Genomic DNA, 57,671 nt, shown 5'->3' on the forward strand with positions numbered 1-57,671 from the left:
GCGGCGGCGACGGCGAGCGCGGCGAACCCGCCGGCGGAGGACGCCAGGCCGGCCCCGGTGGGGACGGTGTTGCGGGTGTCGACGACGGCCCGGTGCGTGAGCCTGCTCCGCCGCCGCACCAGGTCGAGGAAGGCGGTGATGCGCCGCCGCTCCTCGCCCGTCGCGGGTGCGCCGTTGAAGGTCACCACGTCGTCCGCGGCCTCGGCGTCGAGCCGGACGCTGGTGGTGGTGGGGAAGATGTCCAGGGTCATCGACAGGCTGCTGGTCCAGGGGAGGTGGAGGCGCTCGTCGCGCTTCCCCCAGTACTTGATCAGCGCGATGTTCGGGTGCGCGACGGCGGTGACCCCGGTCGCGGCCGGCCGTTCCCGCGTGCGGAGCGCGGTGGTCTGGTGCTCAGGCATGAGTGACGAGCCTCCTCAGGGGGACGATCCACGTCTGCGCGGCCCCTGCTTCGTGCAGCCGCTGGGTGACCTCTCGCGCCCGCTCGGGCTGGGTCAGGGCGAGGACGCAGCCGCCCAGGCCGCCGCCGGTGATCTTGGCGCCGAGGCCGCCGGCGGCGAGCGCGGCACCGACCATCGCCTCGATCCGGTCGGTGCTCAGCCCGGCCTCGCGGAGCACTCCGTGGTACTCCGTCATCAGGGAGCCGAGCTGCTCCGGCTCGCCGGCGGCGAGGGCGGCCACGGCGTCGTGGGTCAGTCCGGACGCCCGGCGTACGAACCTCTCCTGCGTCCCGGCGTGGAGCCGGAAACTCTCCCGCAGCCTGCCGACCGCCTCCTTGGTGCTGCCGACGATGCCGCTGTCCGCGACGACGAAGAGCGCGTCGCAGCCGACGGCCGGCGTGCGGGCCTCGCCCGCCTGGAACAGCAGTGGGGCGCTCGCGCCGACGGTGACGGCGTCGACGCCGCTGGCCTTGCCGTGCATCACGTTCTCGGCGGTCTGCACCAGGTCGAACGCCGTCCGCTCCGAGATCTCGCGGCCGCAGAGGTCGGCCAGGGCGAGCACGACGGCGCGGGCGCAGGCCGCGCTGGAGCCGAGTCCCCTGCCGAGCGGGATGGAACCGTCGATGATCACGTCGAGGTGCCGGGCGTCGTCGATGCCCATGGACGCCCGGAAATCGGTGGCCAGCCGGCGCAGCCCCTCGGATGCCTGCGTCTCCACCTGCTTCCAGGCGGATCCGGTCATCGTGAAGGACACCCCGGCCGGCTCCCCACGGGTGGAGAAGCCGGCGCTGGCGGTGATCGACAGCTGCGGAACGGGCAGGGCGAGCGCCGGGGCTCCGTAGACGACCGCGTGCTCCCCCAGCAGGATGAGCTTGGCGTGGGCGCGGCCGGTGCCGACCGAGCGAGCGGGGCGGCCTCCCGCCGGCCCCGCCGTCGGGGCCGGCGGAGTCGGCGTCAGCAGCTCCCCTTGTCGAGAATTCATTGAGATCGCGTCATCCAGACTTCTAGGAAGGAATGAGACGGTGGTGACCCGCGCCGACGTGGTGCTCAGGTGCTCCTGAGCGTGGTGGTGGTGATGAAGGTGTCGAGGGTCTTCCTGACCTCTTCCGGGAACGGGGCCTCGTCCAGGACCCGCCGGGCGCGCTGCACCCGGTCGGTGATCATCTGCTCCACCTTGTCGGCGGCGCCGGTGGCCTGGAGGATCCCGCGGACCGTCTCGGCACCCGCCTCGTCCAGGTCCGGGTCGCCGACCAGGGACCTCAGCACCCGCGCCTGCTCGGCGTCGGCGGCGTGGAGGGCGTGGGCCATCAGGGCCGTCGCCTTGCCCTCCCGCAGGTCGTCCAGGGTCGACTTGCCGGTCTTGGACGAGTCGCCGAAGACGCCGAGCAGGTCGTCGCGGAGCTGGAACGCCTCCCCGATCGGAAGCGCGTAGGCGCTGCAGACGTCCAGCAGGGACTGGTCCGCGCCGGCGAGGGCCGCGCCGATGTGCAGCGGCCGCTCGACGGTGTACTTGGCCGTCTTGTAGCGGATCACCGCCAGCGACCGCTCGACGTCCGCGTTCGGCTTCCCGGTGGCCAGCAGGTCCCGGTACTGGCCGATCATCACCTCGGTGCGCATGGCGTCCAGCAGCGGCCGGACGGCGACGAGCTGCCGCTGGTCGAGGCCGCTGGAGTACAGCAGCTCGTCCGACCAGACCATGACCAGGTCGCCGAGCAGGATCGCGCTGTTGACGCCGAACCGCTCGGCACTGGCCTCGTCCGCACCCGACTCCAGCGCGCGGTGGAGGGTCGGCCGGCCGCGCCGCGTGTCGGAGCCGTCCATCACGTCGTCGTGGATGAGGGTGAAGGCGTGGAAGAGTTCGAGCGAGGCGGCCGCGCCGATGACCGGGTCGGTGTCGCCGTGCCCGCGCGCCGCGTGCCAGCCCACCATGCACAGGAGGGGCCGGATGCGCTTGCCGCCGGCGTTCAGGAAGCCACGCAGGTGCTCGATGAGCGAGACCAGGTGGACGTCCGCGTCCTTGAGGCACTTGGCGTCGAGGAAGGCGTTCAGCCGCTCGTCGATCAGGCCGCGCAGATGAACGGAGTCCAGGGCATCGGCTCCCAGCTCGCTCAGGCTGGTGGTGGGGCTCATGTGTCGTTGCTCCTGTTCGTCAAGACCGTGTGGGCCGCGTCAGTGAGGGTGTGACACGGGAGGGAGACCGTGGGTTCAGGCGGGGGAGGGCCCGGTGAGATCGCGGTCGGATCCCCATCCGCGGAAGTCGGCGCCGCTGTAGAAGGTGACCGACCAGTCGAGCAGGCGGAGCAGTTCGACGGCGGGTGCGGACCCGGCCGTCGCCAGCGGTTCGAGCTGCTCCTGCGCCTTGCGGGAGTGGCGGTCGAGTTCGTCCTGGACCCAGGCGGGTGTGGTGTCGTACATCAGGATGTTGTTCTGGCCGGGCTCGGCCCGCTCCCGCTCGAAGGTGGCCAGGTCGTTGGCGAGGCGCACGGCGACCTCGATCGCCTCCAGAGCGCTGTCCAGGACCGGCAGGTCCTCGAGGAGGTCGTCCCGGTCGCTGGTCGCCCAGCGCGGGAAGTGGGTGATCCACGCGTTGGAGCTGGCGGCGTACGTCAGGTACTCCTGCGGATCGGAAGGGCCTTCGCCGAGGTCCCGGGCCAGGCCCGCGGTCCAGTCGTACCGCTCGCCGCGCAGGGCCTCGGCGAACCGGTCGCCCCACAGGCCGGCCAGTTTCGGGTAGTGGGGACCGCGCTCCAGATCGGACTGCCAGTCGGACAGGGAGGCCAGCAGGGGGTGGCTGTCGTCCCGGTCGCCGCCGCGGACGACGGCCTCGCAGCGACCGAAGAGGTCGTCGAGTTCGTCGAGGCTCCGGACGTTCTGCTCGACGTGGTCGTCCAGGGCGTAGGCCCAGACGTACATCCGGGCCGCCGGCCGGAGCTCCTTCGCGCCGCGCCAGGGGCTGATCGCGGCGGTGGAGATCGCCAGGGCCTCGATCGGCGTGGCCCCGAGGACCTGCGGGTGTTCCGCGGCCCAGGACCGCAGGTCGGCCAGGACCTTCAGCGCCAGCACCGTGACGGGCACACACTGCGCCGCGGAGGGGAGGGAGAGGTCTCCGAGGGGCCGGGTCACGCTCCCGCCTCCTTCTCGGTCTCCACGTGCCGCGTCGCGGCGAGGGTGCCGAGGATCTCGGCGCGGATGACCCGGACCGGGGTGTACAGGTCCTTGTCGTGCCACAGCGGCGTGTTCTCTCGGCCGTCCTCGACGTGGCCCTTCAGGAACGCCCGGCCGGCCCGGATCGCGTCGAGGGACCGGCGGTCGGGGGCGGCGCGGTGGTTCAGCACCTGGAGGGCGTAGGCGGTCTCCTCGCCGGTGCCCTCCCAGCGTCCCCAGGACCCGTCGGCGTGCTGGGTGTCGAGCACCCAGCGGACGGCGTCGTCCAGGGCGGCGGACGTGCGCGGGCCGTCCAGGCGGGCCATGGCGGCGGCGCCGCAGGCGGTCGCGTAGTACGGCGAGGCGTGCCACTTGTCCATCCACCGGCCGTCCGGCTCCTGCTGGTCGACGAGCCAGTCGCCCACCCGCGCGGCGGCGATGTCGTAGCGCGTGTCGCCCTGCCCGCGGCGGTCCGCCAGGGCGACGAGGATGTGCGCGTTGGTCGAGGTGGAGGGGGTGCGCTCGTTCGGGAAGCAGGTGAAGTACAGGCCGGTGTCGTACTCCCACAGGCAGTCGACCGACTCCGGCTTGCCGAGGAGGTCGAGGGCGTGCAGGGCGGCCGACGTGTCGTCGGAGTCGGCCGGGAGACCCGGGCCGGCGGCCAGTCCGTTCGGCCCCAGCGCGGTCCGCAGCGTGTCCGCGACCTGGGACGGGATGTCCACGTCCAGGCCGGAGCCGGCCAACGCGGCCACCACCCAGGCGAGTTCGAAGTAGGTGATCGAGGTGATGCCCGAGACCGGGCCGCCGTGCCGTGCCTGGGTCCGCCGCAGGTACTCCAGGGACGCCTGCACGGCGTCGGTGTGCGGCGGATCGCCCAGCCAGGCGGCGGTGGCGGCGGGGGAGGCTCCCACCGCCCCGCCCATCGGCGTCACCGTGCCGGAGCGCACGGCCGGGGCGCCGAGGGCCTCCAGCGAGTGCCAGGTCTTCTCCGGTATGCCGGTGTGCCGGCGCAGCAGCTCGCGGATCCCGTTCAGCGTCGCCGTGTCGGCCTGGAGGTCCAGACGGGCGGGCAGACCGCCGCGGTCGTCCATCCGGGAGAGCCGCTGGTCGATCTGCTCGATCAGCCAGGGAGCCAGCAGCTCCACGGCGATGGTGTCCGGCAGTTCGGCGTTGCGGGGGAACCGGCCGGTGAGCGCGGCCAGCCCCGACTCCACGGCCCGGGCGATCCGCCCGGCGTCCTGCGTACCGTCGACGGACAGCAGGGCGTCGACGGCGCTGAGCGTCGGCAGCAGCCCGTAGGCCGCGGGCCCGCCCCACGTGCCGTCCTCGTGCTGCTGGGCCAGCAGGAACTCCACGCGCTGCCGATGGCCCTCCAGCCAGGGGGCGGACGCCACCATCCGCGCGGTCTCGTACACCGACGGCGAGGTGAGTCCGTAGGGATCGGCGATCATCTCGTCGACGATGTCCTGAGCCGCGTCACGCAGGGCTGCGAAGGAGGTCACGTTCATGATCCGGCTTACCTCTGGTCTCGGAGATCGGTGGTCGTCGCACTCCGCACCGGTTCGTGCGGACGTTCCCGGAGCCTCATCGGAAGAGGGCCCGTCTTGAGCGTGGCGCGGGCGATGGGCCGTAGCGGCCGGTTGCGGACCGGGGTCAGGTCCCAGCGGCCGGCGATCGCCGCGATGGCCAGCATCGCCTCGCTGATCGCGAACTGGTCGCCGATGCACTTCCTGCCGCCCGCGCCGAAGGGCACCACCGACCGGCGTGCGACGTCGCTCATCGCGCCGGGCCGCCAGCGGTCCGGATCGAACCTCTCCGGCCGGGGGAACAGCGCCGGGTCGTGATGCAGGATGTAGGGGCTGAGCAGGAAGGTGGTTCCCTCGGGGAACGCGTGCCCGCCGAGTTCGCAGGCCGTGGAGGTGGCCCGGGTGAACATCCACGCCGGCGGATGGAGGCGGAGGCTCTCCATGAGCACCTGCCGTGTGAACGTCAGTCCGGAGAGGTCCTCGAAGCGGGGCGTCCGGCCGCCGAGCACGCCGTCGACCTCCTCCCGCAGGCGGGCGGCGATCTCGGGGTGGGTGCCGAGCAGGTGGAAGGTGAACGCCAACGCCGTCGCGGTGGTCTCCGACCCGGCGATCAGCAGGATCAGAACCTGGTCGAAGAGCTCCTGTGTGCCGAGCGGTTCTCCGGTGGTCTCGTCGCGCGCGTTCATCAGGCTCGCGAGCAGGCCGGGGTCCTCGTCCTTCTTGGCCCGCACCTCGTCGATGATCTCTTCGGTGAGCTTGCGCATCTCCGCGATCGCGCGGGGGTACTGCCGGTTCGTCTTCGTGGGAACGAGCGGCAGGAGCCGCGCCGGAACGAACATGCGCAGGAAGAAGCCGTCCATGAGGATCGGCAGCCACTTCTCGACCTGCGTCACCAGCGTGTGGTCCGCGGGCACCGAGAAGAGGGATCTGGTCGTGATGCGGAGAGTGAGCCGCGCCATCGCCTGGTCGATGTCGACGATCTCGCCCGAGCGCCAGGAGCGCATCAGGGCGTCCGTCTCGTCCGCCATCAGCTCGGCGTAGTGGCCGATGTGCTTGTGGTCGAAGGACGGCTGCATCAGCGGGCGTTGCCGGCGGTGGTCGGCCCAGCGGCTGGTGACCAGGCCGTTCCCGACGGCCTCGCGGCCCCGGTCGTAGAACAGGCCGCCCTTGTCGTAGAGCCGGGTGTCCTTGAGTATCTGCCGGAACAGGGCGGGGTCGCAGGGCACATAGGCGTCGCCGGGACCCATCCCGACCTTCACCAGGTCGCCGAGTGCCGGGAGGGACTTCAGGAATTCCAGCGGCTGTACGAGCAGAGGCAGGGCATGGCCCGCGAGGGGCAGGCTTCGAGGGGCTCTTCTGATGGCAGGAAGCTCCGGCATGGCTCCAGTACTCCAGAAGAGGACGCCCTCCCGACAGGGGAGCAAGCCCCCCGACCTGTCGCGCTTTCACCGCCTGTCGCGCTTGCCGGCACAAGCGCGACACGAGGACGAAGCGCGACACGAGGCCGAAGCGCGACATGCCGGCCCGGCCGCGGGTCTTGCCGGCCGGACCCCGGAGCCCCGCCAATGGGAGGGACACCCCCGCCCGCCCCCGACCGCGCTCTCCCGCGCCCACGGCACCGCCGCCGGCCCCGGTTTCTCCCGAACCGGTTGAACAGCCCGGATATTCAGGCGATGATCGGGCCGCATCGAATTCGGATTGCTGATCGCTTCCTGGGGGTTGAAATGAGCGATGTGACCGTCCGTCCCTTGGCTGCCGGCGAGGCCGAACTCGCAGGCCGAATAGTCGGACTCGCCTTCGCCGACAATCCGAGCAATCTGGCCACCGTGGGCGGTGACCGGGAGAAGGCCATTCGGGCGATGGAGCACGGAACGCGCGTCATCAAGCTCGGGAACAGTTCCAACCATCTGCTCGGCGCCGAACGGGAGGGCCGGCTCGTCGGCCTCCTGAACGCCGCGGAATGGCCGAACTGCCAGATGACGCTGGGCGAGAAGCTCAAGTCGGCGCCGGTGATGATCCGGACGATCGGACGCAACATGCCCCGCGCCTTCAAGATCATGAGCTCGCGGGCCAAGCACGAGCCCCGCGAGCCGCACTGGCACGTCGGCCCGATCGCCGTCCACCCGGACGAGCAGGGGCGCGGGGTCGGCAAGGCGCTGCTCAACACGCTCCTCGAGAAGATCGACGAGCAGGGGGCACCCGCCTTCCTCCAGGCGGACATCGACCGCAACGTCGCGCTCTACCAGAGGTTCGGCTTCGAGATCGTCTCCCGGGAGACGATCCTCGGCGTCGACACCCGCTTCATGTGGCGCGCGGCGCGCTGACCGGCCTCAGCACCGCGTGCAGCTCGTCGACGACCAGCCGGCTGCACGCGGCTGCCGCGGGCACCATGTCCTGCATCAGGAAGTAGCCGTGCACCAGCCCCGGCCCGGGCACATGGCGTACGGGGACGCCCGAGGCCGCCAGCCTCCCGGCCAGCTCCACCCCCTCGTCGCGCAGCGGATCGAACTCCGCCGTGGCCAGCACCGTCGGCGGCAGGCCCCGCAGGTCGGCGTTGAGCAGGTCCACGGCGGGATCGCCGCGGCGCTCCGGGTCGGGGACGTACATCTCGTAGTTCCAGGCCATGTCCTCGACGCTCAGCAGATACCCCTCGGCGTGCTCGCAGGCCGCGGCGATCCGCAGGCTCGGATCCACCGGCGGGTACACCAGCAGCAGCGCGGCGAGGTCGGGGCCCCCGGTGTCGCGCGCGTCCAGGGCGACGCCCAGCGACAGGCTGGCCCCCGCGCTGTCGCCGGCCACCACGTGCTCACGGCCCGGGAACGACTCGGCCGTCCAGCGGGTCGCGGCGACGGCGTCGCGCAGCGGAGTGGGGTAGGGGAACTCCGGCGGCCGCCGGTAGTCGACGGCGACGACGACGGCGTCCAGTGACGACGCGAGCATCCGGCAGGCCCGGTCGTGGCTGTCGAGGTCGCCCATCACCCAGCCGCCACCGTGCAGGAAGGTGATCACCCGGCGTTCGTCCGACTCCGGGGTGTACACCCTGCACCGGATCGAGGATCCGTCCTCGGTGGCGATCGTGTGCTCGGCGGTGGCGACGGCGGAGCGGGGCGGTCCGTCCTCCCGGTGGGGGCGCACCGAGCTCGCCAGGTACCGCTCCCGGGCCTGCTCGACCGTCAGGTCGCGATCCGGAACCGGCGGCCCCCCGGCGCGCTGCCAGGCGATCAAGCTGCGTATGAAGCGGTCCAAAGGCATCGCGGTCCCCCTGCGGGCTGGTTCACGGATATCGATGATTGATGATAAATGGTTCGTTCTGGAAGAACCATGGTGAAGACGGCCCAAAAGGGAATGCGGATTGCACAGGCGCGTATGAAGATTTAATGGTTCTCTCGTTCGGGACCCTGCTGTACCTTCGAGGCGTGTGGTTCCAGTTCGGGGGAGAGGGTTGCGCGCATGTTCAATCCATTCGAGGACGACAGCCGAGAATACCTGGCACTATGCAATGACGAAGAACAGTATTCGCTCTGGCCGCAGGGATTAGAAATTCCCGCAGGCTGGCGCCCGGTGTACGGGCCGGCCACGCGGGAAAAGGTGCTCGACCTTATCGAGCGGTCCTGGACGGATATGCGGCCGAAGAGTCTGCGGGTCGCGAGCGGGCAGGGAGACTGTCCGTGACCACCGAGGTGAAGAGCTGGGTGAGATTCGTCCGCTGGCCCGCCGAAAGCAAGATCCGTGAGGAATGCCGGGCACGACGCCGGCTGTGCCTCCTGGTCGTGGAGCACGGAGCTCCGCCGCCGGAACGGATCGGACTCTACGAGGACTGGGTGCGCCCGCCCATCGTCCCGGAGGATCTCCAGGCCCGGGTCAGCCAGTTGGAGGCCCGGGTGGTCCTCAACGAGAAGCCGGTGCTCGACCCGGCGGGCATCCTCTTCTTCCGGGACTCGTCCGTCACGCTCTCCATGCTCCAGTGCGAGATCCTGTCCCCGCTGATCTCCCGGTACTGCCAGGTGGTCTACCGCAACGAACTGGGGAAGATCCTGGAGCAGTGCGGAGCCAGCGCGTCCAGCAACGCGATCGACCTGCACGTGCTCCGGCTGCGCCGACGTCTGCAGCCCCTCGGCCTGACCCTGCGCAACGTCTGGGGACGCGGCTTCACCATCGAGCCGAACTGGCAGAACTAGCCGCACCGGCCGAGCCGGCCCGAGCAGTCGAATCAGTCGAATCAGCCGAATCAGCCGCGCAGGGGTGCCGGACGCCCCTGCGCCGCACACCCCTTTCCGTGGCCGTCGCGCCCGGAAGCCCGCGTCGGAGGCGGAGTTGAGACTTCTCCCGGATTTCTTCGAGTCCCGTGTCGCCGAGGTACCCGACGCTCCGTCGGTCCTCTTCGGCGACACCGTCGTCGACTATGCGGAGCTGAACGCCCGCGCCAACCGCCTGGCCAGACGGCTGATCGCGGCCGGCGTCGGCCCCGACCGCCTGGTCGCGATCGCCGTGCCGCGTTCGGTGCGGCTGATCGTCGCGGTGCTCGCCGTGCTGAAGGCCGGCGGCGCGTATCTCCCGCTCGACCCGTCCTATCCGGCCGAACGGCTCACGCACATGGTCGTGGACGCCGAGCCGGTCATGCTGCTGCGCACGGAGGACGTCACCTCGCTGCGCCTGGACGTGCCCGAGATCGTGCTCGGCGACCCGTCCTTCGAGGCCGACTGCGAGCGGGAGAACGGCGCCGACGTCACGCAGGACGAGCGCCTCGCGCCGCTGCTCCCGGACCACCTGATGTACGTCATCTACACCTCCGGATCGACCGGCGTGCCCAAGGGCGTCGCCGTCTCCCACTCCGGCGTCGCCGACCTGGTCTCGACCCAGGCGCGGGTGTTCGGGGTCCGCCCCGGGGAGCGGGTGCTGCAGTGGGCCTCCTTCAGCTTCGACGCCTGGTTCTGGGACTTCACGCTGGCCCTGCTGAACGGCGGGGCGCTGGTCATGGCCGAGCAGCACGACCTGATGCCGGGGGAGTCGCTGCGCGAGACCATGCTGAAGCACAGGGTCGACCACGCGGTCATGCCGCCGGTGGCGCTGGGCATCACCGACAGCGAGGGGCTGCTCGTCGGCGGCACGATCACCTCCACCGGCGACGTCTGCACCAGGTCCCTGGCGGCGGAGTGGTCCAAGGGCCGGCGCCTCTACAACGGATACGGCCCGACCGAGGTGACCGTGGGCGCGTCGATCGGCGGCCCGATCGAGGGCATCCAGGAGGACGTGTCCATCGGGACGCCGTGGGACGGCGGCACGGTGTACGTGCTCGACGGCGCGCTGGGCGACCTGCGCGACGGCACGGACGGGGAGCTGTACCTGGCCGGCTCGGGCGTGGCCCGGGGCTATCTCAACCGCCCGGGCCTGACCGCGTCGCGCTTCGTCGCGGATCCGTACGGCCCGCCCGGCAGCCGGATGTACCGGTCGGGCGACCGGGGCCGACGCGGCCCCGACGGTGAGCTCTTCTTCACCGGCCGGGTCGACAACCAGGTCAAGGTGCGCGGTTTCCGCGTCGAACTGGGCGAGGTCGAGACGCGGCTGGAGAGCCACCCGGCCGTGGAGATCGTCGTCGCGGTGGTGAGCGGCGAGGACGCCTCCTCCCAGCGCATCGTCGCCTACGTGAAGCCCTCGGCGCGCCACGAGGTGACGGAGGACCAGCTGCGCGAGCACGCCCGCAAGGCCCTGCCCGAGCACATGGTCCCGTCGGCCGTCGTCATGCTGGACCGGTTCCCGACCCTGCTGAACGGGAAGATCGACCGCCGGGAACTGGAGGAGCGGGCGGCGCTCGTCGCGCTCGACGCCTCGACGCCCGGCACCACGACGGCCGGCACCGCGGCCCCCGCGGACGGGGGCGAGGAGCGGTCGTACGAGCGGATCCTCTGCGCCATGGTGAACGAGATCCTGAGGATCGGCCACGCGGCGCCCGAGGACAACTTCTTCGACCTGGGCGGCCACTCGGTGCTCGCCGCGCAGCTGGCCCGGCGGGTGCGCTCGGAGCTCGGCGTGGCCGTGCCGATGCGCGACATGCTCACGGCCGCGAACATCGCGGAGCTGGCGGGCATCGTCGAGCGCACCGAGCGCACCGAGCGCACCGAGCGCACCGAAGGCGCCGAGGGCGCCTGAACCGGGAGTCAGCGGCCCTCGAAGCGGACCGGCAGGTCGTCGTAGCCGTTGAGGAAGTTCGAGTAGATCGGCCGGGGGGAGCCGCACAGCTCCATCCGGCCGACCTGCGCGACCAGCGCCGTCAGCAGCATCCTCAGCTCCGCGCGGGCCAGGAACGCGCCCAGGCAGTAGTGCGGGCCGTGACCGAACGAGAGGTGCTTGTTGGGCGAGCGCGAGAGCGTGAACCGGCGCGGCTCCTCGAAGACCGTCTCGTCGTTGTTGGCGGAGACGGTCCACAGCGTGACGATGTCGCCGGCGCGCACCGCGTGGCCGGCGATCTCCAGGTCGCGGAGGGCCGTGCGGGCGACGTGGAAGGACGGCGTCGACCAGCGGAGGACCTCCTCCACCGCCGACTCGACGGAGACCTCGCCCGTCCGCAGGGCCCGCCACTGGTCGGGATGGTCGATCAGGCCGAGCACCCCGCTGATCGCCGAGACCCGGGACGTCTCGTCGCCGCCGAGGATCAGGCTGTAGCAGTTGACCGCGAGTTCCTCGAGGGTGAGCGGGCGGCCCTCCACCTCGGCGGCGGCGAGCACGCTGATGACGTCGTCGCCGGGCCGGGCGCGGCGCTCCTGCGCCAGGTCCATGAAGTAGAGCACGATCTCGTTGCGGGCGGCGATCGCGTCGAGCTCGTCGTAGGACGCGTCGACCGACGAGAGCGCCTTCTTGTTCCAGCGCAGCAGCTCCTCGCGGTCCGCCGCCGGGACGGACAGCAGATCGCAGATCGTGTTCATCGGGATCCGGTCGGCGATCTCGGCGGCGAAGTCGAAGGTGCCCCGCCCGACGACCGAGGACACCAGTGCGTCGGTGCGCCGCCCGACCTCCTCGACGACCTTGCCCAGGACCCGCGGGGTGAAGGAGCTGAACAGGACGTTGCGCAGGGGCCGGTGGCGCGGAGGGTCGGTCACCGCCACCATGCTCCCGCCGGCCGAGTCGTCGCCGCGCAGGACGACGTCGAGGACGTTGCCCCGGGCGGAGCCGAGGGCCTCGTCGGTGTACAGCGGCTGTATGTCGGCGTAGCGCGACACCACCCAGAAACCCGGATGGCGGTCGGTCGGCTCGTGCCAGTGGACGGGATTGCGGGTCCGCACCTCGCGCCAGTACGCGTGGACGTCGTTGTCGACGAACGCGGCCGGATCGGTGAGGTCGAGAGAGGGTGTGCCGAGATCGGTCCGGCTCATGTCGGACGGTTCCTTCCCGCTGGGTGGAGCGCCCAGGAGGAGTCCGGGGCGCGCCCGTCGGCCGTACGCGGAGGCGTACGGCCGACGGGAGGAGCACCGGCCCGCAGGGTGCGGCCGGTCCGGTGGTCGTGCGGGTCACCGCCCGGTCCGGGCCTCCGGATAGCGGGCGGCGATCTGTTCGCCGGCCTTCGGGCCGCGGGCGAAGACGAAGCCGGCGGTGTCGACGCGGCGGCCGGTCGCCCGGTCGACCACGACCGGGTCCACCTCCCTGCCCGTCTCCTCGTCGACCAGGACGAGGCTGCGGTCCTCCGGGGCCAGCAGGTGGTTCCCGAAGGCCGCCATCACCAGGAGGAGCGGGCGCAGCTCGCGGCCCAGAGCGGTGGCCCGGTACGCCGGGTCACCCGGCTCGGCGGTGGCGTCGGCGGTGGCGTCGGCGGTGTCGTCGACCTCCAGCAGACCCCTCGCCGTCAGCGCGGCGATCCGGTCCGCCAGGACGTCGGCGGGGGTCTCCAGGTCCCGGCGGATCGCGGAGAAACGGGTGTGGCCGCCGAGGACCACGTGCAGGATCTCCAGCGTCCACCACTGCTCGACGGTCTCGACCGTGCGGGCCAGCGGGCAGTCGGGGATGCGCGCCCGGGTCACCGGTCGCCCCCGTCGTCGGCCGCGTCCGGCAGCGACCAGTACTGCCGCATCCCGTACAGCAGCGGACCGGCCGGCCCGGTCGTGTGGTGCGCCACCCGGTGCACCCGTCCGAAGACCACGACGTGGTCCCCGACCGCCAGCGTCTCGCCGACCTCGCAGTCCGCGATCGTGTGGGCGTCCTCGGTCAGGTGCGGGACCCCGGACTCCGGGGCCGGGACCCAGGCGACCTTCTCGAACCGGTCCGGGGCCCCGGAGGAGAACAGCCGCGCCACCGGTTCGGCCCCGTCGTGCAGGAGGTTGACGGCGAACGCGGACGAGTGCAGCAACGCGGCCAGCGTCGGGCTCCGGTCCCGCAGGCAGACCAGCAGGGTGGCCGGTTCGAGCGAGACGCCGCACAACGAGGAGCAGGTCATGCCCCACGGCTCGCCGTCGGGCCCCACGGCGGTGACGATCGTGACGCCGACCGGGTGCGCCGTCATGAGGGAACGGAAGTCCGCCGGGTCGACGGTCGCCCGTGTCGCCGTGCCGGCCGGGGAGTTCGCCATGCCGGTCATCCCTTCGCTTCGGCGGCGCATTCCTCGACGAACTCGATGATCCGCCGGACACCGGTCTCCAGCGCCACCGGATCCACGCAGAACGCGATCCGGACCAGGTGCCGTGCCCAGGGCGCGTAGTCGTGGGAGCGGATGCGGCCCTGCTCGTCGACGTCGGGGCGCATGGCGAACCCGTTGCCCGCCACCACCGCGACGCCCTTGCGCTCCAGCAGCCGCATCGCGAACGACTCGGCGTCCAGGCCGGACCGGCTCACGTCGAGCATCGCGTACCAGCCGCCGGGGGGCAGCTCGCGCAGCAGCCCGGCCTTGATCAGCGGCGGCAGCGCCACGTCCCGGTTGCGCTGCACCAGCTTGCGGTTGGTCGCCGTCGAGTCCGCCCGGCTGTTCAGCGCGGCGATGCCCGCGTGCTGCACCGGGGTCGAGGTGCCGATGATCCCGGCCTCCTGGACGACCTTCATGACGTCGGCCATGCGGTCGGTGGCCGGCGCCACGTAGCCCAGCCGGTAGCCGGTCATCGCGAAGCCCTTGGAGAAGGTGAAGACGCTGTGCACGATCCGGTCGGCGACCGGGACCTCACGCTCGAGGGAGGCGACCGAGAGGTGCTCCCCCTCGTAGCAGAAGTGCTCGTACGCCTCGTCGCTGATGACCTGCCAGCGGTTCCGGCGCGCCAGGTCCAGCAGGGCGCGGATCTCCTCGCCGTCGAGGACGGCGCCGGTCGGGTTGGCCGGCGAGTTGATCAGCAGGACCCGGGTGCGGGGCGTCGCGGCGGCCGCGATCCGCTCGGGGTCGGGCCGGAAGTCGGGGCCGAGCGGATACAGCACCGGCCGGAAGCCCGCGAGCAGGCTCTGCTGCAGATGGACCGGCCAGTGCAGCTCCGGCAGCAGGATCTCCGCGCCGGGCTCGGAGAGCGCCTGGAGGAGGCCGGTCAGGCCCTGGGCCGAACCGGGCGAGATCAGCACCCGGTCGACATGGCTGTCCAGACCGTTGTCCGTACGCAGCTTCTCGGCCACCGCCTCCCGCAGCGCGGGCAGGCCCTCGACCCCGGTGTACTTGGTGTCGCCGCGCCGCACGGCGTCCACGAAGGCTTGGGCGACGTCTTCGGACGGATCGAAGTACGGGTCGCCGACGTGCAGCTTCACCACGTCGACGCCGGTCTCCTTCACGAGCTTCTCCGCGGCCCAGAAGATGCTGACCAGGCAGGACGAAGGAATGGAGCCCGCGACGGACCTGTTCTCTGAACTCACGCTCATACCCCTTTGTGAGAGTGTTCTCGGCCGGTTGGCCGGGTCATGCCGTACGTCCGCCGTCGACGGGCATCAGGGCGCCGGTGACCCAGCCCGACACCTCCGGGTCGATCAGCAGGCAGACCCACCGGCCGACCTCCCGCTCCTCCCCGAACCGCCCCATCGGGGTCGACGCGATCAGCCCGGCCCGCAGCCGCTCGGCGCCGGCCTCGTCCAGGCCGGTCCCGTCCCACATCGGGGTCAGCACCGGTCCGGGCAGGACGGCGTTCACCCGCACGTCCGGCGCGAGCTCCACCGCCAGGGACCGGGTCAGGCTGTTGAGGGCCGCCTTGGTCGCGCCGTAGAAGGACCGCCCCGGCATGGCCAGGACGCCGCCGACGGACGAGACGTTGACGACGCTGCCCCGACGGTCCCGGAGCTGCGGCAGGGCGCAGCGGATCAGTGCGGCGGGCGCGCGGACGTTGACGGCGAACATCGCGTCGAACAGCGCGGGGTCGGCCGCGTCCAGGGTGTCGAACCGGGCCAGGCCGGCGTTGTTGACCACGGCGTCGATGCCGCCGAACCGCTCGGTCGCGGCGGCGACGATCCGTTCGGCGGCCCCGGGCGCGGCGACGTCCTGCGCCACGACGTGGACCGTGTCCCCGAACCGCTCGGCCAGCTCCCGCAGCGGTTCCTCGCGGCGGCCGACCACCGTGACGTCGGCGCCCTCCTTCAGCACGCATTCCGCGATGCCCCGGCCGATGCCCGTGGCCGCGCCGGTGACGATGACGGACTTTCCGGCGAGGGTCATGGCCGCGTCGCGCCTTCCAGGAGGACTCCGGTGATGTCGGCGAGCAGTTCCGAGGGCTCCAGGAGCACGCCGAAGTGCCCGCCGGGCCTGCCCCGCACGCTGGTCCGGCCGGTGGTGACCGCGGTCCAGGGCTCCACCCGCGCGGCGTCCACCAGCGGGTCCTCGGTGTTGTAGTGGCAGTGGACCGGGCAGCCCAGCGGCTCGGGACGCGTCGGCGGCCGGTAGGTCTCGGTGAGCGCGATGTACGCCCGCAGGGTCGGCAGCAGCAGCTCCCGCAGCTCCACGTCGTCCGCGATCGAGGGGTCGATCCCGCCGAAGTCCCGCAGGGTGGACCAGAGTTCCGCGTCGCCGGCGAGATGCATCCGGCCGCCGTACGCCTGCCCCGGCGCGAGCGAACCGGAGACGACCAGCCCGTGTGCGGGCCGTCCGTCCGCCTGGAGCAGCCTCGCGGTCTCGTACGCGGCCAGGCCGCCCAGGCTGTGCCCGTACAGGACGCAGCGGGCCGGCTCCCGCCGGGCGAGTTCGGCGGCCACGCACGCCGCGATGTCGGCGACGGAGTCCGCGGGCGCCTCGCGGATGCGGTCCGCCTGGCCCGGGTACTGCACGGCGAGCAGTTCGACGCCCGCCGGCAGCGCGGCGGACCAGTCGCGGTAGGCCGCCGCGGTACCACCGGAGTAGGGGAAGCACACCAGCCGGGCCGTCGGGCGCTCCGCGCCGCTGACGACCCGTACCCAGTTCCGTCCCTGTGCTCGCTCTCGGTTCACGACTCGAGGTTCGCCAAGCCGTCGGCCTCCCCGGCCAAAACTTTCAAAGCTCTGTTGGGGATTGATGCGGCTTAGGGAAGCCTGCCCGACCCTGAAGACGTCGCAACCGAGGAGGACGGAATGCTGGACGGGTTCGTGCCGTGGCCACCCGACTTTGCGGAGAGATACCGGCGAGCCGGTTACTGGACGGGTGTCCCCCTCCGGCAGCGGGTGGCCGACAGTGCTGAGCGCCACCCGAACAAGATCGCCGCCGTGGACGGCAGACGCCGGGTCACCTACACGGAGCTGCTCGACGAGGCCGACCGTATCGCGGCCGGCCTGACGGAACTCGGCGTCCGCAGGCACGACCGGGTCGTGCTGCACCTGCCGAACGTCATCGAGTTCCTTTCCACCATGATCGGGCTGTTCGGCATCGGGGCCATCCCCGTGATGGCCCTGCCCGGACACCGCCGGGACGAGATCCTCCACCTGGTCCGCGCCTCGGAGGCGGTGGCCTACGTCGGCCCGGACCGTCTGCAGGGCTTCGACTACCGGCAGCTGGCCCGCGAGGTGCGCGCCGACGCGCCGGGGCTGCGGCACATCGTGATCGCCGGAGAGGCGGAGGAGCACATCCCGCTGTCCCGGCTGCTCGCGAGCACGCCCCGGGACATGGAGCCGGTCGACGCCTCCGAGGTGGCGCTGCTGCTGCTGTCCGGCGGGACGACGGGGGCGCCGAAGCTGATCCCCCGGACCCACGACGACTACGCGTACAACATGCTCGCGTGCGCCGAGGTGACCGGCTTCGGCGAGGAGAGCGTCTACCTCGCCGCGAACCCCGTACCGCACAACGCGGCGCTCGGCTGCCCCGGCGTGCTGGGCGCGCTGCTCGTGGGCGGAAAGGCCGTGCTGGCCGCCAACCCCAGCCCCGGCCTGGTGTTCCCGCTCATCGCGAAGGAGGGCGTCACGCACACCGCGCTGGTGCCCGCCCTGGCGCTGCTCTGGGCGGAGCAGGCGCTCACCGACCCGGTCGACATGACCGGGATGACCATCCAGGTGGGCAGCTCGAAGTTCGGCCCCAACGCGGCGGAGCGGGTCAGCAAGAACCTCGGCTGCCGGATCATGAACGTGTTCGGCACCGCCGAGGGACTGATCACCCACACCCGGATCGGCGATCCGCAGGAGGTCGTCTTCGGCACCGAGGGCAGGCCGATCTGCCCCGACGACGAGATCAGGATCGTCGACGCCGACGACCGGGAGGTCGCCCCCGGCACGACCGGCGAACTGCTCACCCGGGGCCCGTACACGATCCGGGGCTACTTCGCCGGACCGGAGGCCAACCGCCGGGCGTTCACCACCGACGGGTTCTACCGCACCGGCGACCTGGCCCGCACGACCGACGACGGGAACATCGTCATCGAGGGCCGGCTGAAGGACATCATCCACCACCTCGGCGAGAAGGTCTCCGCCGAGGAGGTCGAGAGCCACGTGCTGACCCACCCGCTGGTCCGGGACGCCGCGGTCGTCGGCGTACCGGACGAGGAACGCGACGAGCGGCTCTGCGTGTTCGTCGTCCTCACCGCGGGCACCGACGCCGGCGCGCTCTCGCTGCGCGCGGTCAGGGAGCACATCCGCGACCGCGGGCTCGCGACCTACAAGCTGCCGGACGACCTGGTCGTCGTGCCCGACTTCCCCCGTACGCCCGTCGGGAAGATCGACAAGAAGCGTCTGCGCGAGGAGCGGACGCGATGAGCGACCAGGAGGAAGCCGGCCACTGTCCGGCGTACGGGGAACGACTGAGGCTCGACGAGCTGCTCGAGATCGCCCGGGTCCACGAGACCCCGGAGCGCGCCCTGTTCTTCGGCGCCCACCAGGCATGCGAGATCTGGTTCGCGGTCGTCCTGCGCCACCTGGAGGCCGCCCGCCGGGCGCTCACCGAAGGGCGCGGCGCGGAGGCATGCGTCCATCTCGACCGGCTGCCCCGGATCATGGAGGCGGTCGCGCAGCACTTCGACGCCCTGCACGCGCTGACGCCGGACGAGTTCGACGTCGTCCGGGCGACGCTCGGGACGTCCAGCGGCTTCCAGTCCGTCCAGTTCCGCGAGATCGAGTTCCTGTGCGGGGCCCGGGACCGGCGGATGCTGAACATCGCCGGACTGACCGACCGCGACCGGGCCCGGCTGCTCGCCCGGCTCGACGAGCAGTCGCTGGACGCCGCGTTCGTCGAGTACCGCGACCGGGCCGGCGAGGACGTCAAGCGGGTCCAGGACGCGATGGTCGCCTTCGACGCCTCGATGCGCTCCAGCCGGGGGCGGCACGCCGCCCTCGCACAGGCGCTGCTCGGCGGAGTGGCCGGCACGGCGGGCTCGTCGGGCGCCGCATATCTGTGGCGCTCGATGGAACGCACCCTTTTTCCGCAACTCACACAAGGAGTACGCAGTGATGACTGTTGACGGTGCGGGCAAGCAGCGGGCGAACGACCCGGGCAAGACGAAGCGGGTCGTGGTCGTCGGCGGCGGCACGGCGGGCTGGATGACGGCGTCCTACCTGGCGGCCGCGTTCGGCGACCGGATCGACGTGACCGTCGTGGAGTCGGCCCGGGTCGGCACCATCGGCGTCGGCGAGGCCACGTTCAGCGACATCCGGCACTTCTTCGAGTTCCTCAAGCTGTCCGAGTCGGACTGGATGCCGGCCTGCAACGCCACCTACAAGCTCGCGGTGCGGTTCGAGAACTGGCGTGAGCCCGGGCACCACTTCTACCACCCGTTCGAGCAGCTCGGCTCGGTCGACGGCTTCCCGCTCAGCGACTGGTGGCTGCGCAACCCGACCACGAGCCGGTTCGACAAGGACTGTTTCGTCATGGCGTCGCTGTGCGACGCCGAGCGCTCGCCCCGCTACCTCGACGGCAAGCTGATCGACCAGGGCTTCGTCGAGCAGCAGCGCGACGAGACCACGGCCCGGTCGACGATCGTCGAGTACCAGGGGACGCAGTTCCCGTACGCGTACCACTTCGAGGCGGCCCTGCTGGCCAAGTTCCTGACGACCTACTCCACCCAGCGCGGCGTCCGCCACATCGTCGACGACGTCACGGACGTCGTGCTCGACGAGGACGGCTACATCGGCCACGTCCAGACGGCCGAGCACGGCCGGCTGGAGGGCGACCTGTTCGTGGACTGCACGGGATTCCGCGCGCTCCTGCTGAACAAGGCGCTCGACGAGCCCTTCGTCTCGTACCAGGACACGCTGCCCAACGACAGCGCGGTCGCCCTCCAGGTGCCGCTGGACATGGACCGCGAGCCGCTCCGGCCCTGCACCACCGCGACCGCCCAGGAGGCGGGCTGGATCTGGACCATCCCGCTGATCAGCCGCATCGGCACCGGCTACGTCTACGCCGGCGACTACACCACGCCGGAGGAGGCGGAGCGCACGCTGCGCGAGTTCGTCGGCCCCGCCGCCGCGGACGTCGAGGCGAACCACATCAAGATGCGCATCGGCCGCAGCCGCCGCTCCTGGGTGAAGAACTGCGTCGGCATCGGTCTGTCGAGCGGCTTCGTCGAGCCGCTGGAGTCGACCGGCATCTTCTTCATCCACCACGCCATCGAGCAGATCGTGAAGTACTTCCCCTCCGGCCGTGAGGACCACCGCCTGCGCGACCTCTACAACGAGTCGATCGCGCACGTGCAGGACGGTGTCCGCGAGTTCCTGGTGCTGCACTACGTGGGTGCCAAGCGCGCCGACAACCAGTACTGGAAGGACACCAAGACGCGGAAGATCCCCGACACGCTGGCCGAGCGCATCGAGAACTGGAAGTACAAGGTGCCGGACGCGCAGACCGTCTTCCCGCACTACCACGGGCTGCCGCCGTACTCGTACAACTGCATCCTGCTGGGCACCGGCGGCATCGAGGTCCGGCACTCGCCGGCGCTCGACATGGCCGACGACCGCGCGGCGATCGCCGAGTTCGAGCGCATCCGGCTGAAGGCGGAGAAGCTCGTCGCGGAACTGCCCACCCAGAACGAGTACTTCGCCGCCATGCGCGCCGGCGCGATCTGAGGAACCGAGGACATGGACCTTAAAGCTCTGCGCGAAGTGGTATCCGGTGTGCTCGGCATCGAGCTGACCGAGGCGGACGACGACTGCAACCTCTTTGAGCTCGGCCTGCAGTCCATGGACCTGATCCGGCTGGTGAGCCGGCTCAACCGGGAGGGCCTCGACGTCTCGTTCGCCGAGCTGGCCGAGGCCCCCCGGTTGTCGGCCTGGCCCGGGATGCTGACCCCCCTGGAGGGCGGCGCACCGGCGCCGGAGGCCGTCGAGAAGCACGACGACGAGGCCGATCGGAGCTTCCCGCTGACCGCGGTGCAGCAGGCGTATCTGATCGGCCGTGCCGAGGGCCAGCCCCTCGGCGGCGTCGGCTGTCACAACTACATGGAGTTCGACGCGGTCGCGCCGATCGAGCCGGACCGTCTGGAGCGGGCCGTGCGGGCGCTGCTCGCACGGCACCCGATGCTCCGGGCGAGCTTCGCCGACGACGCGACCCAGCGGGTCCTGCCCCGGTCGCCGTGGCCCGGCCTGACCGTCCACGACCTGCGCGACCGGCCGGCCGCCGAGGCGGAGGCGGCGGCGCTGGAGCTGCGCGAGCGGCTGTCGCACCGGGTGCTGGAGGTCGGCCGCGGCGAGGTCGTCGACGTCCAGCTGAGCCGGCTGCCCGGCGGGGTCGACCGGCTCCACTTCAACGTCGACCTCCTCGTCGCCGACCTGGCCAGCTTCCGGCTGCTGCTCACCGAGCTGACCGCGCTGTACGAGGACCCGGACAGCCTCGGCGAGGTCGGCTACACCTTCGGCCGGTACCTCGCGGACCAGGCCGCGGTCCGCCGGGCCGAGAGCGAGCGGGCCCGCCCGTACTGGCAGCGGCGGGTGCCGTCGCTGCCGGGCGGCCCGAAGCTGCCCCTGGCGACCGACCCCCTGGCCGTCGCCGCCCCGCGCTTCGTCCGCCGGTACTTCGACCTCACGGCGGACGAGTGGACCGCCCTGGAGCGGCGGGGCAACCAGGCCGGCCTGACCCCGTCGGTCGTCCTGGCCACCGCGTACTCGCTGATCCTCAGCCGGTGGTCCGGCGACGAGCACTTCCTGCTCGGCCTGCCGCTGTTCGACCGCGATCTCGGCGCGCACCCCGAGATCGAGCGCGTCGTGGGCGACTTCACGGGTCTGGTGCTGCTGGAGGTGGACCTCTCCGGGGACGGTTTCCAGGAGTGCGCCCGCGCCGTGCAGAAGCAGGTGCACGAGGACATCGGGCACGCCGCCTACAGCGGCGTCGACGTCCTGCGCGACCTCGCCCGCTCCGACCCGGACGCGCCCCGCACCGCGCCCGTGGTGTTCTCCCTGGACCTGTCGGCGCCGCTGATCCCGGAGGTGTTCGCCGAGCGGTTCGGCGACGCGAGCTGGATGATCTCCCAGACGCCGCAGGTCTGGCTCGACCACCAGATCTACCGCACCGGGGACGGCAGTGTGCGGATGGTCTGGGACGCCGTCGAGGAGCTGTTCCCCGACGACCTCCTCGACTCGATGATGGCGGCCTACGAGGCGCTGGTCCGCGAGCTGATCGACGGGGAGTGGGAGACCACGCCCCCGAGGACGCCGCTGCCCGCCGCGCAGCGGGCCACCCGGGAGGCGGTCAACGCGTCCACCCGGACCATGACCGACAACCTCCTGCACACGGCGTTCTTCGAGCGGGCCGCCGACCGCGCCGGGCGGCCGGCCCTGCTCTGGGGCGACGACGCCTCGACGACGCACGAGGAGCTGGCCCGGGACGCGCTCGGCGTCTCCGCCGCGCTCGCCGGGCGCGGCATCGGCCGCGGATCGTACGTCGCCGTGGTCGCCCCGAAGGGACCGCGGCAGATCGCGGCGGTGCTCGGCGTGCTCGCCGCGGGCGCGGCGTACGTCCCGATCGGCGTCGACCAGCCCGCGGAGCGGCGCGCCCGCATCCTGAAGCTGAGCGGCGCGGAGGTCGTCCTCGACGGCAGCGGGGCCCTGGGGGAGACCGAGGCGGGTGTCGAGGTGCTCCCGATCGAGACGGCGCTCCGCACGCCGCCGCTGGACGCACCGGTGCCGGCCGAGCCCGGCGACCCCGCGTACGTGATCTTCACCTCGGGCTCCACCGGCCTGCCCAAGGGCGTCGAGGTCAGCCACCGCGCCGCGGTCAACACCGTCGAGGACCTCAACGAGCGGTTCGGCATCGGGGCGGACGACCGGGTGCTCGCGGTCTCCGCGCTGGACTTCGACCTCTCGGTGTGGGACGTCTTCGGCTTCCTCGCGGTGGGCGGGGCCGCCGTCCTGGTCCCGGAGTCCGGCCGGCGCGACGCCGTCGAGTGGCTGACGCTGTGCCGACGGCACGCGGTGACCGTCTGGAACACCGTCCCGGCGCTGCTGGAGATGGCGCTGACCGCGGCGGACGGCGCGCCGCTCCCCGGCTCGCTGCGCCTGGCCCTGCTGTCCGGCGACTGGATCGGGCTCGACCTGCCCGAGCGGCTGGCGCGGGCCACGGACGGCCGCTGCCGGTTCATCTCGCTCGGCGGCGCGACCGAGGCCGCGATCTGGTCGAACATGTACGAGGTCACCGAGGTCCCGGCGGGCTGGCGCTCGATCCCGTACGGCACACCGCTGCGGAACCAGAAGTTCCGGGTGGTGGACAAGCGGGGCCGGGACTGTCCCGACTGGGTGCCCGGCGAGCTCTGGATCGGCGGCGCGGGGGTCGCGCTCGGCTACCGGGGCGACCCCGAACTGACGGCGGCCCGCTTCCCCGAGTACGAAGGCGAGCGCTGGTACCGCACCGGCGACCTCGGCCGCTACTGGCCCGACGGCACCCTGGAGTTCCTCGGCCGCCTCGACCACCAGGTGAAGATCAACGGCTTCCGGGTCGAACTGGGGGAGATCGAATCCTGTCTCCAGGGGCACCCCGAGGTCGCCCAGGCCGTGGTCCTCCCGGCCACCGAAGGGCGCAGGGAACTCGTCGCCGCCGTGGTCGAGCGCTCGTCCGCACCGGAGCGGGTCCACCCGGAACCCGACCGCACCCGGAGCCCCTTCCTGCCGCCCGCGGCCACCGGCGAGACCGATCCGCACCAGCTCGAACACCGCCTGGTGGAGGCGCTGTTGGCGGAGGTCGTCGCACCGCTGACCGGATCCGACGGCGCCCACCCGCTGGTCTGCGCCGAACAGCGCCCGGTCCTGGACATCTGGTGCGCGTACCTCACCGAGCGCGACGTGCTCGTCCGCGCCGCCGACGGTACGCACCGGCACGGCGCCCGCTGGGACGAGGTCACGAGCCCGGAGCGGATCGCCGCGGCCCGCGAGGCCGCCGACGGCACCCCCTTCGAGACCGTCGCCGCCGCGCTGCGCTGGGCCGGACCGCTCCTGTCGGCCATCCTCTCCGGCGACGCCGACGCCACCGCGCTGCTGGACGACCCGGTACTGGCCCCGGAGGCGCTCGGCGACCTGATGCCGGCGACGGCCGACTGCCTCCGGGCCGTCGCCGAGGACCTGCGGGCACGCGGCGGCGACTCCGCGACCCCGCGCGTCGCCGAGTGGGACGTGGCCGGGGGCCGCGGCACCGCGCGGCTGCTCGCCGCACTCGGCTCCGCCCCGGTCGACTACACGCTCCTCGGCTCCTCGAAGCCCGCGCTGGCCAGGACCCGGACGCTGCTGGAGGAGCAGGGGCACGCCACCCGCACCGCATGGCAGAGCCCCGACGCCGTCGCCGCCCAGCACCTCCACGCCTACGACGCCGTCGTCGCCAACAACGTCCTGCACCGCATGCCGGACCCGGACCTGGCCGTGGCCACCCTGGCCCTGCTGCTCGCCCCGGGCGGCCGCCTCCACATCCTGGAGCGCGCCCACCCGACCCCGCTCGCGCTCGTCACCGCCCTGCCGCTGGAGGCACGGGCGGGGAGGTTCGCGGCGGGCCGCCCCGAGACCCCCTGGCTCCACGGTGCCGAGCGGTGGCGGCACGCCTGCGCCGCGGCCGGCCTGACCGACGTGCGGGTCCTGCGCACCGAGCCCGGCGGCGAGCTCCTGCTCGCCGCGGACCGGCCCGCGACCGCCCACGGGATCGTCCCCGCCGGCCTGCGCGGGTGGGTGGCCGAGCGGCTGCCCGAGCACATGGTCCCGGACCACTTCGCCGTCCTGCCCGCGCTGCCGCTCAGCGCCAACGGAAAGATCGACCGGCGGCGGGTGGGGACCGTCCTCGAACAGTTCGTCGACCGGCCGCGCGACGTGGACGACCCGCCGCGGGGCGACACCGAGACCTTCGTCGCCGACCGCTGGACGAAGCTGGTCGGACTGGAGTCGGTGGGCCGCAACGAGAACTTCTTCAGGCTCGGCGGCGACAGCCTGATCGCGACCCGCTTCGTCGCCGAGGTGCGCGGAGCCTGGGGCGTCGAACTGCCCATGCGCGACGTCATCCGCACACCGACCGTCGCGGGAATCAGCGCACTGATCGACCGGCTCCGTGCCGCCGACGCATACGAAGAGGGTGCGGTGTGAACGCCAACGACCTGCTCAAGGAGTTCTCCGACGCCGGGATCCAGCTGTGGCGCGAGGGCGAGAACCTGCGCTTCCGCGCCCCCCGCGGCGTCATGGACGACCGGCGTCTGGGAGAGCTGCGCCGCCACAAGGCGGAACTGCTGACCCTCGTGGCGGACACCGCGGCGAGCCGCGCGGAGGACCCGGTCTGGCAGGACCGGCCCGACGAGCGGGACCGGCCCTTCCCCCTGACCGACATTCAGTCCGCCTACCTCTTCGGCCGCAACCCGGCCTTCGGTTACGGCGGCGTCTCCTGCCACCTCTACCAGGAGCTGGACTATCCGGCCGGCCTGGACCCGGTCCGGCTGCAGAACGCCTGGGACGGCATGGTGCGCCGCCACGACGCCCTGCGGACGATCATCCACGAGGACGGCACGCAGCGCGTCCTGCCCGAGGCGAAGGACACCCGCATCGCGGTCGCCGACCTGCGCGACGCCTCCGACGAGGAGGTCGCCGAGGCGTTCGCCGGGGTGCGCGACGAGCTGTCGCACGCCGTGCACCCCGCCGGCGAACGCCCCATGTACGAGCTGCGCCTGACCCTGGTCGCCGACCGGAGCGTCCTGCACATGTCGGTGGACTTCATGGCGCTGGACTGGCTCAGCATCCAGCAGGTGCTCACCGAGCTGGACCTCCGCTACCAGCGGCCGGACTGCGCCCTGCCCGAGATCGACGCCACCTACCGGGACTACGTGTCCGCCGAGCACCGGCTGCGCGAGACCGAGCAGTACGCGCGCGACCGCGCGTACTGGTGGAACCGCGTCGACGAACTGCCCGGACCGCCCGTCCTGCCGCTGCGCGACGACCACGATCCGGCGACGGCGGCACCGCGCTTCCGCCGGCTGACGACGACGCTCGACGACCGGGTGTGGCAGGCGCTCAAGACCCGCGCCGCCGAGCAGGGCAGCACTCCGGCCAACGCGGTGCTCGCGGCGTACGTGGAGACGATCGGCCGCTGGAGCGCCACTCCGCGCTTCTGCGTCGGACTGCCCGTGCTGAACCGGCTGCCGCTGCACCCCAGCGTGGACCGGCTGCTGGGCGACTTCACCTCGCTGAGCCTGCTGGCGGTCGACCACGAGGAGAGGACGAGCTTCGCGGAGCGCGCCCGCGCCCTGGGCGAGCGGCTCTTCGACGACCTCGACCACCGGCTGTTCAGCGGGGTCGAGGTGCTGCGCGAGATCGCCCGGCGCCGGGGGCGCGAGGAGGCCATGCTGCCCGTGGTGTTCACCGGCAGCATCGGGGTCGGCGGCGGCGCGGTGTCGGCCGCGGGCCGGAAGCCGCGGCCGTCGTACGGCATCAGCCAGACACCGCAGGTGTGGATCGACTGTCAGGTGGGCGACCAGTTCGGCGGCCTGGACGTGAACTGGGACGTCCGCGAGGGGACCTTCCCCGACGGCCTGGTGGACGACATGTTCGCCGCGTTCGAGGCGTTGCTGCACCGGCTGGCCGAGGGGGCCGAGCCCTGGACCGCGGTGGACCCCCAGCCGCTGCCGGAGCACCAGCGCACCCGGCGCGCCGAGGTGAACGCGACCGCCGCGCCGGTGCCCGAGGGCCTGCTGCACGATCCGCTCGTCGCCCGTGCGCGCGCGTTCCCCGACCGGGTCGCGGTGATCGACACCGAGGGGACGCTGACGTACGCGCAGTGGCTGGGCGGGGCCGCCGCGGTGGCGGCGCGGCTCCGGGCCGAGGGGTGCCGCCCCGGCGACTTCGTCGGCATCCTCGTCGACAAGTGCCGGGACCAGGCCGTCGCGGTGCTCGGAGTGCTGCTCGCCGGCGGCGTGTACGTCCCGGTCGACCCGGGCCAGCCCAGGATCCGGCGCGACCGCATCCTCACCGACAGCGGCGCCGGGTTCGCCGTCGTCGCCGACGCCGCGGCCGGTGAACTCCCCGACGGCGTGCGGGCGGTGACCGTGGCCGGGCTGCCGCCCGTCCCGCTCGCCGAGATCCCCGAGGGCCCCCGCGTCGCGCCCGACGACCTCGCCTACGTCATGCACACCTCGGGTTCGACCGGGGTGCCCAAGGGCGTGATGATCAGCCACCGCGCCGCCCTCAACACGGTGCTCGACCTCAACGACCGCTTCGGCGTCGGCGACGCCGACCGCGTCCTGGGGCTGGCGGCGCTCAGCTTCGACCTGTCCGTCTACGACCTGTTCGGCCCGCCGGCCGCCGGCGCGGCCCTCGTCCTGCCGGACCCCGCGCGCCGCGGCGACCCCTCGCACTGGGCCGAGGTCGTGGCCGAGCACGGCGTGACGCTGTGGAACTCGGTGCCCGCGCAGCTCCAGATGCTGCTGTACTACCTCGACGCCGAACCCGCCGGCCCGCAGAGCCTCCGGCTGGCGCTGCTGTCGGGCGACTGGATCCCGCTGACCCTGCCCGGCCACGCCGGACGGCACCTGCCCGGCACCGAACTGATCAGCCTGGGCGGGGCGACGGAGGCGGCGATCTGGTCGATCCACCACCCCATCACGACCGTCGAACCCGACTGGCGCAGCATCCCGTACGGCGTCCCCCTGGCGAACCAGCGCTTCCACGTGCTCGACACCGCGCTGCGCGACCGCCCCGACCTGGTCGCCGGCGAGCTGTACATCGCGGGCACCGGCCTGGCGACCGGCTATCTGAACGACCCCGACCGGACGGCGGAGCGCTTCATCCACCACCCGGAGACGAAGGAACGGCTCTACCGCACCGGCGACCTCGGCCGCTACCTGCCGTCCGGGGAGATCGAGTTCCTCGGCCGCGCGGACCAGCAGGTCAAGATCCGCGGACACCGGATCGAACTGGGCGAGATCGAGGCCGTGCTCGGCGAGCACCCGATGGTGGGCACGTCGGTGGTCCTGGCCGCGGGCGACAGCGCCTTCGAACGGGCCCTGGTCGCCTTCGTGATCCCCCGGCGGGAGTCCGGATCCGTCGAGGCGGCGGAGCTCATCGGATGGGTGGCCGACCGGCTGCCGGCGCACATGGTCCCCGCGCGCGTGCGCCTCGTGGAGGCGCTGCCGCTGACCCCGAACGGCAAGGTCGACCGGAAGCGGCTGCTCGCCTCCGCCCCGGCACCCGCCGCGCCGCGCGACGAGCCCTCCGAGCCGCCGCACCCGGGCGTCGAGCGACGGATCGCCGACCTGTGGGCCGAGACCCTCGGGGCCGAGCCGCCGAGCCGCGACGCGGGCTTCTTCGACGCGGGAGGCGACTCGCTGCTGGCGGCCCGCTTCGTCGGGCGGGTCCGCGAAGTCGTGCCCGAGGCGGCGCACCTCACCTTCGACACCCTGCTCCGCGCCCTGCTGGACGCCCCCACGGTCGCCGGCCTGGCCCGGTCGCTGGGCTCCGGCGCCGAAGCGGCTCCGGCCGCCGGGGCGGCGCCGGCGGCCCGCACCTCGTCGCTGGTCCCGCTCGCCGGAACCGGGGCGGGACCGGTGCGGCTGCTGGTGCACGACGGATCGGGAACCCTGACGGCGTACGGCGCGCTCATCGCCGAACTCGGCACGGATGCACCGCTGTTCGGGATCGCGCTGCCCGACGGCGAGGGTGGCCTCGACCTCGCCGCACCGGACCTCGTCCAGGAACTGGCCGGCGGATACGCCCGTGAGGTGCGGGCCGCCGGGTTCGACGGCGTGGAGATCATCGGCCACGGCCTCGGCGGCCCGATCGCCCTGGAGCTGGCCCGTGCCCTGAGCGAGGCCGACGGGACGGTACGGCGGCTGACCCTGGTGTCCGGCCACCGCGTTCCCGCAGGCGCGGACCCGGCGGTCCTCACGCGGATCCACGACGCGGTGGCGCAGTACGACCCGCTGCCGTACGCGGGGGACATCACCTTCCTGCGTCCCGTCGAGCCCGCGCCGGGCGTCCCCGGACCCACGGACGACACGAGCGCGTTCTGGCGCGAGACGTGCCTGGGGGACGTGACGGTGGTCGACGTACCGGGCGATCACTTCAGCTGCCTGCGGACGCCCCATGTGACCCGCCTGGCGGACGCACTCGCCGCGCGGCCCGCGGAGCGCCGATGACCCGCCCGATGCGTGTCGTCGTCTGCGGCACCCGTTTCGGCCAGGTGTACGCCGCGGCCCTCACCCGCGCGCCCGAGCGCTTCCGGCTCGTCGGCGTCCTGGCCCGCGGCAGCGCCCGCTCCGCGGCGCTCGCCGAGGAGTACGGCGTCCCGCTGTACGACGCGGTCGAGCGGCTGCCCGACGACGTCGACGCGGCCTGTGTCGTGGTGTCGACCGCGGTCGGCGGCGGGCGCGGCGCGGAGCTGGCCAAGGCCCTGCTCGAACGCGGCATCCACGTGCTCCAGGAGCATCCGGTCCACCCGGACGAGCTGGCGGACTGCCTGCGGGTGGCGCGCAGGTCGGGGACCCAGTACCTGCTGAACACCTTCTACCCGCACCTCGAACCGGTCCGGCGGTTCACCTCGGCCGCCCGCGAACTGGTCCGGCTGCGCAAGCCGGTGTTCGTCGACGCCCTCTGCGCGGTGCAGGTCTCCTTCGACCTGCTCGACATCCTCGCGGGGATCTTCGACGGGCTGCGGCCCTGGTCGATCACCGGGGTCGGCGCCCGCGCCGGCCGTCCGCTGGTCGGGGTCGACGCCCAGATCGCGGGCGTTCCGCTGACGCTGCGGGTGGAGAACCGGATGCAGGCGGGTGACGACAGCACCAGCCTGTTCCTGCACCGGATCACCATCGGCACCGACGCCGGCAACCTGATGCTGGCCAACACCCACGGCCCGGTGATCTGGAGCCCGGTGCTGCGCCTGCCGGCGAACCCGGAGGGGCGGTTCTTCCCCGGCCGGTCGGGCTCCGCGCCGGGGTGGTCGGACGACTCCGGCCCCACCGGCGCCCACGTGGGCCCCGCCGGGACGCCCACCTGGGAGGAGGCGGTCCACGACGTCTGGGGCGACGGGGTGCTGACCGTCCTGGAGGAGCTGCGCGAGCGCGTCGAGGCGGGCGCGGACCCGCTGCACGGCCAGCAGCGCCATCTGACCGTCGCCCGCGCCTGGAAGGAGCTGACCGAGGCCCTGGGCTATCCCGAGGCCGCCGAGCCCGAATCCGGGAAGCCGCTGACCGTCGACGATCTCTGGCCGGAATCCCTATCCCCTCGGTCCCAGAGCCGAGTACAGTGATATTCGTACGCGTACGATGGGAGAGTGATGAGCGCGATCGACGCTTTAGGAGCGGGGGAGCGGTCCACGCCGACGTCGGACTCCGACTCCGCGGGGCAGGGCCTGTCCAGGCTGCTACGTCCTCATGTCCGTAAGTTCGCGGTTGTCGCGATCCTGCAGGTGATCGGCGCTCTCGCGGGACTCGCGCCGCTGCTGGCGGTCGTCGAGCTGGGCCGCACCCTGCTGGCGCCGGGCCCGATCGACGAGGGACACGTCTGGACGGCCGTGATCCTCGGTGCGGTCGGCCTGTTCGTACGGCTGCTGTTCACCGCCGCGTCCTCGGGACTCGGGCACGTGCTGGACAGCCAGGCGCAGCTGACGTTCCGGCGGGCGCTCGCCGACCGGCTCGGCCGTGTGCCGATCGGCTGGTTCTCCCGCCGCAAGACGGGCGAGCTGGCCAAGGTGGTGGGCGAGGACGTGAGCGCCGTGCACCCGCTCATCGCCCACGCGCCCGGCGAGCTCGTCTCCGCCTTCGTGGTGCCGCTGGTGTCGCTGGTCTACCTGTTCACCATCAACTGGAAGCTCACGCTGATCACGCTGATCCCGGTGGTGATGGCCATCCTCCTGGTCCCGCTGCTGATGCTGCCCGCCAGGACGCGTGAGCAGGAGGAGTTCGACGCGGCCATGGGGCGGATCGCCAGCTCCGTCGTCGAGTTCGTGCAGGGCATCGCGGTCGTGAAGGCGTTCGGCGGCTCCGAGCGCGCCCACGGGAAGTTCCTCACCGCCGTGGACGACTTCGTCGGCACGTTCTTCCGGTGGGTGCGCGGCATGTCCCTGGTCGCCGCCGGCATGCAGCTCGCGCTGTCCCCGCCGTTCGTGCTGCTCGTCGTCCTGATCGGCGGCACGTCGATGATCACGTCCGGCAGTCTGGCCCCGGCCGACCTGCTGCCCTTCCTGCTGCTGGGCCTGGGCCTGACCGCCCCGGTGGCGGCCCTGGGCCACGGCTTCGACGACATGCAGGCCGCCGGCCGCGCCGTCGGCCGGATCAAGGAGGTCCTCGAGGTCCCGTCGCTTCCGGAGCCCGCGCATCCGGTCGCGCCCCAGGGGCACCGGGTGGAGCTGCGCGACGTCCACTTCGGCTACGAAGAGGACCGCGAGGTGCTGAGCGGGGTGGACCTGGTGCTGGAGCCGGGGACCTTCACCGCGCTCGTCGGGCCGTCGGGAAGCGGCAAGTCGACCCTGGTCCAGCTGCTGCCGCGGTTCTTCGACCCGAGCCAGGGCTCGGTCACCATCGGCGGCGTCGACCTGCGCGAGATCGGCAGCCGGCAGCTCTACCGCACGGTCTCCTTCGTCTTCCAGGACGTCCGCCTGCTGCGCGCCTCGGTCGCGGACAACATCGCGCTCGCGGTGCCGCACGCCGAGCGCGACGACGTGGTGCGCGCCGCCAAGCTGGCCCACATCCACGACCGGATCCTCGAACTGCCCCACGGCTACGAGACGGTGATCGGCGAGGACGTCAAGCTCTCGGGCGGCGAGGCCCAGCGGATCTCCCTCGCCCGCGCGCTGCTGGCCGACACACCCGTCCTGGTGCTCGACGAGGCGACCGCCTTCGCCGACCCGCAGACCGAGCAGGCGATCCGCCAGGCCCTGGCGAGCCTGGGCGGCGAGCGGACGATCCTGGTGATCGCCCATCGTCCGGAGACGGTCGCCGACGCCGACACCGTCGTGATGCTGGAGAACGGGTCGATCGTCGAGCGTGGCCGCCCCGCCGAACTGCTGGCGCAGCAAGGAAAGTTCGCCGAGTTCTGGCGATCCCAAGGAGGACAGCTCCGATGATTCGAACGCTGCTGCGCGTGCTCGGACCCGAGTACGCCCAGGCGATGCGCCGCACCGTGGTCCTGATGACGATCACCGCGATGGTCGAGGGGCTCTCCTACGCGCTGCTCGTCCCGGTGCTGCGGGAACTGTTCGGCAGCACGCCGGACGACGCCGTGCCGTGGCTGACCGCGTTCGGGGCCGCGGTCGCGGTCTACGCCGTGCTGCGCTACTTCAGCGACCTCTCCGGCATGCGCGTCGGCACCAAGATGCTGCACGGCATGTACTACCGGCTGGGCGAGCACCTGGCCCGGCTGCCGATCGGCTGGTACAACGCCGGCCGGGTCGGCGAGGTCTCCGTCATGGCCAGCCGCGGCCTGCTCCAGGCGATGGGCGTCTCCGCCCACCTGCTGGCCCCGTTCATCTCCGCCCTGGTGACCCCGCTGACGATCGTCGCCGTGATGATCGCCTTCAACTGGCAGCTGGGCGTGGCCGCGCTGATCGCCGCACCCGTCGTGGCGGCGATCCAGAAGTGGACCGCGCGCTCGATGGCCAGCACCGACGCGGACCGTCACGAACGGGACAAGGAGGCGTCGGACCGCGTCATCGAGTTCCTCCAGGCCCAGCCGGTGCTGCGCGCCGGCGGCCGCACCGGAGAGCGGTTCGAGCTCCTCGACGACGCGCTCCAGGAGGTCCAGCGCTCCTCCCGGCGCACCGTGCTGGCGATGCTGCCCGGCGCGGTGGGCCTGACGGTCGCGGTGCAGGTGGCCTTCACCGCCGTGCTGGCGCTGGGCACGTCCCTCGCGCTCGGCGGGAGCATCGGGGCGGCCGAGGTCCTGACCATCCTGGTCCTCGCGGCCCGCTGCGCCGATCCGCTGCTGTCGCTGTCGGACATCGGCGCGGGGCTCCGCGGCGCCCAGTCCGAGCTGGAGCGGCTCGACAAGGTCCTGAGCACCGCGCCGCTGCCGGAGCCCCGCGAGCCCGTCCGGCCGGTCGACCACGACCTGGCCTTCGAGTCCGTGACCTTCCGGCACGGCGACCGCACGGTGTTCGACAACGTGTCCTTCTCCGTGCCCCAGGGGCAGCGGCTCGCCGTGGTCGGTCTGTCGGGTGCGGGCAAGAGCACCCTGCTCCAGCTGCTCGCCCGGTTCTACGACGTGGACTCCGGCGCGGTTCGCGTGGGCGGCGTGGACGTGCGCGAGATCGACACCAAGGTGCTGATGGAGCAGATCGCCATCGTCTTCCAGGACGTCTATCTCTTCGACGGCACCATCGAGGAGAACGTGCGCCTCGGCCGTCCGGACGCCGACGAGGCCGAGGTCCGCGCGGCGGCGACGGCGGCCCGGCTCGACGAGGTCATCGAGCGGCTGCCCGGCGGATGGGAGGCGAAGGTCGGCGAGGGCGGCGCGCTGCTCTCGGGCGGTGAGCGCCAGCGCGTCTCGATCGCCCGTGCGTTGCTGAAGAACGTGCCGATCGTCCTGCTGGACGAGGTGACGTCCGCCCTCGACCCGGTCAACGAGACCGCCGTCCACGAGGGCATCGACCGCCTGATGGCCGGGCGGACCGTGGTGATGGTCGCCCACCGGATGCGGACCGTGCAGCGCGCCGACCGCGTCCTCTTCCTGGAGGGCGGCCACATCGTGGAGGAGGGCAGCCACGACGAGCTGCTCGCCCGGAGCGGCCGCTACGCCGACTTCTGGAACATTTCCATGACGCCGGCGGTGAGTGAATAAAGAGGCGATGCCCGAGCCCGCCTCCCTCGCTTTCCGGGGGAGGCGGGCTCGGGCTGTCACCGGATCGAATGCGGCTAGCGGGTGCCGGACGGTTCCACGGTCTCCACCGACCGCAGCAGCCCGTCGACGACCGCCGTCAGGCCCTGGCGGTGGGTGTCACGGCCGTTGAGCTCGGCCCATCGATCGGCGACCGCCGCCAGCCGGGGGTGCGTCCCGCTCATCAGGCCGGCGACGACCTGGTCCTCGTAGGTCGGTCCGGTGGCCCGGCTGCGCCGCTCGTTGCCGTTCGCCCGGATGATCAGGTCGCCGACGATGGTGAACCAGATCGTCCGGTAGATGTACACGGCGTTCTCCAGCGTGTGGCCGTACTCCACGATCGCGCCGATCATCTCCTCGACGAACCAGAGCGCCGAGGGGGCGATGAGGTCGCCGCCGGCGACCACCTGCACGATCCACAGCCGGTCGCCGAGCAGCTCGTAGAGCATGATCGACACCGCGATCAGCCGCTCCCGTGGATCCTCCGGCAGTTCCGGGCGCGGTATGCGCCGGGCCTGGGCCTCCATCAGCAGCAGAAGCAGTTCGTCCTTGTTGCGCACGTGGTAATAGAGCGCCATCGGCGCGCTATCCAATTCGTCCGCCAGGCGCCGCATCGAAAGCTTTCCCGCGCCCTCGGTCTCCAGAATGTGTTCCGCCGCGGCGACGATCGCATCCAGAGACAGATGAGGCGGCCGGCCGACGGCCTTGGCGCGAGGCTTTTCAGCGGGCATTTCATCCTCCATACAGGTGGGTCGATTCTAGCATTCCGCAGCTGCGGAAAATCCACACCGGTCGGAGCGAAGCAAGCATTTTCGGATAATGAGGACGAGGTTGATTTGGCCCTGTTCACGCATTTTGCTTCAAGATAAATAAAGACTGCTGTTCGGCTGCGGGTGAGGGGCCCGTACGCGAATCGCCGCCATGGCGTTCCAGCCATGGCGGCGACCGTTCTGCGGGCCGGCCCGCGCCTAGGACATCGCCCCGGCGAGTTCCTCGGGGCGGGTCCGGAGCCCGGCCTGGCCGACGCGTACCGAGGGCTTCGGGAGGAACGGTCCGGTGAGCGCGGTCGTGAACAACGCCATCACGACCATCATGGTGAACATCCGGCTGTCCAGGACTCCGAGACTGACGCCGGCGTTGAGGATGATCAGTTCGGTGAGGCCGCGGGTGTTCATCAGGGTGCCGAGGGTGCCGGCCTCCCGCCATGACATTCCGGACAGCCTGCCGACCACGGACGCGCCGATCATCTTGCCGGCGCAGGCGACGGCGATGATGGCGGCCAGTTCGATCAGATCGCGTCCGGTCAACGCCCCGATGTCGACGTTCAGTCCGGTGACGATGAAGAAGACCGGCAGCAGCACCATGCTGATCCCCGCGAACGGCCTCCTGGCCTCTTCGCCGAACGCGCCGCGGAACTCGCTCGGCATGATGAATCCGAAGGCGAACGCACCGAATATCGCGTGGATCCCGATCCAGGTCGTCGCGTAGGACGACAGGAAGAGCCCGGCGACGAGGACGACGATGAGCCGAGGTGTCATGCGCTCACGGCCCCAGCGGCGCATGACGAAGGACAGGAACGGGCGTACGAACACCACCATCGCCGTGATGTAGAGCCCGGAGAACAGCACTGTCTGCGCGAGATCCCCGGCGCCACCGGACGCGGTCACGATCGCCGCGACCAGGGCGAGCAGACACCAGGCGATGACGTCGTCGATGGCCGCGCTGGCCAGTGCGAGGGTGCCGACCCGTGTTCCCAGCATTCCGTGTTCGGTCAGCATCCGGGCCAGCACGGGGAAGGCGGTGATCGACATCGCCGCGCCCATGAACAGGGCGAACGCGGTGAAGGAGACCTGTTCTCCGTTCACGGTGTCGTGCCGCTGGTAGAGCAGCGCCGCAAGTCCGATCGCCAGGCTGAACGGGACCACGACCGAGGTGAGGGAGACCGCCGCCGCGGCACTGCCTCGTCCCTTCAGCAGCTTCTTGTCGAGTTCCCAGCCGATGCCGAACATGAAGACGAGCAGCCCGACCTGGGCTATCGCCGACAGATACGGTCTCACCTCGCTCGGGAAGATCTGGGAAGGCAGGTCCCCGGGTAACAGGCCGAGAAGACTCGGCCCCAGGGCGATTCCGGCGATGATCTCGCCGACGACGGGCGGCTGGCGCACGTATCGAACCAGCCAACCCAGGAAGGATCCCACGACGAGAATGATGGCGATATCGGCCATCGTGATGGCGATGATCAGATCTTTGCCGCGTGAGATATCCGCCATGACGAGCCCTCCGTAGGCATGACTGAGGAATCCCCCGGGGTTCCGCCCGTCCAGGTACGTCGCCGCAGTTCAGCGGCGCACCCGAAGGAACCCCGGGGGATGACTGTGAAATGAGCTAGAGGGGCCTTGCAGTGACCCGCAGGTCAGAACCAGTGCGCTTCCTGCGCGATGCGCAGCGCGTCGATGCGGTTGCGTGCGCCCAGCTTCGTCACCGCGGAAAGGAGATAGTTCCGCACGGTCCCCTCGGAGATGTGTAATTGCGCCGCGATCTCGCTGAGCGTGTCGCCCTGGGCCAGCAGCTCAAGTACGGAGAGTTGCCGCTGGGAAAGCGGGCAGTCATTGTTTCCCAGCACCGCCACGGTCAATTCCGTGTCGAAGACCCTTTCCCCTTGGTGCACCCGGTGGATGGACTCGAAGAAACGGTACGGCGAGGCGCTCTGCTGCACCATTCCGGCGATTCGGCCGGTGAATGCCTGCCGTACGACCGACCGCTTGAACGATTCGGCGAGCAGGAGACAGCGGCTTCTCGGAAGGCAGGCGATCTTCTCGGCGACGGTGAGGACATTGCTGTCCGCGCCGTCGAAATTGAAGATCACGACATCCGGGTGGTGCGTATCGGCGAACTCGATCGCCTCGAGATCGCCGGCCACCGAACCGATGACCCGTATCCCCTTGCCCTGTTCGAGCAGGGCGGCGAGCGCATAGCGGGACACGTTCATCTTGTCGGCTATCAGTACGTTGATTCCCATTCATTCCCCCGTTACCGACGCTGAGGTAGGATTTTCGACTCCGGCCGAGCATGCGCATGATTCGGTGACCGGGCCGGCTCCTTGAGCGGCCCGGTTATGAGTGATGGCACGATGGGATTTACGCGGCATGAGGGGAATACTGAGAACGCGTAAACAACGTCTGGACTCGCGGCGGCGTCACGCCGTTTCCTGCTGAAGTGCTCTGTCCCTGGACATCAGGACTCCCCCGTCGCGATCTCCCTGAATCCCGCAGTCAGATGATCAAACCAGTGGCCAATACTACAATAGTTATTAAGGAGAGCAAGGACCTGGAATCGTTGTGTCGGGCAGCCGTAAACATGACTCATTCACCCCCCTTGACGCCCCGCTTTCAGGACAATTGAGAACCGGCATTCCGGAAAGGTCGGGGGCTCTGCCAGCGGAAACGCGGTCAAGGCGGTGTTCGGCCACGACCGGCGCGGCAAGCGCCGTACCGTACGCGTACGAATTTCAGCCAGCCGACGTGATCGTGTCGCCCCGCGGGGCCCCGGGCGAAACCCGGTTGCTCCCGGTTTGGCCGGTCGACCGTCGATGCCCGGACGGGCCGTCCGGATCGGGATCTTCCGCCGAACGGCTGCTTCAGTGGGGAGATCCGGGGGAGCCTGGGGGAGTCTGGAAGGCGGAGGTGGGGTCGGTGGACGGGATCGTGCGGTCGCGGGGCGAGGGCGAGGCGAGCGGTGCCGCGCGGGATCTGGCGCGGTGGGCACTGGGTGCGGCGGCGGCCGCGGTGGTCGTGCTGCTGCTGGCGCTGGGCGGCGGCGGGCTGCTGGTGCTGCTGAGCGGGCTCGTGGGACTCGCGGCCGGGGCCGTCGGGCTGTGGTGGGTCGCCGCGCACCGGGGGGCCTTGCGGGCGGTCGGCGGGGTGTTGGCGATCGGTGCGCCGGTCGGTGTGCTCGTGCTGTACGTGGTCGGCGGGCTGTGGCTGTTCGCGCTGTCCGCGCTCGCGCTGTGGGCGGTCGCGCTGGGGTGCGCGCGGGAGGCGCTGCGCAGGCCGGGCGAGGTGGCGGACGCGCCGGCGCCGGCCCGGCCCGGCGTACGGCCCCGGCAGGCGGTGCTGTTCATGAACCCGAAGTCCGGCGGCGGGAAGGTCGGGCGGTTCGGCCTGGCGACGAAGGCGGAGCGGCTCGGCGCGCGGGTGGTGCTGCTCGATCCGTCGGCGCCCGTCGACGTCACGGCGCTCGCCCGGAAGGCCGTCGCCGACGGCGCGGACCTGCTCGGGGTGGCCGGCGGCGACGGCACCCAGGCGCTGGTGGCGGCGGTGGCCGCCGAGCACGACCTGCCGTTCCTGGTGGTCTCGGCCGGGACGCGGAACCACTTCGCGATGGACCTCGGCCTCGACCGGAACGATCCGGCGGCCTGCCTGGACGCGCTCACCGACGGCGAGGAGCTCCGCGTCGACCTCGGCACGGTCTCCGGGCGGCCGTTCGTCAACACGGTCTCCTTCGGGGTGTACGCGGACGTGGTGCAGCGCCCGGAGTACCGCGACGCCAAGGCGGAGACCGCGTTCGAGGCGCTGCCCGACCTGCTGCGGGGCGGCCAGGGCGACCGGCTCGACGCGACCGCCGACACCACCCGGCTGCCGGGCCAGCAGGCGATCCTGGTCAGCAACAACCCGTATGCCGCGCCCGACCTGTTCAGCGCGGCCACCGGGCACCGCACCCGGCTGGACGGCGGCCGGCTCGGCGTGATCGGCATCCGGGTGGACGGCGCCGCGCACGCCGCCGACCTGGTCGTCCGGGGCACCCAGTCGGCCGCGCTCAACGTCCTGACCGCGCACCGCGTCGAAGTCCACGGCGGGGTGACCACCGCCGGCGTACGGAAGGCGGAGGACACCGTGGCGGTGGCGGTGGACGGCGAGGCGCTCGTCCTGCCCACCCCGGTCGTCTGCGAGCTGCGGCCCCGGGCGCTGCGGGTGCTGGTGCCGCGGGCCCGGCCGGGAGTGGTTCCGCCGCCCCCGCCGTTGGACTGGCGGCGGATCATCCGGCTCGCCTTTCCCGAACAGTACGGCTCCGGCCCCGCGCACCGTCCGGAACCGACCGAGGACCCCTACAGGAGCGGCGCATGAGTGACGAGAACAGCGGCAGGCACGAGGCGGGGGCCGACCCCGGCGTGCGGACGGCGACGCGGGTGCGGCTGCGGGACCGGCCGCGGGCCACCGCCCTCACGGTCCGGGCCGTCCTGCACGACCTGCGGGCCGTGGACGGCGCCCTGTACGCGGCGGTGGCCGCCACGCCCACCCCCGCCCTGGACGTGGGCCTGCGCCGGCTGTCCCACGCCGCCGACCACTCCAAGATCTCCTTCGCCGTGGCCGCGGGGCTCGCCCTCCTCCCGGGCCGCCCGCGCCGCGCGGCGGCCGCGGGCGTCGGCGCGATCGCGATCGCCTCGGCCACCGCGAACCTGCTCGGCAAGCGGCTGGTCCGCCGGCCGCGCCCGGACCGGGAGGCGGCCCGGGTGGTGGTGGGCCGGCACGTCCCGATGCCGGAGTCGGCGTCGTTCCCGTCCGGTCACACCGCCTCCGCGGTCGCCTTCGCGACCGCCGTCGGCGTCGTCCTGCCGCCCGCGGTCGTGCCGCTGGGGCTGCTGGCCTCCGCGGTCGGCTACTCCCGCGTCCACACCGGGGTCCACTACCCAGGCGACGTCGCCGCGGGCGCCGTCCTCGGCCTGGCCGGCGGCGCCGCCTCGGTGGCCGTCGGAGCGTCCCTCAGCCGGGCGTTCCGGCGGCCCTCCTGACGGCGCGCCACCGGAGCCCGTGCCAGGTCACGCCGGGTGGACGGCGCGGGCCAGGGCCTCCTCCGGGATGTCCAGGGCGGCGATCCGCTCCGGGTCGGCGAGGACGTGCAGCTGGACGATGCGGTCGCCGACGACGGTGAAGACCATGAGCGAGCCCGGCTTGCCGTCGACGACCGACAGGACGGCCGGCTGCCCGTTGACGACCAGCGGCAGCGCGGCGTGGCGGAAGGTCGCGTAGAAGAGGGCCTGGCGGGTGATCTCCTCGGCGCCGCGGATCAGCCTGGAGACGCCGGAGAGGAGCGTGCCGCCGTCGGCGCGCAGCACCGCGTCCGGGTCGAGGACGGCGAGCAGCCCCTCGAAGTCGCCGCCCTGCGAGGCGGCGAGGAAGGCGTCGGCGATCTCCCGCTGGCGGCGCGGGTCCGGGCCGGGACCCGGGGCGGCGTCCTGCACGCGCCGCCGGGCCCGGCTGGCCATCTGCCGGGCCGCCGCGGGCGTACGGTCCACGATCTGCGCGATCTCGTCGAAGGAGACGGCGAACATGTCGTGCAGCACGAAGGCGAGCCGCTCGGCGGGGGCGAGGGTCTCCAGCACGACGAGGAGCGCGAGGCCGACCGACTCCGTCAGTTCGGCGGCGTGCTCCGGGTCTCCGGCGCCGGGGATGTGCACGATCGGGTCGGGGACGAAGGAGTCGAGCGGGTCCTCGCGGCGCGAGCCGCGCGAGCGCAGCATGTCCAGGCAGACCCGGCCGATGACCGTGGTGAGCCAGCCGGTGAGGTTGGCGACGCCGCTGACGTCGGTGCGGCTGAGCTTGAACCAGGTCTCCTGGACCGCGTCCTCGGCCTCGCTGAGCGAGCCGAGCATGCGGTACGCGACGGCCCTCAGGTGCCCGCGGTCGGCGTCGAAGCGGCGCGCGAGCGCGTCCGCGTCCACGCCGCCGCCCGCCGTGCCGCCGCCCGCCGTGCCGCCGCCCGCCGTGCCGCCGCCCGCCGTGCCGCCGTCCGAAGTGGTGCCGTCCGCTGTGCTCGCGTCCATCCGCCGATCTCCCCCTTCGCTTCCCGTCATGCCTCCATGACGGACCAGAACCCGTGGATGTGACAACGGAGCGGCGGCCCCACGCGCGCGTGCCCGCGTCCGGACACAGCCCCGGCAGGGCTCCACCGGTCTCGGCCCGTGAGATCCACGCCGTCCCGGGCGGATCACCAGGGTTTCCCCGGCCGTTGCCCGAGAGCGCCGTGGAACGCCACTTCAGCGCATTGATCGACATCCGTAGATTGATCACCATGACGACGACAGGCACCCAGGTCAACCCCGTACTGCGCACCCCGCCGGCCTCGCCCGCCGCCGCGGCCGCCTACTTCTCCGCCAGCCTCGCCTTCCACGCGGACGTCTCCGACGTGGCCGCCGCCCTGGCCACCGCCGCGGCCGACGGCACGGACCCCGGCTTCGTGGTGATCGACTCCCGTTCCACCGCCTCCTGGGACCAGGGCCACATCCCCGGCGCCGTCCACCTCCCCACCGCGCTCATCCCCGAGCAGGCGGAGCAGCTCCTCGACAAGGCCGTCCCGGTCGTCACCTACTGCTGGGGCCCCGGCTGCAACGGCGCCACGCGCGCGGCGCTCGCCCTCGCCGAGCTGGGCTTCCAGGTGAAGGAGATGCTCGGCGGCTTCGAGTACTGGGCGCGCGAGGGCTTCGCCTACGAGACCTGGGAGGGCCCGGCCCAGCGCGCCGCGGACCCGCTGACGGCACCCGTCGACGCCGAGGACTGCGGCTGCTGAGGAAACGGATTTCGGATTTCGCCGCCCATGCCGTAAGGTCATATTCACCGACGCGGGGTGGAGCAGCTCGGTAGCTCGCTGGGCTCATAACCCAGAGGTCGCAGGTTCAAATCCTGTCCCCGCTACTCAGTAGCCCGAAGGCGGTCGATCCAGGAGATCGCCAGGAAGGCCGGCACCACCAGCCGCACGCTCCGCCACTACGGCGAGCTGGGGCTGCTGGAGCCGAGCCGGATCGGCGCGAACGGTTACCGGTACTACGACCAGGCGGCGCTCGTGCGGCTGCAGCGGATCCTGCTGCTGCGCGAGCTCGGGCTCTCGCTGCCCGCGATCGCCGAGGTCCTCGAAGGCCAGCGGGACACCTCGGCCGCCCTGCGCACGCATCTGGCCCTCCTCCAGCAGGAGCGCGAGCGCATCGGGCGGCAGATCGAGGCCGTGCGGACCACTCTCCACAAGACCGAGAGAGGAGAACAGCTCATGGCCGAGGAAGTCTTCGACGGCTTCGACCACACCCAGTACGAGGCCGAGGTCACCGAACGGTGGGGCCGCGACGCGTACGAGAAGGGCGACCGCTGGTGGCGTTCGCTCAGCGAGGCCGAGAAGAAGGAGTTCATGGAGACGCAGGCCGGCATCGCCCGCGACTTCGGCGCGGCGGCCGCGGCCGGGCTCGCGCCGGACAGCGACGAGGTGCAGGCGCTGGCCCGGAGGCAGTACGACTGGCTCTCCGTCACCACCAGCCCGACGAAGGAGTACCTGATCGGGCTCGGCCAGATGTACGTCGACGACCCCCGGTTCACCCAGAACTACGACCGGCACGGCGAGGGCACCGCCGTCCTGGTCCGCGACGCCCTGAAGGTGTGGGCCGAGCGCAACCTGTGACCCGCCCCGCCCGGGCGCGTCCGAAGTAAACCCTGGCCGAAACCGTCCCGCTCCGCGCCTGTCCCTTTGCCCGGACGTGAATGCGGAACGTAACGTCGTGAACGCCATGCGTGAGCCGAGTGTGCCGATCGGGCGAGGAGCAGCAGGAGGACGGGCGCCCGTCCTCCTGCTGCTCCTCGCGCTCGTCGCGCTCTTCGCGGGGCTCTGCCACGGCGTCCCCGCCGACGCGGCGCCCGCCGCGGCCGGGCACGCGGCCACCGGCGCGGCCGTCGCCGAGGCCGGCCCCGTCCACGGGCCCGTCCCGCACGGCTGCGGGCAGGGCGGCGAGGGCCACGCGGCCGAGCTGCCGCTCTCCGCGCAGACGGCCGCCGCCCCGCAGCTCGACCCGCCCGGACCCGGCGCGGCCGTCGCCGCCGACCGCGACGGCACGCTGCCGCCGGCGGCGGAACGGCGCCACGCGCGCACCCGCGCGGGGCCCTGCCCCGAACCCGGACGGCTGCTCATCGCCCTCGGAGTGGACCGGAACTGACCGCCGACTCTCGCCCCGCGACAGTCAGGCCCCTTCCGGCGCACCACCCACTCCGAGGACGTACCCACACCCATGCACACCCCCATGCCCCTGCACGCGCCCGTGCCTCCGTACACGCCCGCGCGCTCTCATCCGCCCGTCGGCAACACGCCCGTGCTGTGGACCGACGACGGCTACTGGGCCAAGCTCGAAGGCTTCAACGCCGGCGGGATCAAGGACCGGCCGGCGCTCCACATGGTCGAGGAGGCCCGCCGCCGCGGCGATCTGCGGCCCGGTGCCCCCGTCGTCGAGTCGACCTCCGGCACCCTCGGCCTCGGGCTCGCCCTCGCCGGGGTGCTCCACGGCCACCCCGTGCACGTCGTCACCGACCCGGGCCTGGAGCCCCTCGTCGAGCGGATGCTCGTCGCCCACGGCGCCACCGTGCACGTCGTCACCGAGCCCCACCCGCACGGCGGCTGGCAGCAGGCCCGCAAGGACCGGGTCGCCGAACTCCTCGCCCGCCTCGACGGCGCCTGGTGGCCCGACCAGTACGGGAATCCCGACAACCCCGCCGCCTACGCCGGGCTCGCCGCCGAACTGTCCGGGCAGCTCGACCGGATCGACGTCCTCGTCTGCGCGGTCGGCACCGGCGGCCACTCGGCCGGCATCGCCCGCGCGCTGCGGGCCACCAGCAGCCCGGCCCTGGAGCTCGTCGGCGTCGACTCGATCCGCTCCACCGTCTTCGGCCTGCCGGCCGGGGAACGGCTGATGCGCGGCCTCGGCTCCTCCATCCATCCGGCCAACGTCGACCACGCGGCCTTCGACGAGGTCCACTGGGTGGCCCCCGCGGAGGCGGTCCGCTCGGCCCGGCGGCTCGCCGCCCGCCAGTACGCCACCGGCGGCTGGAGCGTCGGCGCCGTCGCCCTGGTGGCCGGCTGGCTGGCCCGCACGCGCCCGCGTGGCACCCGGATCGCGGCCGTCTTCCCCGACGGACCCCAGCGCTACTTCGACACCGTCTTCAACGACGCCTACTGCGCCGCCCACGGCCTCCTCGACGGACCCGTACGGGACGAACCGGCCGCGTACCAGGGGCCGGAGGGGATCGAGGGGTGGACCCGGCGGGTCCTGGACCGGCGGGCGGGTGCGGCGCGTTGAGCACGACGGACATCACCCCCGCCCGGTCGCCCCGCGGCGGCCTCTGGAAGCGGAGCCGCACCTTCGGCCCGGCCGTCCGGCTCCTCCTCCTCAACCAGCTCACCATCAACCTCGGCTTCTACATGCTGATGCCCTACCTGGCCGCCCACCTGGCCGACGGGCTCGGCATGGCGGCCTGGACGGTCGGGCTCGTCCTCGGCGTCCGGAACCTCTCCCAGCAGGGCATGTTCCTCGTCGGCGGGGCGCTCGCCGACCGGTTCGGCTTCAAGCCGCTCATCGTCGCGGGCTGCGCCCTGCGCACCCTCGGCTTCGGCGGGCTCGCCCTCGCCCAGTCGCTGCCCGTGCTGGTCGCCGCCTCGCTCGCCACCGGCCTCGCGGGCGCCCTCTTCAACCCGGCCGTGCGCGCGTGCCTGGCCGCGGAGGCGGGCGAGGAGCGCCGGGTGGAGGCGTTCGCCCTGTTCAACGCCTACTACCAGGCCGGCATCCTGCTCGGCCCGCTGGTCGGGGTGGCGCTCACCGGGGTGTCGTTCCGGCTGACGTGCGTGGTCGCCGCCCTGCTCTTCCTCGGGCTGACCCTGGTCCAGCTGCGGCACCTGCCGGTCTCGGCGGGCGGCGGGCGGCCGGAGCCGAAGGAGGCCGGGGCCCGGGGCCCGTTCCGCACCGTCCTCGGCAACCGGGTCTTCTGGCTCTTCTCGCTCGCCATGACCGGGTCGTACGTGCTGTCCTTCCAGGTCTATCTGGCGCTGCCGCTCGCGGCGGGCGGCACCGGCGCCACGACCGCGCTGTTCGTCGTCTCCGCGCTCGTCGCGCTCGCCGGGCAGCTGCGGATCACCGCCTGGTGCGCGGCCCGGCTCGGCCGCGAGCGGAGCCTCGTCGCCGGGCTCGCGCTGATGGGCGGCGCCTTCCTGCTGCCGGCCGCGCTGGGCCGGGGCGTGACGGCGCTGCTGCTGTGCGCGGCGGTCCTCGCGGTGGCGAACGCGGTGCTCTACCCGTACGAGATGGACACCGTCGTCGCCCTCTCCCGGGGCCGCTGGGTGGCCACCCACTACGGGCTCTACAACACCGTCTGCGGGGTCGGGATCACACTGGGGAACCTCGGTACGGGCCTGCTCCTCGACGTCACGGGATGGACGGCGGTGCCGTGGCTGGCGCTCGGCGGCGTCGGCCTGGGCTGTGCGGCGGCGGTCGCGGCGCTGGGCCGGGGCGGGCGGCTGCGGACGGAGTGACGGGTCGGGTACGGGGCTCCCGATAGGCGACTCCCACGCGCGCGTGCTCGTCGTCCGGTCCCGTACGCGGCTCCCCCGCGCGCGTGCTCGTCGTCCGGTCCCGTACGCGGCTCCCCCCGCGCGCGTGCTCGTCGTCCGGATACGCCGGTCGGCCCCCCGCCGGTCGCCCCGCGGCTCCGTCGCGGCCACCCTGGGAGGGTGCGCGGCGGCGGGCCGGCGACCGGTCAGGAGTACTCAAGGTGACGCACCCTCGGGGAGCGGCGGACGGCGGGCGGCGGGGCGATCGGCCCGGCCGGCGCATCGCCCGGTCCGTCGCGCCCCGGGGGCCGTACGGGGGCGATCCGCAGCCCCCGGCCACCCCCTTCGGGGCCACCCGGAGGTTCCTGCGCGCGCTGCCGCCGCTGATCATCGTCGGCGGGGTGCTCTTCGACCTGTCCACGCCGCCCGCGTACACGGCGGCGCCGCTCTTCTCCGCCGCCCCGCTGGTCGCGGCGCCGTTCTTCTCCCGGCTCACGACCCTGCTGACCGGACTCGCGGCGATCCTGGCCTCGGTCGGGCTGCACGCGTACAACGAGACGCTGTCCGACGTGCCCTCGCTGACCGAGACCCTGACCGTGGTGACGGTCTCGGCGCTGGCGATGCTGATCAACCTGGTGGTGCGGCGCAGCGGGGAGCGGCTGGCGTCGGCGCGGGTGATCGCGGAGGCCGCGCAGCGGGCGGTGCTGCCGATGCCGGCGGAGCGGATCGCGGGGCTGCAGTGCGCGGCCCGGTACGAGGCGGCGCAGGCGGACGCGTTCATCGGCGGCGACCTGTTCGCGGTGCAGGACTCCCCGCACGGGGTGCGGCTGGTGGTCGGGGACGTGCGGGGCAAGGGGATGGACGCGGTGGAGGCGGTGGCCGTCGTCATCGGGGCCTTCCGGGAGGCGGCCGAGCAGGAGGCGACGCTGGAGGGGGTGGCGCAGCGGCTCGAACGCGCCCTCACGCGGGAGGGCGCCCGGCGCGAGGGGCTGGACGCCTTCGAGGGGTTCACGACGGCGGTGCTCGCGGAGGTTCCCCGGGAGGGCGGGGTCGTACGGGTCGTGAACCGGGGGCATCCGCCGCCGCTGCTGCTGTACGGGGACGGGCGCCTGGAGACGGTCGAGCCGACCGAGGCGGCGCTGCCGCTCGGGATGGGGGAGCTGTCGGTCTGGCCGGACCGGGCCGACGAACGGCCGTACCCGCCGGGCGCGACGCTGCTCTTCTACACCGACGGCCTCTCGGAGGCGCGGGACGCGTACGGCGTCTTCTACGATCCGGCGGCCCGGCTCGCGGGGGCTGTCTTCCCGGGGCCCGAGGAGCTGCTCGACGCGCTCGTGGACGACGTGCGGCGGCACACCGGCGGGGGGTCGACCGACGACATGGCGCTGCTCGCGGTGAGCCGGCCGACGGCCGGTGCCCCGGAGCGGCGGCGGACGATGCCGGTGGTGCCGCCCGGGCCGGCGGGTTGACAGAACGGGCGGCCGTCACGGTCCGTGGTCAGGGGGTGTCGCAGCGATAACAATTGACACAACGTCAGATTCCCGGGGTTTGCCGGAGCCGTACTGAAGGGGGCTCAACTCGGGCGAATCCCTGCCAATTCAATGAATGATCAAGAGGAACGGCTTGGAATCGGACCACCCTGTCTATTAACGTTCGATAACGCAGCGCGGTCGTCCCAGCCGTCGCAAGAGGCGGCTCCGTGCGCACGTGCCGAATCCCGAAAGGGAACCGGGGAACCATCCCTTGGGGTGAATCGGGCCCCTCGCACCTCCCCGTGCGAACACGCCTGTAGGAGACCTTCCTGCTCCGAACCCGTCAGCTAACCCGGTAGGCGAGAAGGAAGGAAAGGAGCGCGCCCCCGTGGCGTCCAACACCCCCGTACCCGGAGCCCCCTTCGACCCCTTCGGCGGCCCGGGTGCCGTCGGAGCGGACGACCCGGCCGGCGCAGCGTCGGGCGCGAGCGCGTACGACACCGCCTCCTTCACCCCCGCTCCCGGGGAGTGGAACCCGACCGAGGGCTCCCTGCGCGCCGAGAGCCGCGCCGGCGGCCGGCACCGGGTCGTGAAGCAGCGCTCCAACTTCGCCCGCTCCTCCACCGTCCTCGGCGTCGGCGTCATCGCCGCCGTCGGCGCGGGCGGCCTCGCCACCGCGCAGGAGAAGCCCCCGGTCGCGATCTCGCTGCCGGACCTCCCCGACCTGGGCCTCCCGGACGCCCACGACCTGCCCGGCGTCGGCTCCCTGCTGTCCGGCGGCGACGAGGAGACCGCCGAGGCGCAGGACTCCGCGCCGGTCGCCACCGGCGGCGCGGCCGCCAAGCCGCTCACCTCGATCACCTACACCGCCCCGGCCGACACCACCGCCGCCGGCGCCGCCGCCGAGGAGCGCACCGCCTCCGCCGCCGACGCCGGCGAGGCCCTGCGCGCCCGCATCCTCCAGCAGGCCGAACAGCAGCAGCAGGCCGCCGTCGACGCCGAGAAGCTGGCCGCCGAGAAGGCCGCCGCCGAGAAGGCGGCGGCGGACGCCGCGGCCCAGGCCGAGGCCGCCGCCAAGGCCGAGGCGGAGGCGAAGGCCAAGGCGGAGGCGGAAGCGGAGGCCAAGCGGCTCGCCGAGGAGAAGGCCGAGGCCGAGCGGATCGCCGCCGAGAAGGCGGAGGCCGAGCGGCTCGCCCAGCTGGCCGCCAGCTACTCGATGCCGCTCTCCTCGTACACGCTGACCTCCACCTACATGCAGTCGGGGTCGATGTGGTCCTCCGGCTACCACACGGGCCTCGACTTCGCCGCCCCCACCGGCACCCCGCTCAAGGCGGTGCACGGCGGCACCATCACGTCCGCCGGCTGGTCCGGCTCGTACGGCTACCGGATCGTCCTGCAGCTGGAGGACGGCACCGAGATCTGGTACTGCCACCTCTCCTCCATGACCGTCTCCGCCGGCCAGACCGTCACCACCGGCGAGACCATCGGCCGCGTCGGCGCCACCGGCAACGTCACCGGTCCCCACCTCCACATGGAGGTCCACACCCCGGACGGCTCGGGCATCGACCCGGCCGAGTGGCTGCGGTCCAAGGGCCTGACGGTCTGAGTCGCTTTCCGGCCGGGGTTCAGGCTCCCTGACCGGAATACGCCCGGCGGTGCACGGAGTTGATGTCGGCATGACCTCGACTCTGCGCCCGCTGGGCACCTCCGACCTGCGTGTGTTCCCGCTCGCCCTGGGCGGCAACGTCTTCGGCTGGAGCGCCGACGCGCAGCAGTCCTTCGCCGTCCTCGACGCCTACGCGGCCGCCGGCGGCAACTTCGTGGATACCGCCGATGTCTATTCGGAGTGGGTCGAGGGCAACGAGGGCGGCGAGTCCGAGACGATCATCGGCCGCTGGCTGGCCGCCCGGGGCAACCGCTCCAACATCGTCGTCGCCACCAAGGTCGGTGCCCACTCCCCGCTCAAGGGTCTCTCCGCCGCCACCATCAAGGCCGGCGCGGAGGAGTCCCTGCGCCGCCTCGGCACCGACTACATCGACCTCTACTACACGCACTTCGACGACGAGTCGGTGCCGGTGGAGGAGATCGTCACCGCCCTCGACCAGCTGGTGAAGGACGGCAAGGTGCGGGCCGTCGCCGCCTCCAACATCTCCCCGGAGCGGCTGCGGGCCTCCCTCGACTTCGCCGAGGCGGAGGGGCTCGCCCGGTACGTGGCGCTCCAGCCCGAGTACAACCTCGTCGCGCGGGAGAAGTACGAGGGCCCGCTCCTCGACACCGCCGACGTCGCGGGCCTCGCCGCCGTCCCGTACTACGGCCTCGCCTCCGGCTTCCTCACCGGCAAGTACCGCCCGGGCCGGACCGTCGACAGCGTCCGCGCCCACCGGGGCTCCGCCCTCGCCGAGACCGCGCGCGGGCAGGCCGTGCTCGCCGCCCTCGACGAGGTCGCCGAGGCCCACGGCGCCGAGCCCGCCACCGTCGCCCTCGCCTGGCTCGCCTCCCGCCCCACCGTCGCCGCCCCGATCGCCTCGGCCCGCACGGTCGAGCAGGTGCCGGCGCTGGTCGCCGTCGCCGGCCTGACGCTGACGGCGGACGAGCTCGCCCGCCTCACGGCCGCGTCGGAGACCCCCGAGGGCTAGCCCTTGTAGGGGTTGTAGCCGCCGTAGTCGAGGTACTGCGGCGGCACCCACACCCGGCCCGTGGCCCGCGCCGCGTACGAGAGCGCGGGCGAGGCCGTCGCCCGCCGCTCCCACAGGTGGTGCAGCAGCTCCTGCTCCCGCGCGGCGAAGTCCGGCACCGGGACCGTGCCCCGGCGGGCCCGCTCGCGCAGGAACGCCAGGGTGGTGGCGAAGGACTCGTACTCGCCGACCGTCCGCGCCCCCGCCTTCCCGTACGTCCGGGACGCCACCGCCCGCGCGGTGCGGCGGGCCCGCATCGAGGAGAGCGCCAGCGGCTCCTCCGGGGAGAGCCAGCCGGCCGCCGCGTACGCCGGCAGCACCCCGGCGATCGTCCGCAGCTCCTTCTGCCGGCTCCACACCGCCAGCCAGGTCAGCAGACCGAAGGCCGGGACCATGAAGATCCCGTACACGGCGTAGAAGGCGAGCGGCCCGCCGAAGGTCGCCGAACCGTTCCACAGCGCGTGGACGCCCATCGCGAGCAGCAGTCCGGCGAGCGGCAGCAGCACCCGGCGCAGCCGCCTGCCGCGCGGGGCGAGCGCGGCCAGACCGAAGCCGATGCCGGTGAGCACGGTGAAGAGCGGGTGCGCGAACGGCGACATCACGACCCGGACGAAGAAGGTGCCGGCGGTGACGGCGCCGATCCCGCCGTCCCCGAGGTCCTGGTCCTCGCCGAAGGCGTTGCCCAGGTAGAGGATGTTCTCGGTGAACGCGAAGCCGGTCGCGGTGAAACCGGCGATCACCACCCCGTCGACCAGGCTCCGGAAGTCCCGCCGCCGGAAGAGGAAGAGCAGCAGGATCGCGGCGGCCTTCGCGGACTCCTCCACCACCGGGGCGATCACCGTGGCGCCGAGGTCGTCGGCCGAACGCGGGTCGGCGGTCGCGGTGGCGATCCAGCGGACGGCGAAGGTGTTGGCGAGGATCGCGACGAGGGCGGCGGCGAACGCGCCCCACGCGAACGCGAACAGCAGGTTCTTCCACGGTCCCGGCTCGACCCGGTCCAGCCAGCGGAACGCCGCCATGAGCAGCGGTACGGGAAACACCGCGAGGCCCAGGCCGACGAGGAACCCCTCCGTGCCGGTCTGCTCCCGCACCAGCGCCAGGATCACCAGGGCGCACAGCGCGAGGAGCGTGATCACGGCGACGGCCCGCACGATCCGGCTCCGCCAGAACGCCCGCCGGGGCCGGTACCGCCACTGGCTCCGGTCGGCGGCCACGGCGAACGACGGCTCGTCGCCGTCGCGCGCGGGCAGGGGCGCCATCGCGTCGGCGGGTATCTCTCGGGCCGGTGGGCCGGCCTGCGCCGGGACGAAGGCCGTGGCCTGCGGATCGGCGGTCGGCTCGGGCTGGGGTGGCGGCATGGGGTGCGTCACGGACCGACCCTAACGAGCCGCACCGACAGGAGCGAAGGGTTACCCGAGGAAGGGCTACTTCCTCCGGAAGAGCAGGTCGTGCACGACGTGCCCCTTGTCCAGGCCCTGGCCCTCGAAGCGGGTGAGCGGCCGGAAGTCGGGGCGGGGCGCGTAGCCGCCGTCGGGGACGGTGTTCTCGAAGTCGGGGTGCGCGGACAGCACCTCCAGCATCTGCTCCGCGTACGGCTCCCAGTCCGTGGCGCAGTGCAGGACCCCGCCCGGCTTCAGCCGGGTCGCGAGCAGGGTCAGGAACTCGGGCTGGATGAGACGCCGCTTGTGGTGCCGCTTCTTCGGCCACGGGTCCGGGAAGTAGACGCGGCAGCCGTCGAGGGCGGCCGGGTCGAGCATCTCGCGCAGCAGGATGATCGCGTCGCCGTTGGCGACCCGGACGTTGGTGAGCCCGTTGCGGTCGGCGAGCCCGAGGAGGTTCCCCTGCCCCGGGGTGTGCACGTCCACCGCGAGGATGCCGGTGCCGGGGTCGGCGGCGGCCATCTGCGCGGTCGCCTCGCCCATACCGAAGCCGATCTCCAGGACGACCGGCAGCCCGCCGAACAGCTCGCGCAGGTCCAGGACCCGCTTGCCGTCGATGTCCAGCCCCCAGTCGGGCCACCGCTTCAGCATCGCCTCGGCCTGGCCGGCCGTCACCCGGCTCCGCCGCGGCTGGAAACTGCGGATCCGGCGCTCGAAGTGCGCACCGGCGGGGTCGGGCGAGGGCCCCTCCCCGGGCGCGAACATACGGCTGCCCCTGCGGGCGACGGCCCCGCTGTGATTCTCACGCTGCTCAAACACAATGCACCCCATGGTACGGGCCCCGCCGCCGCCCCACCGCTCCGCTGCGAGCGGCGCCCGACAGCCGCGCCGCCCCGTTGGGGGCGGCGCCCACCCCCAGCGGAACACGCCTGCCCACACGGAGGTGCGGGTCGGCTAGAGGTGGGCCAGGGCTCGGTGGGCTATTTCTCGGCCGATGGGGAGGGAGGCCGTCGCCGCAGGCGAAGGCGCGTTCAGCACATGCACCGTACGAAGCCCCTCCCGGATCAGGAAGTCGTCCACCAGCGTCCCGTCCCGCAGCACCGCCTGCGCCCGCACCCCCGCCGCCGCCGGCCGCAGGTCGGACTCGGAGACGCCGGGCAGCAGCCGCCGCACCGCCTCGGTGAAGGCCCGCTTCGACAGGGAGCGGCGCAGCTCGCCCGCGCCGTACCTCCAGTGCCGCCGGGCGATGGCCCAGGAGCCGGGCCACGCGAGCGTGCCGCCGAGCTCGCCGGGGCGGACGACCCCCCAGTCGTACCCCTCGCGGGCGAGCGCCGGCACCGCGTTCGGCCCGATGTGGACGCCGCCGTCGATGCCCCGCGTGAGGTGCACGCCGAGGAACGGGAAGGCGGGGTCCGGCACCGGATAGACCAGGCCCCGCACGAGCGAGGGGTCGGCCAGTTCGTAGTACTCGCCCCGGAAGGGCACGATCCGCATGCCCGGGTCGTCGCCGGCGAGCCGCGCGACCCGGTCGCAGTGCAGCCCCGCGCAGTTGACCAGGACCTTCCCGCGCAGGATCCGCTGGTCGGCGGTGCGGACGGCCACGCCCCACGGGCGCCGGTCCACGGCCGTGACCTCCGCCCCGTAGAGGATCTCCGCGCCGGAGGACTCGGCGAGCCGCCGGGCGACCGCCTTGTAGTCGACGATGCCGGTCGTGCCGACGTGGATCGCCGCGAGCCCCCGCACCCGCGGCTCGTACGCGGTGATCTGCGACGGGCCGAGCTCGCGCACCGGGATGCCGTTCTCCCGCCCGCGCTGGACCAGCGCGTGCAGCCGGGGCAGCTCCTCGCGCGCGGTGGCGACGACGAGCTTGCCGGTCACCTCGTACGGGATGTCCCACTCCGCGCAGAACTTGACCATCTCGGCCGCGCCCTCGACGGCGAACCGCGCCTTCAGGGAGCCGGGTCGGTAGTAGATGCCGCTGTGGATGACGCCGCTGTTGCGCCCGGTCTGGTGGCGCGCGGGGCCCTCCTCCTTCTCCAGGACGGCGACGCGCGTGCCGGGGGCGGCGCGCTGGAGCGCGTACGCCGTCGACAGACCGACGATCCCGCCGCCGATCACCAGCACGTCACAGTCAAACACCAGCGCCACCTCCCACCCCTGATAGTGCACTGGCCCACTGACATTCCCGCTAAACGCCCACGTCGTGGGATGCGCGTCACGCTTTCGGGCGCGCCCCGTCGCCGGCCGTCACACCGCCGCGCGCCCCGGCGCGCGCCGTCACGCCGGGGCGACCAGCAGGGGCCGGGCCCGCTCCCGCAGCTCCATGACCCGCGGCTCGTCCCCGTACGGCTCCAGGCGGTGGAGCAGGTCCCGTACGTACTCGGTGGTCCGCGCGGAGGAGATCCGCCCGGCCACCTCCACCGCGCGCGTGCCCGCCGCGCAGGCCGCGTCGAGGTTGCCGGACTCCAGCTCGGCGACGGCCGAGACGACGAGCCGCAGCCCGTGCGAGCGGACGAACTCCTCGGTCGGCCGGGACAGCGCCTGCTCGGTGAAGCGCCGCACCTCGCGCGGCATCCGCAGGTCCCGGTAGCACTCGGCGGCGTCCGCGCAGAACCGGTCGTACGAGTAGAAACCGAGCCACGTCGGGTCGGCGTCGCCCTCCCGGGAGCGCTCCAGCCACCCCTCGGCGGACTTCAGCGCCCCCGCCGCGGCGGGCCCGTCCCCGGCCTTGGCGTGCGCGCGGGCCTCGACGAGCCGGAAGAAGGACATGGTGCGGGCGGTGGCCAGCCCCCGGTTCCGTTCGAGTGCCGCCTGCGCCAGGTCCACCCCTTCGTCGGCGAAGCCCCGGTAGATCGCCTGGAGGGACATCGAGGCGAGGACGTAGCCGCCGAGCGGCACGTCGGCGGCGGCCCGGGCGAGCCGCAGCGCCTGGATGTAGTACCGCTGGGCGGCCTCCTGCTGCCCGGTGTCGAAGGCCATCCAGCCGGCGAGCCGGGTCAGCTCGGCGGTCGCCCCGAAGAGCGCCCGGCCGACCTCGTCGGAGTACGAGCCGAGCAGCAGCGGCGCCGCGTCCACCCGCAGGCACTCGGGCACCATCGACGAGCGCCAGTCCCCGCCGCCGTACTTGGAGTCCCACTTGCGCGCGTCCTCGGCGGCCTCGCGCAGCTTGGCGACGTCGCTGTGCCCCACGCGCGCGTGGTCCGCGGCGCCGGCCGGTCCGGGGCCGCCGCCCGGCCGCCCCGCCTCCCGCTCCACCGACGGGTCGGCGGGGGTGATCAGCCACCGGGACGCCGGGGTCGCGTAGGCGCTCACCGAGAAGGAGCCGGCCAGCGACTGCCAGATGCCGCCCCCGCCGGCCCGCCGCCCGGCCAGATCCAGCCGGTAGAGGTCGGTGGCGGCGCGGACCGCCTCGCCGACGTCCCGGGGGAAGGCGAGACCCACCTCCGGCGCCGGGTCGGCGTCCGCGAGCCCGATCTCGTGCAGCGGCACGGGCCGGCCCAGCTTCTGCCCGATCGCGGCGGCGATCAGGTGCGGCGCGGCGCCCTGCGGCACCATCCCCTTGGAGACCCAGCGGGCCACCGAGGTCTTGTCGTAACGAAGCGTCAGACCGCGCTGCGCACCGAGGTCGTTGACGCGCCGGGCGAGGCCGGCGTTGCTGATTCCCGCGAGGGCGAGAACGGCGCCGAGCTTCTCGTTCGGCCCGCGTTGCTCCCTGGACATACGCCACCCCTCGACATCCAGACGGCCGCCGCGACGCCGGGCATAGGCGGGCGGCATTCGTAAACACAGCGTAGTTCGCCGCATCCCCACCGTTAAGGGGCGGAGTTCCGTATGGCGAGATTGTTGTGTGACCAGCCGACCGGAGGGCGTCGCCGGCCGGGCCGTGCTCCGGCCGTGTGGCCGTGCGCCCGGCCGTGCGCTCTCGTCGCTCCGGGCCGGGGCGGCTTCGATGAGTGCTGCGTGGGTCGGCCCGTCCGGCCGGGAGCGGAGCCCTCTCGGGTGCCTGGTCCCGTACCGGTGGGCTGGGGGACACCGCCGCTCCATTCCCCGCGGGCGGCGGACGGCGCCGGGGGGCGGGTCGCCTCCCGGACTGCCGGGAACCGGACCGCCGGCGGGTGCGCGGAGCCTTCGGGTGGCCGCCGCCTCCGCGATCCCTTCAGCGGCTGACGGCAGGTCAAACCTCCTTCCAGGAGCGAGAATCGGCCGAATTCATCGCCGCAGGAGCCGTACCGCGGCCCGTCCCGCCCGCCCCGCCTCCCGGCCCCCCGTGCGCCGTTGTCATGGCAGCATGGCCCCCACCGAAACAGACGTGGAGGCGCCGATGCGATGGCTGGTGGGCTGGAGCAGTGTCGCCGCGGGATACGCCACGACCGCCGGCGCACGCCCCGGAGCGGCCAACGGCGCACACGCGTACGGCTCCGGAGCACCGCCCCAGGCCCAGCCGTTCGCCGAGAGCGGCGGGCACGTCGGGGGGCGCACGGTGCAGCCGGTGGGCGCACAGCTCCTGTGGGGCGATCCGGACCCCCTCTGGGCGGTCGGCGACTGGCGCCCCGACGAGGTGCGGGTGGTCTCCCTCGACGACGGCACCCGGCTCGCCGTCCTCGGCTGCTGCGCCGCGAGCGACGACGAACTCCGCCGCGGCCTCGTCACCGCGCGCGGCGGTGCCCTGCGCCACCTCACCGCCTGGCCCGGCAGCTACACCGCCGTCGTCAAGGCCGGCCGCCGGGTCACCGTCACCGGCGACCTCGCCGGCGCCCGGCCCGTCTTCCACACCCCCTGGGAGGGCGGCACCGCCTACGCCACCGCCGCCCTCCCGCTCGCCGACCTCGTCGAGGCCCAGCTCGACATCGGCCACCTCGCCGCGCTGCTCGCCTGCCCCGAGTCACCGGAGGCGCTGCGCGACTCCACCCCGTACGAGGGCGTCCGCCGCGTCCCGCCCGGCCACGTGCTGATCCTGCGCGAGGGCTCCCGCGAGATCGCCGGGTACGAGACGGTGGCCTCGCTCGCCGTCGCCGCGCCGCAGGCCGACCCCCGGCAGGCCGTCGAGGCCGTCCGGGACGCGCTCGTGGAGTCCGTACGGGCCCGGCTCACCGCCCCCCGGCACGCGCCCGAGGCGCCGCCGCCGGACCCCGGACCCGTCCCCGGCATGGGCCCCGCCGACCGGCGGGCGGCACGCGGCGCGGGCCCCGCCCCCGGCATCGGCGCCGACCTGTCCGGCGGCAGCGCCTCCGCCACCCTCGCCCTCCTCGCCGCCGGACTGCCCGGGGTGCCCGGCACCCTCGTCGGGCACGCGGGCGCGGGGGAGCGGCTGCTCGCCGTCACCTTCAACGACCTCGCCACCAAGCCCGGCCCCGGCCGGACCGCCGAACTGGAGCGCGCCCGGGAGCTGGCGGCCGACCCCCGGCTGCGCCACGTGGTCGTCACCGCGGGCGAGGAGGCCCTGCCGTACGCCTCCCTGGACGGGCCGCTCACCGACGAGCCCGGGCCCGCGCTGGTCACCGCCGAACGGCACCGCAGGCGGCTCGCGGGCGGCAGCGCCGACCACTTCACCGGGCTCGGCGCCCGACAGGTCCTGGACGCCCACCCGGCCCGCCTCGCCGACCTGTTGATGGACCGCAGGCGCCGCTCCCTGGTCCGCCCGGTGACCGCCCTCGCCAGGGCGACCGGCCCGTCGGCGGGCTCCTTCCTGGTGCCGGTCACCGTCTACCGCGCGGCGCGCAGGCTCGCCCGTACCCCCTACCGGACCGGCCTGGAGACCGCCGCCCGGCACGTCCTCGACGCCAACCGGGCCCCCGCCGACGCCCACGGTCCGCTGGCGGCCTCGCTCTCCGCCCTCGCCTGGTCCCGGCCGGGACCGGCGGCCCGCTGGCTCACCGGGGAGGCGCTGGCCGAGGTGTCGTTCCGCCTCAACCGCGCCGCCACCCTGCCGCCGGCCGTCCAGCGCCCCGGCGACGCACGCGCGCGTGCGGCCCTCGCCCGGGCCGCGGCCGACCACCGGGTGCTGGAACAGGCCGCCGAGATCCGCGGCCAGCGGCTGCACGCCCCCTTCCTCGACAACCAGGTCGTCCGCGCCTGCCGGGACCTCCCCGAAGCGCTCCGGGTCCAGCCCGACGCGCGGGCCGGCGTCCTGCGCACGGTCCTCGCCGACACCGGCATCCGCGACCTGCCGCCCGGCTGGGGCGCCCCCTACCCGGCGGTGCCCGCCGGCACCGCCCGCGCGGGCCTGCGCGCAGCCCTCCCGAACCTGCTGGCCCTCTTCGACGCGCCCCTCCTCGCCGACGCGGGCCTCATCGAGGCCGGCACCGTCCGCGAGGCCCTGCGCGCGGCGGCCGACGGCGCCCGGGTCCCCCTCGACGGCCTCGCCGACCTCGTCTCCACCGAACTCTGGCTCCGCCGCCTCCTCGCCCGCCGGGGCTCCTGCTGGACCGACACGGCCACCCCGCGCGCTCCGCGCGCGGTCCAGGGGCCGCTGATCCCGGCGTCCCGGTCCCTGCCGGCGCGATGAACGTCCCAGCACGCCCGTTCGAGTGAAGGGCTTCTCGGCCGGGCCCCGGCGTCCGTCCACAAGCTGGAGGGACGAGGTCCCGCTCCCCGCCCCCCTCGGCTTCACCCTGGACACCGCCGGATTCCGACCGCCCGGCGCCGTTGTCCACAGTCCGGGGAAACCCCGAGGCGCCCCCCGCCCCCGGCGGCAAGAATGGGCCGGTGCGGTATCTCCTCCTCGGCACCACCGAGGCCCTCGGCCCCGACGGCACCCCCCTGCCCCTCGGCGGCGCCCGGCTGCGCGCGCTGCTCGCCGCGCTCGCGCTGCGCGGCGGACGTGCCGTCCCGGTCGGGGAGCTCGTCGACGACGTGTACGGGGACGAGCCGCCGCTCGACGCGCCCGCCGCCCTCCAGGCCCTCGTCGCCCGCCTCCGCCGGATCCTCGGCCGGGAGGCCGTCGAAGCCACGCCCGGCCCCGGGTACCGGCTCGCCGCCGCACCCGAGGACGTCGACCTGTACGTGTTCGAGCGCCGCGCCGCCGAGGCCGGCGCCCGCCTCGACGCCGGCGACCCCGAGACGGCCGCCGCCCTCCTCCGGGACGCCCTGGGCCTCTTCCGCGGCCCCGCCC

Annotated in this window: 45 protein-coding genes, 1 tRNA gene and 1 riboswitch (2 of these 47 running past the window's edge); of the genes, 25 read left to right on the forward strand and 21 right to left on the reverse strand. The window is 73.1% G+C overall.

All coding sequences use genetic code 11. The features are described from left to right. The 6 genes from mvaD to IF73_RS0124075 form a co-directional block, all read right to left on the reverse strand. Positions 1–401, reverse strand: partial view of a diphosphomevalonate decarboxylase gene (gene mvaD / locus IF73_RS0124050; RefSeq protein WP_031011515.1) — the beginning only. The gene continues 652 nt to the left of window position 1, outside the view; the window shows 401 of its 1,053 coding nt (coding positions 1–401); it begins with the start codon at positions 399–401; its stop codon lies beyond the left edge, outside the window. Beyond that, entirely contained in the window at positions 394–1,422 is a 1,029-nt protein-coding gene (gene mvk / locus IF73_RS0124055; RefSeq protein ID WP_078868213.1) for a mevalonate kinase, read from the reverse strand. The genes mvaD and mvk overlap by 8 nt, the downstream gene beginning before the upstream one ends. Positions 1,423–1,487: 65 nt before the next feature. Further along, positions 1,488–2,570 (reverse strand): polyprenyl synthetase family protein, encoded by a 1,083-nt coding sequence (locus IF73_RS0124060; RefSeq protein WP_051717221.1) that lies wholly within the window; start codon positions 2,568–2,570, stop codon positions 1,488–1,490. Between the two features lie 75 nt (positions 2,571–2,645). Continuing rightward, positions 2,646–3,563, reverse strand: coding sequence for a terpene synthase family protein (locus IF73_RS0124065; RefSeq protein ID WP_031011518.1), 918 nt, complete (start codon positions 3,561–3,563; stop codon positions 2,646–2,648). Further along, positions 3,560–5,092 (reverse strand): prenyltransferase/squalene oxidase repeat-containing protein, encoded by a 1,533-nt coding sequence (locus IF73_RS0124070; protein ID WP_037880271.1) that lies wholly within the window; start codon positions 5,090–5,092, stop codon positions 3,560–3,562. Before IF73_RS0124070 ends, IF73_RS0124065 begins: the two co-directional genes overlap by 4 nt. 8 nt (positions 5,093–5,100) lie before the next feature. Continuing rightward, complete coding sequence (locus IF73_RS0124075) at positions 5,101–6,489, reverse strand: cytochrome P450 (protein ID WP_031011521.1); 1,389 nt, start codon at positions 6,487–6,489, stop codon at positions 5,101–5,103. Positions 6,490–6,858: 369 nt separating this feature from the next. On the opposite strand from IF73_RS0124075, the gene IF73_RS41165 reads away from it, so the two are divergent. Then, a complete protein-coding gene (locus tag IF73_RS41165) occupies positions 6,859–7,434 on the forward strand; it encodes a GNAT family N-acetyltransferase (protein WP_158822124.1) in 576 nt (191 codons plus the stop codon). On the opposite strand, the gene IF73_RS0124085 is transcribed toward IF73_RS41165, so the two are convergent. Then, positions 7,412–8,335, reverse strand: coding sequence for an alpha/beta hydrolase (locus IF73_RS0124085; protein ID WP_051717225.1), 924 nt, complete (start codon positions 8,333–8,335; stop codon positions 7,412–7,414). The two genes, IF73_RS41165 and IF73_RS0124085, sit on opposite strands and share 23 nt — an antisense overlap. Before the next feature lie 225 nt (positions 8,336–8,560). Between IF73_RS0124085 and IF73_RS39750 the strand changes: the two genes are divergently transcribed. The 3 genes from IF73_RS39750 (at position 8,561) to IF73_RS0124095 (ending at position 11,257) form a co-directional block, all read left to right on the forward strand. Further along, entirely contained in the window at positions 8,561–8,782 is a 222-nt protein-coding gene (locus IF73_RS39750) for an MbtH family protein (protein ID WP_078868215.1), read from the forward strand. Beyond that, positions 8,779–9,288 (forward strand): winged helix-turn-helix domain-containing protein, encoded by a 510-nt coding sequence (locus IF73_RS0124090; protein WP_051717227.1) that lies wholly within the window; start codon positions 8,779–8,781, stop codon positions 9,286–9,288. The genes IF73_RS39750 and IF73_RS0124090 overlap by 4 nt, the downstream gene beginning before the upstream one ends. Before the next feature lie 136 nt (positions 9,289–9,424). Further along, the gene (locus tag IF73_RS0124095) at positions 9,425–11,257 is read left to right on the forward strand and encodes a non-ribosomal peptide synthetase (protein ID WP_051717228.1); all 1,833 of its coding nucleotides are present in this window, start codon (positions 9,425–9,427) and stop codon (positions 11,255–11,257) included. 8 nt (positions 11,258–11,265) lie between these two features. Here the strand turns inward: IF73_RS0124095 and IF73_RS0124100 are convergent, their stop codons facing one another. From IF73_RS0124100 to IF73_RS0124125, 6 genes are all read right to left on the reverse strand, one after another. Continuing rightward, entirely contained in the window at positions 11,266–12,477 is a 1,212-nt protein-coding gene (locus IF73_RS0124100; RefSeq protein ID WP_031011531.1) for a cytochrome P450, read from the reverse strand. Positions 12,478–12,612: 135 nt separating this feature from the next. Beyond that, positions 12,613–13,119 (reverse strand): winged helix-turn-helix transcriptional regulator, encoded by a 507-nt coding sequence (locus IF73_RS0124105; RefSeq protein ID WP_031011533.1) that lies wholly within the window; start codon positions 13,117–13,119, stop codon positions 12,613–12,615. Continuing rightward, a complete protein-coding gene (locus IF73_RS0124110) occupies positions 13,116–13,664 on the reverse strand; it encodes a flavin reductase family protein (protein WP_051717246.1) in 549 nt (182 codons plus the stop codon). Before IF73_RS0124110 ends, IF73_RS0124105 begins: the two co-directional genes overlap by 4 nt. Positions 13,665–13,669: 5 nt before the next feature. Further along, positions 13,670–14,923 (reverse strand): pyridoxal phosphate-dependent aminotransferase, encoded by a 1,254-nt coding sequence (locus IF73_RS0124115; RefSeq protein ID WP_031011537.1) that lies wholly within the window; start codon positions 14,921–14,923, stop codon positions 13,670–13,672. A gap of 37 nt (positions 14,924–14,960) precedes the next feature. Beyond that, positions 14,961–15,707 (reverse strand): SDR family NAD(P)-dependent oxidoreductase, encoded by a 747-nt coding sequence (locus tag IF73_RS0124120; RefSeq protein ID WP_031011539.1) that lies wholly within the window; start codon positions 15,705–15,707, stop codon positions 14,961–14,963. After that, a complete protein-coding gene (locus tag IF73_RS0124125; protein WP_031011540.1) occupies positions 15,704–16,471 on the reverse strand; it encodes a thioesterase II family protein in 768 nt (255 codons plus the stop codon). Before IF73_RS0124125 ends, IF73_RS0124120 begins: the two co-directional genes overlap by 4 nt. 120 nt (positions 16,472–16,591) lie before the next feature. Between IF73_RS0124125 and IF73_RS0124130 the strand changes: the two genes are divergently transcribed. The 8 genes from IF73_RS0124130 to IF73_RS0124165 are packed head-to-tail and all read left to right on the forward strand — an operon-like array spanning position 16,592 to position 33,652. Beyond that, positions 16,592–18,199, forward strand: coding sequence for a (2,3-dihydroxybenzoyl)adenylate synthase (locus IF73_RS0124130; protein ID WP_031011541.1), 1,608 nt, complete (start codon positions 16,592–16,594; stop codon positions 18,197–18,199). Further along, positions 18,196–18,900 (forward strand): tryptophan 2,3-dioxygenase family protein, encoded by a 705-nt coding sequence (locus IF73_RS0124135; RefSeq protein WP_051717236.1) that lies wholly within the window; start codon positions 18,196–18,198, stop codon positions 18,898–18,900. Before IF73_RS0124130 ends, IF73_RS0124135 begins: the two co-directional genes overlap by 4 nt. Beyond that, entirely contained in the window at positions 18,890–20,500 is a 1,611-nt protein-coding gene (locus tag IF73_RS0124140; RefSeq protein ID WP_078868218.1) for a tryptophan halogenase family protein, read from the forward strand. The genes IF73_RS0124135 and IF73_RS0124140 overlap by 11 nt, the downstream gene beginning before the upstream one ends. Positions 20,501–20,512: 12 nt before the next feature. Next, a complete protein-coding gene (locus IF73_RS0124145) occupies positions 20,513–24,982 on the forward strand; it encodes a non-ribosomal peptide synthetase (protein ID WP_078868219.1) in 4,470 nt (1,489 codons plus the stop codon). Continuing rightward, positions 24,979–29,016 (forward strand): non-ribosomal peptide synthetase, encoded by a 4,038-nt coding sequence (locus tag IF73_RS0124150; RefSeq protein ID WP_051717240.1) that lies wholly within the window; start codon positions 24,979–24,981, stop codon positions 29,014–29,016. The genes IF73_RS0124145 and IF73_RS0124150 overlap by 4 nt, the downstream gene beginning before the upstream one ends. Beyond that, positions 29,013–30,125, forward strand: a complete 1,113-nt coding sequence (locus IF73_RS0124155) for a Gfo/Idh/MocA family oxidoreductase (protein ID WP_031011550.1) — start codon at positions 29,013–29,015, stop codon at positions 30,123–30,125. Before IF73_RS0124150 ends, IF73_RS0124155 begins: the two co-directional genes overlap by 4 nt. Positions 30,126–30,152: 27 nt before the next feature. Then, on the forward strand, positions 30,153–31,940 hold the full coding sequence (locus IF73_RS0124160) for an ABC transporter ATP-binding protein (protein WP_031011552.1): 1,788 nt from the start codon (positions 30,153–30,155) through the stop codon (positions 31,938–31,940). Next, entirely contained in the window at positions 31,937–33,652 is a 1,716-nt protein-coding gene (locus tag IF73_RS0124165; RefSeq protein ID WP_031011554.1) for an ABC transporter ATP-binding protein, read from the forward strand. Before IF73_RS0124160 ends, IF73_RS0124165 begins: the two co-directional genes overlap by 4 nt. Before the next feature lie 74 nt (positions 33,653–33,726). On the opposite strand, the gene IF73_RS0124170 is transcribed toward IF73_RS0124165, so the two are convergent. The 3 genes from IF73_RS0124170 to IF73_RS0124180 form a co-directional block, all read right to left on the reverse strand. Continuing rightward, entirely contained in the window at positions 33,727–34,419 is a 693-nt protein-coding gene (locus IF73_RS0124170; protein WP_031011555.1) for a TetR/AcrR family transcriptional regulator, read from the reverse strand. A 237-nt stretch (positions 34,420–34,656) separates the two neighbouring features. Continuing rightward, complete coding sequence (locus IF73_RS0124175) at positions 34,657–35,958, reverse strand: cation:proton antiporter (protein WP_031011557.1); 1,302 nt, start codon at positions 35,956–35,958, stop codon at positions 34,657–34,659. Positions 35,959–36,101: 143 nt separating this feature from the next. Continuing rightward, positions 36,102–36,707, reverse strand: a complete 606-nt coding sequence (locus tag IF73_RS0124180) for a response regulator transcription factor (protein WP_031011558.1) — start codon at positions 36,705–36,707, stop codon at positions 36,102–36,104. A 673-nt stretch (positions 36,708–37,380) separates the two neighbouring features. Here IF73_RS0124180 and IF73_RS0124185 point away from each other — a divergent pair. Both IF73_RS0124185 and IF73_RS0124190 read left to right on the forward strand, forming a co-directional pair. After that, positions 37,381–38,811 carry a diacylglycerol/lipid kinase family protein gene (locus IF73_RS0124185; RefSeq protein ID WP_234338329.1) on the forward strand — a complete coding sequence of 477 codons (1,431 nt, stop codon included), beginning with the start codon at positions 37,381–37,383 and terminating at the stop codon, positions 38,809–38,811. Further along, positions 38,808–39,476 (forward strand): phosphatase PAP2 family protein, encoded by a 669-nt coding sequence (locus tag IF73_RS0124190; protein WP_107049325.1) that lies wholly within the window; start codon positions 38,808–38,810, stop codon positions 39,474–39,476. Before IF73_RS0124185 ends, IF73_RS0124190 begins: the two co-directional genes overlap by 4 nt. 27 nt (positions 39,477–39,503) lie before the next feature. Here IF73_RS0124190 and IF73_RS0124195 read toward each other — a convergent pair whose 3' ends face one another. Beyond that, entirely contained in the window at positions 39,504–40,508 is a 1,005-nt protein-coding gene (locus IF73_RS0124195; RefSeq protein WP_078868220.1) for a sigma-70 family RNA polymerase sigma factor, read from the reverse strand. Between the two features lie 248 nt (positions 40,509–40,756). On the opposite strand from IF73_RS0124195, the gene IF73_RS0124200 reads away from it, so the two are divergent. The 9 genes from IF73_RS0124200 to IF73_RS0124240 all read left to right on the forward strand — a co-directional run bounded on the left by IF73_RS0124200 (position 40,757) and on the right by IF73_RS0124240 (position 49,142). Then, positions 40,757–41,251 (forward strand): rhodanese-like domain-containing protein, encoded by a 495-nt coding sequence (locus IF73_RS0124200; protein ID WP_031011573.1) that lies wholly within the window; start codon positions 40,757–40,759, stop codon positions 41,249–41,251. Positions 41,252–41,302: 51 nt separating this feature from the next. Then, a tRNA-Met gene (locus IF73_RS0124205) sits at positions 41,303–41,376 on the forward strand. A 22-nt stretch (positions 41,377–41,398) separates the two neighbouring features. Continuing rightward, entirely contained in the window at positions 41,399–42,127 is a 729-nt protein-coding gene (locus tag IF73_RS0124210) for a MerR family transcriptional regulator (protein WP_031011575.1), read from the forward strand. 106 nt (positions 42,128–42,233) lie between these two features. Further along, positions 42,234–42,656: a hypothetical protein gene (locus IF73_RS41170; RefSeq protein WP_158822126.1), complete on the forward strand. Its 423-nt coding sequence runs from the start codon at positions 42,234–42,236 to the stop codon at positions 42,654–42,656. 84 nt (positions 42,657–42,740) lie between these two features. Beyond that, positions 42,741–43,790, forward strand: a complete 1,050-nt coding sequence (locus IF73_RS0124220) for a PLP-dependent cysteine synthase family protein (protein ID WP_031011579.1) — start codon at positions 42,741–42,743, stop codon at positions 43,788–43,790. Continuing rightward, complete coding sequence (locus IF73_RS0124225; RefSeq protein WP_234338330.1) at positions 43,787–45,016, forward strand: MFS transporter; 1,230 nt, start codon at positions 43,787–43,789, stop codon at positions 45,014–45,016. Before IF73_RS0124220 ends, IF73_RS0124225 begins: the two co-directional genes overlap by 4 nt. A 239-nt stretch (positions 45,017–45,255) precedes the next feature. Then, positions 45,256–46,503: a PP2C family protein-serine/threonine phosphatase gene (locus IF73_RS0124230; protein WP_420706581.1), complete on the forward strand. Its 1,248-nt coding sequence runs from the start codon at positions 45,256–45,258 to the stop codon at positions 46,501–46,503. Between the two features lie 229 nt (positions 46,504–46,732). Then, positions 46,733–46,883: riboswitch (cyclic di-AMP (ydaO/yuaA leader) on the forward strand. Positions 46,884–46,894: 11 nt separating this feature from the next. Then, entirely contained in the window at positions 46,895–48,112 is a 1,218-nt protein-coding gene (locus IF73_RS0124235; RefSeq protein ID WP_031011583.1) for a M23 family metallopeptidase, read from the forward strand. 70 nt (positions 48,113–48,182) lie between these two features. Next, a complete protein-coding gene (locus IF73_RS0124240; protein ID WP_031011584.1) occupies positions 48,183–49,142 on the forward strand; it encodes an aldo/keto reductase in 960 nt (319 codons plus the stop codon). Here the strand turns inward: IF73_RS0124240 and IF73_RS0124245 are convergent. The 4 genes from IF73_RS0124245 to IF73_RS0124260 form a co-directional block, all read right to left on the reverse strand. Continuing rightward, positions 49,139–50,440 (reverse strand): PrsW family intramembrane metalloprotease, encoded by a 1,302-nt coding sequence (locus IF73_RS0124245; protein WP_051717253.1) that lies wholly within the window; start codon positions 50,438–50,440, stop codon positions 49,139–49,141. The two genes, IF73_RS0124240 and IF73_RS0124245, sit on opposite strands and share 4 nt — an antisense overlap. Positions 50,441–50,605: 165 nt before the next feature. After that, entirely contained in the window at positions 50,606–51,325 is a 720-nt protein-coding gene (gene trmB, locus IF73_RS0124250) for a tRNA (guanosine(46)-N7)-methyltransferase TrmB (RefSeq protein WP_234338331.1), read from the reverse strand. A 189-nt stretch (positions 51,326–51,514) separates the two neighbouring features. Next, entirely contained in the window at positions 51,515–52,699 is a 1,185-nt protein-coding gene (lhgO, locus tag IF73_RS0124255) for an L-2-hydroxyglutarate oxidase (protein ID WP_031011597.1), read from the reverse strand. A gap of 138 nt (positions 52,700–52,837) precedes the next feature. Beyond that, on the reverse strand, positions 52,838–54,280 hold the full coding sequence (locus IF73_RS0124260; protein WP_031011599.1) for a hypothetical protein: 1,443 nt from the start codon (positions 54,278–54,280) through the stop codon (positions 52,838–52,840). A 601-nt stretch (positions 54,281–54,881) separates the two neighbouring features. Between IF73_RS0124260 and IF73_RS0124265 the strand changes: the two genes are divergently transcribed. Together IF73_RS0124265 and IF73_RS0124270 are read left to right on the forward strand one after the other, a co-directional pair. Then, positions 54,882–57,065 (forward strand): asparagine synthase-related protein, encoded by a 2,184-nt coding sequence (locus tag IF73_RS0124265; protein WP_037880276.1) that lies wholly within the window; start codon positions 54,882–54,884, stop codon positions 57,063–57,065. A gap of 200 nt (positions 57,066–57,265) precedes the next feature. Beyond that, on the forward strand, positions 57,266–57,671 hold part of the coding region annotated (locus IF73_RS0124270; protein ID WP_199806710.1) for an AfsR/SARP family transcriptional regulator (this coding region is incomplete at its 3' end). 372 nt of the annotated region lie beyond the right edge of the window; 406 of 778 annotated nt are visible.

The sequence above is a fragment of the Streptomyces sp. NRRL F-5727 genome (assembly GCF_000719555.1).
In the GTDB taxonomy this organism is placed as follows: domain Bacteria; phylum Actinomycetota; class Actinomycetes; order Streptomycetales; family Streptomycetaceae; genus Streptomyces.

Coding starts and splice junctions, on each gene's coding strand:
- trmB (WP_234338331.1), bottom strand. CDS start 51,325: ATGTTCGCGCCCGGGGAGGGGCCCTCGCCCGACCCCGCCGGTGCGCAC.
- IF73_RS0124165 (WP_031011554.1), top strand. CDS start 31,937: ATGATTCGAACGCTGCTGCGCGTGCTCGGACCCGAGTACGCCCAGGCG.
- IF73_RS0124075 (WP_031011521.1), bottom strand. CDS start 6,489: ATGCCGGAGCTTCCTGCCATCAGAAGAGCCCCTCGAAGCCTGCCCCTC.
- IF73_RS0124115 (WP_031011537.1), bottom strand. CDS start 14,923: ATGAGCGTGAGTTCAGAGAACAGGTCCGTCGCGGGCTCCATTCCTTCG.
- IF73_RS0124160 (WP_031011552.1), top strand. CDS start 30,153: ATGAGCGCGATCGACGCTTTAGGAGCGGGGGAGCGGTCCACGCCGACG.
- IF73_RS0124180 (WP_031011558.1), bottom strand. CDS start 36,707: ATGGGAATCAACGTACTGATAGCCGACAAGATGAACGTGTCCCGCTAT.
- IF73_RS0124070 (WP_037880271.1), bottom strand. CDS start 5,092: ATGAACGTGACCTCCTTCGCAGCCCTGCGTGACGCGGCTCAGGACATC.
- IF73_RS0124120 (WP_031011539.1), bottom strand. CDS start 15,707: ATGACCCTCGCCGGAAAGTCCGTCATCGTCACCGGCGCGGCCACGGGC.
- IF73_RS0124260 (WP_031011599.1), bottom strand. CDS start 54,280: ATGTCCAGGGAGCAACGCGGGCCGAACGAGAAGCTCGGCGCCGTTCTC.
- IF73_RS41170 (WP_158822126.1), top strand. CDS start 42,234: ATGCGTGAGCCGAGTGTGCCGATCGGGCGAGGAGCAGCAGGAGGACGG.
- IF73_RS0124175 (WP_031011557.1), bottom strand. CDS start 35,958: ATGGCGGATATCTCACGCGGCAAAGATCTGATCATCGCCATCACGATG.
- IF73_RS0124240 (WP_031011584.1), top strand. CDS start 48,183: ATGACCTCGACTCTGCGCCCGCTGGGCACCTCCGACCTGCGTGTGTTC.
- IF73_RS0124170 (WP_031011555.1), bottom strand. CDS start 34,419: ATGCCCGCTGAAAAGCCTCGCGCCAAGGCCGTCGGCCGGCCGCCTCAT.
- IF73_RS0124155 (WP_031011550.1), top strand. CDS start 29,013: ATGACCCGCCCGATGCGTGTCGTCGTCTGCGGCACCCGTTTCGGCCAG.
- IF73_RS0124145 (WP_078868219.1), top strand. CDS start 20,513: ATGGACCTTAAAGCTCTGCGCGAAGTGGTATCCGGTGTGCTCGGCATC.
- IF73_RS0124140 (WP_078868218.1), top strand. CDS start 18,890: ATGACTGTTGACGGTGCGGGCAAGCAGCGGGCGAACGACCCGGGCAAG.
- IF73_RS0124265 (WP_037880276.1), top strand. CDS start 54,882: ATGCGATGGCTGGTGGGCTGGAGCAGTGTCGCCGCGGGATACGCCACG.
- mvk (WP_078868213.1), bottom strand. CDS start 1,422: ATGAATTCTCGACAAGGGGAGCTGCTGACGCCGACTCCGCCGGCCCCG.
- IF73_RS0124200 (WP_031011573.1), top strand. CDS start 40,757: ATGACGACGACAGGCACCCAGGTCAACCCCGTACTGCGCACCCCGCCG.
- IF73_RS0124110 (WP_051717246.1), bottom strand. CDS start 13,664: ATGGCGAACTCCCCGGCCGGCACGGCGACACGGGCGACCGTCGACCCG.
- IF73_RS39750 (WP_078868215.1), top strand. CDS start 8,561: ATGTTCAATCCATTCGAGGACGACAGCCGAGAATACCTGGCACTATGC.
- IF73_RS0124195 (WP_078868220.1), bottom strand. CDS start 40,508: ATGGACGCGAGCACAGCGGACGGCACCACTTCGGACGGCGGCACGGCG.
- IF73_RS0124060 (WP_051717221.1), bottom strand. CDS start 2,570: ATGAGCCCCACCACCAGCCTGAGCGAGCTGGGAGCCGATGCCCTGGAC.
- IF73_RS0124245 (WP_051717253.1), bottom strand. CDS start 50,440: ATGGCGCCCCTGCCCGCGCGCGACGGCGACGAGCCGTCGTTCGCCGTG.
- IF73_RS0124100 (WP_031011531.1), bottom strand. CDS start 12,477: ATGAGCCGGACCGATCTCGGCACACCCTCTCTCGACCTCACCGATCCG.
- IF73_RS0124130 (WP_031011541.1), top strand. CDS start 16,592: ATGCTGGACGGGTTCGTGCCGTGGCCACCCGACTTTGCGGAGAGATAC.
- IF73_RS0124220 (WP_031011579.1), top strand. CDS start 42,741: ATGCCCCTGCACGCGCCCGTGCCTCCGTACACGCCCGCGCGCTCTCAT.
- IF73_RS0124135 (WP_051717236.1), top strand. CDS start 18,196: ATGAGCGACCAGGAGGAAGCCGGCCACTGTCCGGCGTACGGGGAACGA.
- IF73_RS0124190 (WP_107049325.1), top strand. CDS start 38,808: ATGAGTGACGAGAACAGCGGCAGGCACGAGGCGGGGGCCGACCCCGGC.